A 52,851-nucleotide genomic window follows, 5' to 3' on the forward strand; every position below is an offset into this window, starting at 1 on the left:
GTCGACGCTGGTGAACCTGCTGCTGCGTTTCTACGACGTGGAGAGCGGGCGCATCCTGATCGACGGGCAGGACATCGCCTCGGTGACGCAGGCGAGCCTGCGCGCGCAGATCGGCATGGTGACGCAGGACACCTCGCTGCTGCACCGCTCCGTGCTCGACAACATCGTCTACGGCAAGCCGGGAGCCGGCGAGGCCGAGGCGATGGAGGCGGCGCGGCGGGCCCATGCGACCGGCTTCATCGACGGTCTCGAGGACCTGGAAGGGCGCAAGGGGCTGATGGCGCATGTCGGCGAACGGGGCGTGAAGCTGTCCGGCGGCCAGCGCCAGCGCATCGCGATTGCCCGGGTGCTCTTGAAGAACGCGCCGATCCTGGTGCTGGACGAGGCGACCTCGGCGCTCGATTCGGAAGTCGAGGCGGCGATCCAGGACAGCCTCAACGAGTTGATGGCCGGCAAGACGGTGATCGCCATCGCCCACCGGCTGTCGACCATCGCGGCGATGGACCGGCTGATCGTGATGGATCGCGGGCGCATCGTCGAGGACGGCACGCACGAGGAGCTGCTGGCCCGCGGCGGGCTCTATGCCAGCCTGTGGAGCCGGCAGTCGGGAGGCTTCATCGACAGCGGCCGCGAGGCGGTGTAACACCGCCCCACACGCCGCGCTTCGTGCGCGGTGGGTGGGGAGGAAACCGGAGAGGGCCGTCGCGTCTTGCGTGCGGGCGAAACGAGCGACGCCCGCCGCGGCGTGGCGATGGCCAAAATCCGGCGTCATTGCTGCAATCATTGGGCAAAAAACCGCGACAAAGAGTCGTCACCACCCATGATCATCTGGACAAGCGCGGGCAAGGGTGCCAATAACTGCCCCGCTTGGAAAGATGCGGAAAGCCGCATCTGCCGCCCAGACGACGCACTCCGCCGACCTTCGTCCCCGTTTCGGCCGGGCCAGGGACGGCGGCGTTTGCCGTTCTCGTCGGGCATATAGGTTAAAGAGGACGCGACCTTGGCACAGCAGGATACGGTCGAACCCACTCGCCGCGATTTCCTCTATATCGCGACCGGTGCGATGGGGGCGGTTGGCACAGCCGCGCTCGCATGGCCTTTCATCGACCAGATGAACCCGGATGCGTCGGCCCTGTCGCTGGCCTCCATCGAGGTCGACGTCTCGGCCATCGAGGAGGGGCAGGAAATCAAGGTGATGTGGCGCGGCAAGCCGGTGTTCATCCGCAACCGCAGCGCCAGGGAAGTCGAGGAGGCGAACGCCGTCGCGATCTCCGATCTTCCCGACACCAACGCGCGCAACGCCAACCTTGCCGCCGACGCGGAGGCGACCGACGCCAACCGCGGCGTCGAGGGTCGCGAAGCGCTGATCGTGATGGTCGGCGTGTGCACCCATCTTGGCTGCATCCCGCTCGGGCAGTCCGGCGATTTCGGCGGCTGGTTCTGCCCCTGCCACGGCTCGCACTACGATACGGCCGGCCGCATCCGCAAGGGACCCGCGCCCGAGAATCTCCTGATCCCGCCGTTCGAGTTCATCTCGGACAACGTGATTCAGATCGGTTGATAGCGGCAATCCATAGGAGAGGCAGCCATGGCTGGACATTCCAATTACGTGCCGCAGAGCGCGGCGGCTAAGTGGCTCGAGAGCCGCCTTCCCGTCATCGGGCTCGTTCGCGGTTCCTTCGTCGATTTCCCCACCCCGAAGAACCTCAATTACTGGTGGACCTTTGGCGGCATCCTGTTCTTCGTGCTGATCGCGCAGATCGTCACCGGCATCGTGCTGGTGATGCACTACACGCCGAACACCGCGATGGCCTTCGCGTCCGTCGAGCACATCATGCGCGACGTGAACTTCGGCTGGCTGCTGCGCTACCTGCATGCCAACGGCGCCTCGATGTTCTTCATCGCCGTGTTCATCCACATGTTCCGCGGCATGTATTACGGCTCCTACAAGGCGCCGCGCGAGATCTCGTGGATCCTCGGCGTCGTGATCTTCCTGATCATGATGGCGACCGCATTCATGGGCTATGTGCTGCCGTGGGGCCAGATGTCCTTCTGGGGCGCCACGGTGATCACCAACCTGTTCTCGGCGCTGCCGCTGGTCGGCGAGCCGATCGTGAACTGGCTGTGGGGCGGCTTCGCCGTCGACAATCCGACGCTGAACCGCTTCTTCTCGCTGCACTACCTGCTGCCGTTCATGATCTTCGGCGTCGTTCTGCTGCACGTGTGGGCGTTCCACACCACCGGCAACAACAACCCGACGGGCATCAACCCGAAGACCAAGCAGGACACGATCCCGTTCCATCCGTATTACACGATCAAGGATCTGTTCGCGATCGTGGTGTTCATGATCCTGTTCGCCTACTTCGTGTTCTACATCCCGAACTTCCTGGGTCACGCCGACAACTACATCGAGGCCGATCCGCTGGTGACCCCGACGCATATCGTTCCCGAGTGGTACTTCCTGCCGTTCTACGCGATCCTGCGCGCGGTTCCGGACAAGCTCGGCGGCGTCATCCTGATGTTCGGTTCGATCGCGGTGATGTTCATCCTGCCGTGGCTCGACACCTCGAAGGTCCGTTCGGGCACCTATCGTCCGCTGTTCAAGCAGTTCTTCTGGATCTTCGCCGCCGTCTGCGTCGGTCTCGGCTACCTCGGCGCCATGCCGGCGGAAGGCGGCTACGTGATCGCGGCCCGTATCCTGACGGCCTACTATTTCGCTCACTTCCTGATCATCCTGCCGCTGCTGGGCTTCCTGGAGAAGCCGAAGGAGCTGCCGGCCTCGATCTCGGAAGCCGTGCTCAGCGGTGGCGGCAAGCCGGCCGGTGCGGTCGCGGCGCCGGAAACGAAGTGACCCACGGACGGGATTGGGAGTTCTCCTCAATGAAGACGATGATCGAATCCGTGCGTGGCGCCCTGCTGGCCGTGGCCGCAATGGCGGTCGCCGCGCCGGCAATGGCCGCGGGCGAGGCCCCGCATATCGAGCGCCAGCAATGGTCGTTCTCCGGCCCCTTCGGCCAGTACGACAAGGCGCAGTTGCAGCGTGGCTTCAAGGTGTACAAGGAGGTTTGCGCCTCCTGTCACGGCATGCAGCTGCTCTCGTTCCGCAACCTGGCGGAAGCGGGCGGCCCGGGCTTCACCGAAGACCAGGTCAAGGTGATCGCGGCCGAGTACATGGTCATGAAGGGCCCGAACGACGACGGCGAGATGGAGGAGGTCGCAGCGATCCCCTCCGACCGCTGGCCGTCTCCGTTCCCGAACCAGCAGGCGGCCCGCGCCGCCAATGGCGGCGCCTATCCGCCGGACTTCTCGACGCTGGCCAAGGCCCGTGCCGTCGCCAGCGGCTTCCCGGGCTTCGTGTTCGACATGTTCACGCAGTACCAGGAGCACGGTCCGGACTACATCTACAACCTGCTGACGGGCTACAAGGATGCGCCGGCCTGTTTCGGCGAGGATTTCTCGGGCTATTACAACGAGAAGTTCATCGGCGGCTCGATCAGCAATGAGGAATGCCAAGGCCAGAACCTTACCGGCGGCCCGATCGGCATGGCGCCGCCGTTGTCCGACGAGCAGGTCGAGTACACCGACGGCACGCCGATGACGGTTGATCAGTACTCGCGCGACGTCTCCGCCTTCATGATGTGGGTTGCCGAGCCGAAGCTCGAGGAGCGCAAGAGCATGGGCTTCCGCGTGATGATCTTCCTCATCATCTTCGCCTCGCTGCTCTACTTCACCAAGAAGTCGATCTGGCGCGACGTCGAGCACTAGGTCGTGAACTCATAGTTCTGACGAGAAACGGTATGCGCGAGCCTGATCGGATACAAGGAGCAAGACCGCAGGGAACCGTCCGGTTTTCAAGGGCTTGCGACGCTGTTGCCGGTAGGTTCGCACATACCCGGAGGGCGTCGACCCGGCTTCGATCTGCGGCGTCGGACCGCTCGGTCGGGGGACCCGCCCCGGCCATCGCGCTCCTCCTGGCATATCATTGCCGGGCCAGACGCCGTTTCCGGCACAATTATGAGTCCACGACCTAAGCGGCCACGACGAAAGTCCTGAACAACCGGCCGCCGGAGCAATCCGGCGGCCTTTTCATGTCCGCGGCCCTGTTGGACGGACGGGGCGCAAATGCTATCGCAACGGGCAGGCAGAGGAGTTGCANTCGGGGGACCCGCCCCGGCCATCGCGCTCCTCCTGGCATATCATTGCCGGGCCAGACGCCGTTTCCGGCACAATTATGAGTCCACGACCTAAGCGGCCACGACGAAAGTCCTGAACAACCGGCCGCCGGAGCAATCCGGCGGCCTTTTCATGTCCGCGGCCCTGTTGGACGGACGGGGCGCAAATGCTATCGCAACGGGCAGGCAGAGGAGTTGCACGGATGGTCAAGGCTGTACTGGGTGTGATCGGCGGATCGGGGCTCTACGACCTGCCGGCGCTGGAAGGCGCCGAATGGGTCGAGGTCGAAAGCCCCTGGGGCGAGGCGTCGGATGCCGTGCGGATCGGCGAGATCGACGGGCTGAAGGTGGTCTTCCTGCCTCGCCACGGCCGCGGCCACCGCTTCGCGCCGTCCGACATCAACTACCGCGCCAATATCGACGTGATGAAGCGCTGCGGTGTCACCTCGCTGGTTTCGGTCTCCGCCGTGGGGTCGCTCAACGAGGCGATGGCGCCGGGGCATTTCGTGCTGGTCGACCAGTTCATCGACCGCACCTTCGCGCGGGCCAAGAGCTTCTTCGGAAAGGGCTGCGTCGCCCATGTGTCGATGGCCGAGCCGGTCTCGCCGGGCCTTGTCGGCCATGTCGCGGCGGCGGCCGAAGCGGAGGCACTGACCTTCCACCGCGGCGGCACGTATCTGGCCATGGAAGGCCCTCAATTCTCCTCTCTGGCGGAAAGCAACCTCTACCGGAGCTGGAGCTGCGACGTGATCGGCATGACCAACATGCCGGAGGCGAAGCTCGCCCGCGAGGCGGAGATCTGCTACGCGACCGTCGCCATGGTCACCGATTACGACAGCTGGCATCCCGACCACGGGTCGGTCGACATCCAGTCGATCATCAAGGTGCTGCACGACAATGCAGACAATGCCCGCCGGCTGGTCGCACGGCTGGCGCAGGACCTGCCGCGCACGCACGAGCCGTGCCCGGTCGGCTCCGACACGGCGCTGGAATACGCGCTGATGACGGCGCCGGAGGCGCGCGATCCCGAGCTGGTGGCGAAGCTCGACGCGGTCGCCGGCCGCGTGCTCTCCCGCTAGGGCGACCAATGTACGGCGAACGAAACCGCTTTGCCGGGCCGGCGAATGTGGCAAACTCTCCCACCAAAGGGTTGCGCGGAAGCCCGACGGGCACGCGCGCCCCAAGCAGCAAGACGGACGGGCAATGACGACTGAAACGGTCTCGCAGGAGCTGATGGCGGCAATCCGGACGATTCCGGACTATCCCAAGCAGGGCATCCTGTTTCGCGACATCACCACGCTGCTGGGGAATGCGCGGGCGTTCCGCCGGGCGGTCGACGCGCTGGTGCAGCCCTGGGCGGGCGCGAAGATCGACCAGGTCGCGGGCATCGAGGCGCGCGGCTTCATCCTCGGCGGCGCGGTGGCGCATCAGCTGTCCTCCGGCTTCGTTCCGATCCGCAAGAAGGGCAAGCTGCCGCACGAGACGGTGCGCATCGCCTATTCGCTGGAATACGGCCTCGACGAGATGGAGGTGCACAAGGATGCGATCCGTCCGGGCGAGAAGGTGATCCTGGTCGACGACCTGATCGCTACCGGCGGCACGGCGGAGGCGGCGACCAAGCTGCTGCAGCAGATGGGCGCCGAGGTGGTCTCGGCCTGTTTCATCATCGACCTGCCGGATCTCGGCGGGCGCGCGCGCCTGGAAGCCCTCGGCGTTCCCGTGCGCACGCTGGTGGACTTTCCGGGCCATTGACCGGGGAGGGGACCCGCGACCCGGCCCGCAGCGACGGGCAAGACGGCGGGGCGCCGGCGTTCGGCGATGCCTTCCTGAAAGACTTCGAGACGCTGCTGGCATGGCGGCGGGACGTGCGGCGGTTCGACCCGCGCGCCCTGCCCGAGGGGCTGCTGGAGACGCTGCTGGCACAGGCGCACATGTCGCCGTCGGTCGGCAACAGCCAGCCCTGGCGCTTCGTGCTGGTGGACGAGCCGGACCGGCGCACGGCGGTACGGGCAAGCTTTCTCAAGGCCAATGCCGATGCGCTGTCGTCCTATGACGGCGAGCGGGCCGAACTCTATGCCCGGCTGAAGCTGGAGGGCCTGACCATCGCGCCGGTGCAGCTCGCCGTCTTCTGCGACGAGGGCACCGCCCAGGGCGGGGGGCTCGGCCGGCGGACGATGCCGGAAATGCTGGCCTATTCCTGCGTCTGCGCCGTCAACACGCTGTGGCTGGCCGCGCGCGCCCGCGGCGTCGGCCTCGGCTGGGTGTCGATCATCGATCCGCAGGAGGTCGCGCAAGCGCTGGACGTGCCGGACGCCTGGCGGCTGATCGCCTATCTGTGCATCGGCTATCCGCAGGAGGAACACGACGACCCGGAACTGGAGCGCGCCGGCTGGCAGGCGCGACAGGGGCTCGGCGAACGGTTGTTCCGGCGTTAATCTCACCGACAAGTACGGCGGGCGCGGCGCCTGCCCATCACGAGGACATTGCCATGACCGTAACCATTCGCGCCAAGACGGAGGACGACCACGCGGCGGTGGTCGAGCTGCTGACCCGACGATGGACCAGCCCGGAGATCCTGATCGAAGGCGAGATGATCGATGCGTCGCGCCTGCCCGGCTTCATTGCACTGGACGATGACGGCGAAATGGTCGGCCTGGTCACTCTGATCCAGCGCGCGAGCGAATGGGAGATCCTGACGCTGGATTCGCTCAATCGCTGGGGCGGCATCGGCACGCTGCTTTTGAAGGCGGTGGCGGGCGCTGCGGTCGAGAACGGCATTCGCCGGCTGCTGGTGCGCACCTCCAACGACAATCTCGACGCCTTCCGCTTCTACCAGCGCCGCGACTTCCGACTGGAGAAGATTGTCCCCGGCGCCATCGACGAGGAGCGCAAGCTGAAGCCCGAGATCCCGATGCTGGGCGAATACGGCATTCCGATCCGCGACGAGGTCGTCTTCGCCCGCAGGCTCTAGCGGCTTACTCTGCGGGCCTCCGCGCGACCAGCACCTTGCCGGTGAAGGAGAACACGGTCACGCCGTCCTGATTGACGCCTTCGTTGCCGTGGATCGCGAGGCCCCACTGGGGCCTCGTGCGCATCTCGCGCTTCTCCAGCAGGGTCGAGCTGTAGGTGATCGTATCGCCGGCGAAGACCGGGCGGATCCACTTCAGGTCGGTAAAGCCGGGGGAGGGGCCGAGGCGCGAGGGCGTGCCGAGCCTTTCGCATTCTGCCTGGATATGGGCGACCATCAGCTTCATCCACACCGAGCCGGTGTGCCAGCCGGAGGCGCACAGACGCCCGAAATGGGTCTTGGCCGCCTCTTCGTCCGACAGGTGGAAGGGCTGGGGATCGAAGGCGCGCGCGTAGCGCACGATCTCTTCCGGCGTGAAATGATGGCTGCCGAGATCGCGGCGCTCGCCGATGGCCATGTCCTCGAACCAGGTCATTGGGCGGCCTCCCGCCGTGCGAACAGGATCTTGTTGCGCTGGGTCATGACGGTGGCGCCGGTCTGGTCGGTGACGGTGAACAGGAAGTCGACCATTCCGAGGTCGGGACGCGAGTTCAGCACGCGGCTGGAGATCACCTCGGCGCTGGCGTTCAGCACGTCGCCGGGGCGCACCGGACGCATCCAGCGCACTTCCTCGACGCCGGGCGAACCCCTGCCGCTGGAATTCAGCAGCAGGCCGTCGCACATCAGGCGCATCAGCATGGAAATCGTGTGCCAGCCGGATGCGGCCAGTCCGCCGAGAAGGGAGGCTTCGCCCGCCGACTCGTCGAGGTGGAACGGCTGGGGATCGAACTCGGCGGCGAAGGCGATGATCTCGTCGCGGGTGACGGTCTTGGAGCCGAGGGCGATGGTCTCGCCGGGCTCGAAATCCTCGAAGCTTCTGAACGTGCTCATGATGTCGATCTATACGCAGCCGGAGGCTGCTGTCGAGAGCCTCCGGCCGCGCGCCGACACTCAGTCGTAATAGATCTCGTTGTCGTCGAGATAGACGTTGCTCGCCTCGCAGATGTCGATGTCGATCGGCTCGTCGAGCACCTCGCCGCCGTCGGTCCCGAGCCAGCCGACCCGGAAGGTCTGGGCGCAGGACCCGGTATCGTCCGTGAATTCGGCACGGGCCGACTCGTCCGGACCGATCGGGCTGGAGAGCCAGTTGCTCGACCAGCCGCTGCCGTCGTTGGTGTAGAAGCCGACGACGGTGTTGTCGTCCGTGTTGTTGTAGATCTGGAAGTAGCCTTCGGCGCCCGTGCCTGCCAGGGCAGCGGACGCACAAAGGAACAGCGCCGCCGAAGCGGTCGCGAGCATGCGATGGAACATGCGATTTCCCTCAGGAGATGGCCGCCACGATGGCGGCGGTGCAAATCCTAGACTGCCTTCCGGGAAAGCGCGAGAGCGACCAAAGACCGACGTTCAGGTGTTGAACTTGAACAGCAGGACGTCGCCGTCCTTGACCACGTATTCCTTGCCCTCGTCGCGGGCCTTGCCGGCTTCCTTGGCCGGAGCCTCGCCGCCGAGGGTGACGTAGTCGTCGAAGGCGATGGTCTGGGCGCGGATGAAACCGCGCTCGAAATCGCTGTGGATGACGCCGGCCGCCTGCGGGGCCTTGGTGCCCTTGCGGATCGTCCAGGCGCGGGCTTCCTTCGGACCGGCGGTGAAATAGGTGATAAGGTCGAGCAGGTCGTAGCCGGCGCGGATGAGCCGGTCGAGGCCCGGCTCCTCGAGACCCATGGTCTCCAGGTACTCGGCCTGTTCGGCATCGTCGAGCTGGGCGATCTCGGCCTCGATGGCGGCGGAGATCACGACGCAGGCCGCGCCTTCCGCCTCTGCCATCTCGCGCACGCGCTCGGACTGGGCGTTGCCGGTGGCCGAGCAGGACTCCTCGACGTTGCAGACATAGAGGATCGGCTTGGTGGTCAGCAGGTTGAGGCCGGCGAGGATCTTGCGCTCCTCCGGGGTGGAGACGTCGAGCAGGCGCGCGGGCTTGCCCTCGCGCAAGAGCTCCAGCGCTCCTTCCATGATCGGGATCACCGCCTTGGCGTCCTTGTCGCCGCCGGTCGCCTTCTTCTTGAGCGGCGCCAGGCGACGCTCGAGGCTCTCCATGTCGGAGATCATCAGTTCGGTCTCGACGGTCTGGGCATCGGCGATGGGGTCGATGCGCCCGTCGACATGGGTGATGTCGTCATCCTCGAAGCAGCGCAGCACATGGGCGATGGCGTCGACCTCGCGGATGTTGGCGAGGAACTGGTTGCCGAGGCCCTCGCCCTTGGAGGCGCCGCGCACCAGGCCGGCAATGTCGACGAAGGTGAGGCGCGTGGGGACGATGCTGGCGGACTTGGCGATGCGGGCGATGTCCTTAAGGCGCGGATCCGGCACCGCTACCTCGCCGGTGTTCGGCTCGATGGTGCAGAAGGGATAGTTCGCGGCCTGAGCCGCCGCGGTCTTGGTCAACGCGTTGAACAGCGTGGACTTGCCCACATTCGGCAGGCCGACAATGCCGCACTGGAATCCCATCTCGTCTCAGTCCTTCTTTCCAAACATCCGTGCGAGCTGCTCCGCGAGCCCCGTCTTGGGCGTGCTGTCCTTGCCGCGCCGCGGCAGCGGCGGGTTCGGATTGCGGGACGTGCCGCCCGAGGCTGCGCCTGGCTCCTTGCGGGGCTTTTGCGGCTTTGCCGGGGCCAGCGCCAGATGCAGCCGGTTGCAGAATTCCGAATGGTGCCCGCCGACCAGAAGGCCGGCTTCGGCGGCGATGGCGTCGAGCATCGGGTCGAGCCATTCGGCATCGACCTTGGCGAAATCGCCCAGCACATGCGCGGTGACGCGGTCCTTGTGGCCCGGGTGCCCGATGCCGAGGCGCACGCGCGAGTATTCCTTGCCCAGATGGGCATCGATGGAGCGGATGCCGTTATGGCCGCCGCTGCCGCCCCCGACCTTGGTGCGAACCTTGCCCGGCGGCAGGTCGAGCTCGTCGTAGAGCACGATGACGTCGGCGGGCGCGAGCTTGTAGAAGCGGGCGGCCTCGCCGACCGAGCGGCCGGAGTCGTTCATGTAGGTCTGGGGTTTCATCAGCATCACCTTCTCGCCGTCGAGAAGGCCTTCGCTGACTTCCGCCTTGAAGCGGCTTCGCCAAGGGGCGAAGGAGGAATTCCGGCCGTGGATCGCGTCCACGGCCAGAAAACCGATATTGTGGCGATTGCGGGCGTATTTCTCGCCCGGATTGCCGAGACCGACGATGAGGCGCATGGGTACTCCCCGTCACTTCCCCTCGCCGGTGCCCGAGCGGGGGCCTCAGCCCTCGCTCTCGTCCTCGGCAGCCTCGTCCTCGTCCGACGCACCGGCGCCGCCGCCCGGGGCAGCGATCGTCGCGAGGGTGAAGTCGCGATCGGTGATGGTCGGGGCGGAGCCGGCGGGGATGTCCACGGCCGAAATGTGGATCGAGTCGCCGACCTTGGCCTTGGCCAGGTCGATGACGAGCGCATCCGGAATGGCGTCGGCCGGCACGGTCATCTCGACCGTGTGGCGAACCACGTTGAGCACGCCGCCTGCCTTGATGCCCGGGCACTTCTCTTCGTTGATGAAGTGGACCGGCACGTCGACGGTCAGCGTCGCGCCCTTGGACACGCGCAGGAAGTCGACATGGATCAGGTCGTCGCGAACCGGATCGAGCTGGTAGTCCTTGGCGATGACGCGGTGAGCGACGCCGTCGACCTCGATGGTGCCGAGGTGGGTCATGAAGCCGCCGCGGTGCAGGGCGATCGTGGACTCCTTGATCGGAATCGCGATCGGCAGGGCAGCTTTCTTCTCACCGTAGATCACGGCGGGGACGAGGCCTTCACGGCGAAGTGCACGAGCGGCCCCCTTGCCAACCCGGTCCCTCACCGAAGCCTTCAGCACATAGCCTTCAGCCATGGTAGTTCTCCTTGATGTTTCGTGAAAGCGGGCGGCTGCCAGTGCTCTGGCCTCGATGCCGACCCGATTGCGCCGCCTCCAGGGGTGCAGGTGCGCGCCGGTGCTATAGCGGAAGCCGCGGAAAAGGGCAAGCGCGCGGCGGGGTTCCGCGTATCCCGATGACGCTACGGGACGTTCCGATCTTGCATGTTTTCATCAATGCGGTTTTTTATGTCTGCGGCGTCCGCACCAAGCCCTGCCGACAGAGAGCTTGACGGAGCGCGGCTTGGGGGGAACGGGAAGCATGAGGACCTGGTTTGCAAGGCTGGTGGTAGCGGGCACCCTGGTGCTGGGGCTGACGGGACCGAACGCTGCAGTCGGCCTCAACGTCTTCGAAACGGAACTCGGCCAGTTGGCGAGGACGCGGCTGCTGGAGATCGCCCGCTCGGACGCGGTGGTCGATGCCGTGCGCGAGCAGAACCGGACGACCGCCGAACTCAGCGACGCCGGGATCGCCGAACTGGACGGCGAATGGGCGGCCGAGGCCGCCGGCCGGGAGACGGGCGGGGAAACGGGACCGCTGATCGCCGAGACGATGGGCCGGCCCGTGTCGCTCTACCTGCGCCAGATCCAGGCACGCAGCGAGGGCCTGTTCACCGAGATCATCCTGATGGATGCCCGCGGGCTGAACGTCGGCATCAGCGAGGTCACCTCCGACTACTGGCAGGGCGACGAGGACAAGTGGCAGAAGACGTTCCTCGCCGGTCCGCACAGCCTGCATATCGGCGCTTTGGAGGAAGACCTCTCGACTCGCACGGTGCAGAGCCAGGTGAGCCTGCCGGTCGTCGACCCGGATACGGGCGAGGCGATCGGCGCGCTGACCTTCGGCATCGATGTGGAAGAGCTGTGAAGGTGCGGCAACCGCCCCGGAAACGACCCTGCACAGATTGACAAGGCCGACCTGCTGCGGTCACCTGCCCGCCCGGCACGTTTGCGCCCGCATCGCTGCGGGCGGGATGCGCCGACATATCAGCAAGATGTCCGCATGACGGACTGAACAGGACCGGAGCGGACTTCCGGCCATATGGGGAGGGTGCCATGAAGGCTATGACCAAACGCGGATTCGTGAAACTGGCGGCAGCGGCCGGCATTGCCGCCGGCGTGAGCATCGCTCCGCTCGCCACGGCATTCGCCGCCGACAAGATCACGGTCGGGGCGCTGCGCTTCACCTCGCATGCGCCGAGCTTCATCGCCTTCGAGCGCGGCTATTTCGCCGACGAGGGGCTGGAGGTCAGTTTCGAGTTCTTCCAGGCGGCGCAGCCGATGGCGGTGGCCATCGCCTCCGGCGACGTCGATTTCGGCATCACCGCGATTTCCGGCGGCCTGATCAACCTGGCCGAAAAGGGTGCCATCAAGGTCGTCGGCGGTGCGCTGCAGGAAGAGCCGGGCGTCGACGGGCAGATGATCCTCGTGTCCAAGGCGGCCTTCGACGCCGGCCTGACCTCGCCGGCCGGGCTGAAGGGCAAGAGCTTCGGCATCACCCAGACGGGCTCGTCGTTCCACTACATCGCCCACAAGATCGCCGACAAGGAAGGCTTCGACCGCTCGGAGATCACCCTGCGGCCGCTGCAGAAGGTCGGCGCGATCATCGGCGCGCTGAAGACCGCCCAGATCGACGCCTGGGCCATCGTACCGCACATCGCCAAGCCGCTGGCCGCCGGGCCGGAGATCGAGTCCATCGGCATGGTGGCGGACTATATCCCCGACTACCAGGTGACGACGGTCTTCACCTCGACCGCCAACACCAAGGACAAGCCGGACCTGGTCAAGCGCTTCCTCGCGGCCTTCTCCAAGGGGGCGGCCGATTTCAACGCGGCCTTGATCGACAAGACCACCACGGACGAGGACGCCGAGGCGCTGGTGCAGCTGCTGCACAAGTATGTCTACAACGACCAGCCCTACGAGAAGGCAGCTCCCTCCATCCGCAACGGCGCGATGCGGGTCAACGAGGGCGCGAAGCTCAACATGACCTCGATCGCCGACCAGCTCGACTGGTTCAAGTCCGAGAAGCTGGTGCCCGAGACCGTGACGATGGAGCTCCTCGTCGATCCGAGCTTCGTCGAGACGAACTGAGCCGGAACGGGCAGGCGAAGAGCAGGCAAGGAACGCAGCCGATGGATCTCCTGCTGCGCGGGATCACGCATCGCTATGGCGCGACCGAGGTGCTGAGCGGGATCGACCTCGCGGTCAGCGAAGGCGAGATCGTGTGCATCATCGGTCCGTCGGGCTGCGGCAAGTCGACCCTGCTGCGCTTCATCGGCGGGCTGGAGCGGCCGGACGAGGGCGAGGTGCTGCTCTCCGGTCCGGTGCCCTCCGGTTCGCTCAATCCGCTGACCTATGTCTTCCAGGACTTCGCGCTGCTGCCCTGGCGCAGCGTCGAGGCGAATGTCTCGCTGGTTCTGGAAGACCATCCGCTGTCCGCGGCGGAGCGCGAGGAGATCGTCGCCGACGTGCTGGAGCGCACGGGGCTTTCCGATTTCCGCAAGGCGCTGCCGCGGCAGCTTTCCGGCGGCATGAAGCAGCGCGTCGCCATCGCCCGGGCGCTCAGCGTGCGTCCGGCGGTGATGCTGATGGACGAGCCGCTGTCGGCGCTGGACAGCCAGACGCGCGAGCTGCTGATGGACGACCTCGTCGCCCTGTGGCAGCGCGAGCGCTTCACCGCCTGCTACGTCACCCACAATCTCGCCGAGGCCGTGCGTCTCGGCCACCGCATCGTCGTGCTGTCGCGACGGCCGGGGCGGATCCGCACCATCGTGGAGATCGACCGCGATCTCGGCGCGCGCGAGGCGGGCGACCCGAAGCTGGACGCCGTGCAGCGCGAGCTGTGGCAGCTCCTGCGCGACGAAGCGCGTGCCGCCGACAGGGAGATCGCCGATGACGTCGCTTGACCAGATGTCCGGCGGCCGGGCGACCGGCGAGAGCGAAGCATCGTCCGAGACCCTGCGCCCGGTTCCCTATCGCGGCGGCGGCTTTCGTCCCGTGCCGATCCGGCTGATCGGGCCGCTCGTCTTCCTGGCGATCATCGCGCTGTGGGAGGCCGGCTCGCGCAGCGGCGTCATCAGCAACCTGGTGCTGCCGGCCCCGAGCGAGGCTTTCGAGGCCTTCAGCTACCTGGTCGAATCGGGCCAGCTGTGGCGGCACCTGTCGGCCTCGCTGCAGCGGCTCGTGATCGGCTGGACGCTGGGCACCGCGCTCGGCATCGCCGTCGGGCTCGGCATCGGTCTCTTTTCTCTGGCGCGGGCCGGCCTGCTGCCGCTGGTCTCGGCGCTGTTCCCGATCCCGAAGATCGCTCTCTTGCCGCTCTTCGTGATCTGGTTCGGCATCGGCGAAGGCTCGAAGGTCGCGACGATCCTGTTCGGTTCGTTTTTCCCGACCGTCATCGCCACCTATGGCGGCGTCGACAATGTCGACCGCACGCTTGTGCGCATGGGCCAGTCCTTCGGACTGTCGTGGTGGTCGATCGTGCGCAAGATCATCCTGCCGGGCGCCATGCCGGCGATCCTGTCGGGCTGCAGGATCTCCGCCTCCATCGGCATCATCCTGCTGGTGGCGGCCGAGATGATCGGCGCCGAATACGGCGTCGGCGCCTACATCCTGATGGCCGGCAGCCTGTTCGCCACCGACCAGCTGCTGGCGGGCGTCGCGATCCTGTCGGTGCTCGGCCTCATCGTCAGCTGGCTGATCGGCCGGCTGGAGCGCTGGCTGCTGGCCTGGCGCGGCTGAGGCGGCACGGGTTCCGGATAGCGGCAGCCTCAAAGCGAAAATGCCCGGAGCCTTGCGGCGTCCGGGCATTCGAAAGGATTGCGGCAGGCAGGGCTCAGCCGAACAGGCTGGACACCGACTGCTCGAGCGCGGTGCGCGAGATCGCCTCGCCCATGAGCGGGGCGATGGAGATGGTGCGGATGTTCGGCGCGGCAAGCACGGCGGCCGTCGGCTCGATGGAATTGGTGATGACCAGTTCCTTGAGCTTGGACGAGGACACGCGGGCAACCGCACCGCCGGACAGGACGCCGTGGGTGATGTAGGCGGTGACCGACTTGGCGCCCTGGGCGAGCAGTGCCTCGGCGGCGTTGCACAAGGTGCCGCCGGAATCGACGATGTCGTCGACCAGGATGCAGTCGCGGCCCGACGGATCGCCGATGATGTTCATGACCTCCGACTCGCCAGGCTTGTCGCGGCGCTTGTCGACGATGGCCAGCGGCGCGTCGATTCGCTTGGCCAGCGCGCGGGCACGGACCACGCCGCCGACATCCGGGGAGACGACCATGACGTTGTCCGTCGAGTAGCGCTCCTTGATGTCGCGGGTCATCACCGGCGCGGCGAACAGGTTGTCGGTCGGAATGTCGAAGAAGCCCTGGATCTGGCCGGCATGCAGGTCCAGCGTCAGCACGCGATGGGCACCGGCATGGGTGATCAGGTTGGCGACCAGCTTGGCCGAGATCGGCGTGCGGCCGGAGGCGCGGCGATCCTGGCGGGCGTAGCCGAAATAGGGCACGACCGCGGTGATGCGCTTGGCGGAGGAGCGGCGCAGAGCGTCGATGACGATCAGCAGCTCCATCAGGTGGTCATTGGCGGGAAAGCTGGTCGACTGCAGGACGAAAACGTCCTCGCCGCGCACGTTTTCCTGCAGTTCGACGAAAATCTCCTGGTCGGCGAAACGGCGCACCTGACACTTTGCCAGGGGCGCCCCGAGATAGGACGAGATTTCCTCTGCAAGCGCGCGATTGGAATTGCCCGCGACGATCTTCATGGCCCGCAAGTCCTTTCTTGGGTCCGTCGCCGCACGGGGAACGCAGCGCCGGCACGACAGGGTCACACGGTGGTCTGTCTGGTCTTCTTTCGTGGCCTAGGTCGAAGCGCGGCAGGCCAGACCGGAGACCGGCATTGGCGAGCCTTCCTCCTACAGGCGGCGGCGTTTTAACAACGCGTCCCGCCTTGCACAACCGGCCAGTGCGCCTGTCGGCTATTTTTCCTTGATATCGGCGCGCTCAGCGGCGCAGCCAGGCAGCGAGTTCGGCGACGGAGCGGCGCGCGGCCCGGTTCAGCGCATCGTCGTCGATGCCCGACCAGGGGTCGCCGGAGGAACCGGGGGCCGATTCCTGCCCCAGGATGCGGTGCAGTCTGTTGCCGCCGGCATCGACGACGTCGAACACGTAGAAGAGCGTCGTCTGGGACTGGTCGCCGGACGCGGAGAGGTAGCCGTTGATGCGATAGGAGGCCGGCGCCCCGACGCGGCGCACCAGGCGAAGGTTCTGGTTGCGCGCCTCGGCGCCGATCTGCCGCGACAGGGCGTCGGCGATGTTGCCGGGGGCGCCGGTGAAGGGCTCGAAGGCGAAGGTCGCCTGGTCCGCCGGGACGCTGGGCACCGGGACGGCGGCAGGCTGCGAGCGCGAGCCGGAGACATAGGCGGGCGGGGTGGGATCGCCGGCACAGGCTGCCAGCAGGAGCGCGAGCGCCGGCACAGCGGCACGCAGAACGGTTTTTCTGGTGGAATGGAACGCGTTCATCTGGCCTTGCTGGTCCCCGTATCCGTCTTCGGTCCTGGACCGGCTGCGGGGCGAACGCGCCTCCTGGCGTCCGCGGCACCGGTTTCAGGTTTCTTCGTTTAGCCCGCCTTGACCGGCAGGTCGAGGGGGAGCTTGGAAAGACACTCCGCGCGCCCCTCATGCGTCAGGTAGGTCTGGCCGAGCGACATGGCCGCGCCGCTGTCCGAATCCATCAGGATCATATGCGTGAAGATGACCATGCCGGGCACGATGCGGGCCGGATTGCCGCGATAGGCCATCGGCCAGTCCATCCAGCTCGGCGCGAACCGCGCGCCCAGCGAATAGCCGCAGGCATTGAGCCGGTGGGCACCTTCCCCGCGTGCGTCCACCTCGCGGGCATGGGCCTCGAAGACCTCGCCGAAGGTGCGGCCCGGAACGAGGCACTCCTCGACGGCGGCAAGCGCTGCACGGGCAGCCTCGTAGAGCGCGACATGCCGTCCGGTCGGCTCTCCGACGATGACCGTGCGCATGGCGGCGACATGATAGCGGCGGAAGGCGCCGGCCCATTCCAGCGTCAGCTGGTCGTTGCGGTCCAGCACCCGGCGGCCGGTCTGATAGCGGCACAGCAGGGCTTCGGGCCCGGAGCCGATGATGAACTCGTTGCCCGGATAATCGCCGTCGCCGGCAAAGACGGCGCCCTGCATGGCGGCGAGGATCTCGCCCTCGCGGGCGCCCTCCCGAACCAGCGGCAGGGCGGCCTCATAGGCGGCATCGGTCAGGCTGGCGGCGCGGCGGACATAGGCGATCTCGGCCGGCGACTTCACGGCGCGCAGGTGCTGCACGACCATCGAGGCGTCTTCCAGGCGCGCGAAATCGGACATCAGCGTCGCGATGTCGATGGCGATGCGCCCGGTCATGCCGTGGGTGTCGTATTCGACGCCGATGCGGGCGCCGCCGAGGCCCAGTTCTGCAAGCAGGTCGCGTAGCTGCAGCACCGGCGAGGCGCCGTCGCGGTCCTCCCACACGCGGATATCCTCCAGGATGGAGGTGATCTGCGCCTGGCGCAGGTCGGCCGAACGGGTGAGCAGGACGATGGCGCCGTCGCGGGTGACCACCATCGACTGGAAGAAGCAGAAGCCGAACGTGTCGTAGCCGGTCAGCCAGAACATGCTCTCCTGGGCGAAGAGCAGCATGGCGTCGTGGCCGGTGTCAGCCATGCGGGCGCGAAGGGCGTCGAGCCGGGAGGCGTATTCCTCCCGTGTGAAGGCGAGCGACATGGATCAGCTTCCCGAAAGGGCGATGGCGGAGACGAGGCGGCCGTAATCCGGTTCGCCGCGATGGGTGGCGCGGCGGTAGGAGAAGAACAGCTCCTCCTGCGCGTAGGTGCAGCGGTCGAGATTGGCGGCGGTGGCGACGCCGGCGGCCTGCAGCCGCGCCAGGATGTAGGCGGGCAGGTCGAACATTGCGTGGCCGGCATTTTCGGAAGGCGAGAAGAAGCGCTGGTTGGCTGTGTCCGCCTCGAGAAAGCGGGTGACGAATTCCTCGCCGACTTCGTAATTGGCCTTGGAGATCGTCGGGCCCAGCACGGCGACGACACGCTCGTTGCGGGCGCCGAGCCGCTGCATGGCGGCGAGCGTCGCCTCCAGGACGCCGGTGAAGGCGCCGCGCCAGCCGGCATGGGCGGCGCCGATGACGCGGGCCTGCGGATCGGCGAAGAGCACCGGGCCGCAATCGGCGGTGGAAATGCCGAGTGCGATGCCGGGCCGGTCGGTCACCAGCGCATCGCCGCGCGGCTGCGCGCCTGCCTCCCACGGGGTATCGACGACGATCGCATCCGGAGAATGGTGCTGGTAGGGCGACAGCAACGCCCCCGGAGCCACGCCCATCAGGCTGGCGACGCGGGTGCGGTTTTCCAGGACGGCGGCGCGCTCGTCGCGCGAGCCGAGGCCGATGTTGAGCGAGGCGTAGATGCCGCTGGAGACGCCGCCCTGCCGGGTGAAGAAGCCGTGCGAGACACCGGGAAGTCCGGCAAGGTCCGGGGAGGTGAGCATGGGGCGTGAGGGCCTGTTTCGTGGCGGGGCGACGTTTGCCGGGATGGTGGTTTGAAGCGAAGCCGGTGTCAAACGCCATCGAAGAGCGGCAGCGCAGCCTCATGGGGTGCAACGGCAAGCACCTTGAAAAGCTCGCCCATTTCCTGGGGCGCTGCCAGCCGCTCGACCTCGCCGCGGATGCGCTCCTGCTCCTGCGGCGAGCGGCCCGCGCCGACCTGGCCGGCGCGCTCCAGCAGGCCGAGGCGGAGCAGGAAGTCGCCCTGCGTCATCAGGGCGCGCGGGCGCAGCCCGCCGGTGCGGGCGGCGCGGGCCAGCGCCTCGAAGTTCACATGGGCGGTGAGGTCGGCGCGGCCCGGCTCGGCGAGCACCTCGACATGGCGATGGGCGCGAAGGGCCTGCAGCGTCTCGCCGGTGGCGGTGCGGGCATAGCCGTAGTCGATGGCCAGCAGGGCACCGCCCTGCCGGGCGATGCGGCCGGCAAGCTCTTCCATCAGCGCATTGGCGAGCGGCTGGGTCTCGAGGATCGCGCCCTCGGCAGCGCCCGCAAGATCGGCCGGCAGGGAGCCCGGGTCGAGACTTCCGGTGCCGGCGACGAACCGGAGGGTGCCGGTCGCATCGAGCCCGACGGCCCGCTCGCGCCACCCCTCGGCCGTCCTGACATATTGGCGGATGGGCAGGGCGTCGAAGAACTCGTTGGCGACGACGAGCAGCGGCGCGTCCTTGGGTAGGTCGGCGATGCGGTCGTGCCAATGCGCGCGCGCTGCGGCCTCGCCCAGCGTGATGCGCTGGATGGCGCGCAGCCGGCGGCTGGTCTCAATGAGATGCAAAGTGGTGGCCTCGCGAAAGGCCGGGCGCAGGGCCGCGACGCGCAGCATGTCGGCCATCAGCGTGCCGCGGCCGGGGCCGAGCTCGACCAGATGAAAGTGCTGCGGACTGCCGAGTGCGGCATGGGCCTGGACGAGCCAGGCGCCGACAAGTTCGCCGAAGAACTGGCTGACTTCCGGCGCGGTGATGAAGTCGCCTTCCGCCCCGAAGGGCTCTGCCTGCATGTAGTAGCCGTGCTCTGGATCGGCGAGGCACAGGCCCATGAAGTCGAAGACGGACATGGGGCCGCCGGCCTCGATCAGCGCGCGGAGGCGTGCGCCGAGCGGCGTTGTCTGCGGTTTGGGCGACGTCACGCGGCCCGGTCCGGTGCGCTGCTGTCGTCCACGGGCGGCTTGCGCAGCGCCCGTGCGATGGCCCACAGGCCGACGATGATCATCGGCAGCGACAGCAGGATGCCCATGGTCAGCCCCGGCCCGAGATAGCCGATATGGGCGTCGGGGACCCGGAAGAACTCGACGAAGGAGCGCGACAGGCCGTAGCCGAGCGCGAAGGTGCCGGCAACGAGGCCGGGGCGGCGGAAGCCGCCGCGAAGCACGACGATGCGGGCGACGACGAGCAGCAGCAGCCCCTCGAGGGCGGCCTCGTAGAGCTGGCTCGGGTGGCGGGGATCGGGCCCGGCGCCAGGGAAGACGAAGGCCCAGGGCACATCGGTCACGCGGCCCCACAATTCGCCATTGATGAAGTTGGCGAGGCGCCCGAAGAACAGGCCGATGGGCGCGACGGCGCCGGCAAGGTCGAACAGCGTCCACAGCGGGATGCCGCGCCGCCATGCGAAGACGACCATGGCGAGAACGACGCCGAGGAAGCCGCCGTGGAACGACATGCCGCCCGACCACACCTGCAGGATGTCCATCGGGTTCTGCAGGTAATAGGCCGGCGCGTAGAACAGCACGTAGCCGAGGCGCCCGCCGAGGATCGTGCCGATGGTTGCGTAGACGATGAAATCGTCGACATCGACCAGCGAGGGACGCGGCGTCCGGCCCCACAGATCGTCGCGGGAGACGAGGCCGCGCATGTAGCGCCAGCCGAGCAGCAGCCCGGCGATATAGGCGAGCGCGTACCAGCGGATCGCGAAGGGGCCGAGTTCGATCAGCACGGGATCGATGGCGGGAAAGGGCAGGGCAAGGATCGGCATGGGGGCTCCGGCTCGCCGGCGGACCGGCAGGACATGCGGCGCGACGTTGCCGCTCCGGGCAGCGTGCGTCAAGGCTGCGGCGATTTCTCCGAGATGGGGTGTTTCGTCGCGCACAAAAGCGCACTACCTAGGAGAACGTGAGATGCGGCCCGACGGGCCGGCAGCAGGGAAGGACTGGCCATGACACAGGGACCGAACCGGGTTCTCGACGATTTCGCCAAGCTGATGACGGATATGGCCGGTGTCGCCCAGGGCGCGCGGCGCGAGGTGGAGACCGCGTTCCGGGCGCAGGCCGAGCGCTTTCTCGCAGACATGGACCTGGTCAAGCGCGAAGAACACGATGTCGTGAAGGACATGGCGGCGCGGGCACTCGACCGGATCGACGAACTCGAGGCGCGGATCGCCGCGCTGGAGACGTCGGCGGCAAAGCCGCGCTCGGCCAAGGCAAAAGCGGCAGAAGACTGAGGCCCGAGAGGCTCTGCGAATCGGCGCAGGATCGGCACCCGGTGTCTTCGCCGGGTGCGAGGAAAGACGTTGCTGCGCCTCGCCGTCCACAGTTTCAAAAGCGTAAAGAAAAGTGAACATATCCTTGAAATAAGTTCTCCCTATATACTGAAGTCAGGCGGAGATTCGCGGGACGGCGATGCCGGGGGCACCAAACGTCATCGCGGCTCGCGGACATTCGCTTGCGGCAGGCCAGCATCCTGCGGACCGACACGGTGGCCACGCGCTTCGGCAGCGCCGCGCATGGCCCGCAAGCCGAGAGGAACCTCCCATGAGCCTCATCGACATCGACTTCGAACGGCCCGCCAACCCCGTCGACACGATCGAGCATATCGCCGCCATCAACGACTGGTCCTTCGAGCGCTCCTGCGACGAAGAGATCACGATTTCCGTTGCCGGCCACTGGTGCGACTATCACGTCTCGTTCTCCTGGATGGAGGACCTGGAGGCGCTGCATCTGGCCTGCGCCTTCGACCTGAAGGTGCCGGATCCGCGCCGCACCGAGGTCGTGCGCCTGCTGGCGCTCGTCAACGAGCAGCTGTGGATGGGGCATTTCGACCTGTGGAACCGCGAGGGCGTGGTGATTTTCCGCCAGTCGCTGCTGCTCGCCGGCGGAGCCGAGGCGACCTCCAAGCAGATCGAGGGACTGCTCACCAACGCGCTCGATTCCTGCGAGCGCTACTACCAGGCCTTCCAGTTCGTGGTCTGGGCGGGTAAAAGCGCCTCCGAGGCAATCGACACCGCCTTGTTCGAAACCGCGGGGGAAGCATGAGTTTTTCGAAGGAGCGTCCGCTCGTCCTTGTCGGAGCCGGCAAGATGGGGGGCGCCATGCTGTCGGGCTGGCTCGCCGCCGGCACCGAGCCGGAATCGGTCCTCGTCGTCGATCCGAAGCCCTCGGCCGAGTTGCTCGACATGGTGGCGAAGTCCGGCATCCGCTATGCGGAGGCCGTCACCGAGGGGCTGAAGGCCGGCGTTCTGCTGGTGGCTTTGAAGCCGCAGATCATGGAAAGCGTGCTGCCGAGCCTGGCACCCGCCGTCGACGAGCGCACGCTGGTGATTTCGGTCGCCGCCGGCACTCCGGTCGCAGCGTTCCGCAAGGCGTTCGGCGATGTCGCCATCGTCCGCGTGATGCCGAATACCCCGTCCCAGGTGGGCCGCGGGATGAGCGTCGGCTATGCCAACGACCGAACCGACGGCGAGCAGCGGGCCACGGTCGACAAGTTGCTTGCAGCCATCGGCGCGTCCGACTGGGTCGAGCAGGAAGAGCAGATCGACGCGGTCACCGCCGTCAGCGGGTCCGGACCGGCCTATATCTTCTACCTGACCGAGGCGCTGGCTTCTGCCGGCGTCAAAGCGGGTCTGCCGGAAGACCTGGCGATGCGCATCGCCCGCCAGACCGTGTGCGGGGCGGGCGAACTGCTGTATCGCTCCGACCTGCCGGCGGCGGAGCTGCGCCAGAATGTCACCTCGCCGAACGGGACGACCGCGGCTGCGCTCGCCGTGCTGATGGAGCCGGAAAGCGGCCTGCAGCCGGTGATGGACAAGGCCGTGGCGGCCGCGCGCAAGCGCTCGCAGGAACTGGCCGGCTGAGGAAGCCGGCTTTGCGGCGCCGGGATTGAGGCGCCGCACCTGCTTTCTTGCGCCAAGGCTCGAAAAGTCGCCTCGGGTTCCCTACATCCTCACCAGGTGTTCGTGACCGGCCTGTCGCAGCGGCGGCTGAAATTCGGTCACATGCGATCCGGAGGTGACCATGGCCACCGCGAAAACCAGGCAGAAGATCGTCGCAAGCTTCCTCTCGCTTCTCGGCGAAAAGGGCTGGCACGGCTTCGAGATGGCGGATGTCGCGCGCGAGGCGGGCGTCAAGCTGTCGGTGCTGCGCGCAGAGTTTCCCGGCAAGACGGCGTGCCTGCGGGCATTCCTGTCCGACATCGACCAGAAAGTGCTGGATTCCATCGATCCCGACATGGACGATGAGCCGGCGCGCGAGCGGCTGTTCGACGTGCTGATGACGCGCCTCGATACGCTGTCTCCCCATAGGGAAGCGATCCGCGCCCTGCGCAAGGCGGTGCAGCGCGATCCGCAGCTGGCGCTCAAGCTCAACCGCGAGGCTGTTACCTCGCAGCGCTGGATGCTGACGGCGGCGGGCATTCCGGCGGCCGGGCCGCGTGCGGCGCTGATGTCGCAGGCGCTGGTGGTGGCCTTCGCCCGTGTCGTGGACGTCTGGCTCGACGACGAGGATCCCGGTCTTGCCCGGACCATGTCGGCGCTGGCCCGCCAGCTCGACGAGGGCGAGGTGTGGATGGGCCGGCTCGACCGTGTCGGCCGCTTCCTGAAGCCGTTCCTGACGCGCGCCCGCGAGCGCGGCACGAGGCAGGACGACAGTCCGTCCCAGGCCGACGGGCGGGAGGAAGCCGGGGCTTCCCCGAGCGCTGCCTGACGACTAAAGTGGCGGGAGCGCCGCACCTCCGCGCCGGCCGAAAGGTCCGCGCGGGCTATCACGTTCCCGCCTACCGTCGTCCAGGACACCATCCATCATGACGAAAGACCATGCGGCCGCTTCGCCGGCCATTTCCTTTGACGAGTTCCTCAAGGTCGACATCCGCGTCGGCCGTATTGTCGAGGCCGCGCCCTTTCCGCAAGCCCGCAAGCCAGCGATCAAGCTGATGATCGATTTCGGCACCGAGATCGGTCTCAAGAAATCCAGCGCCCAGATCACCCGCCACTACACGCCGGAAGAGCTGGTCGGCCGCCAGGTGATGGCGGTCGTCAACTTCCCGCCGCGCCAGATCGGGCCGATGATGTCGGAAGTCCTGACGCTCGGCGTGCCCGATGCCGATGGCGAGGTCGTGCTGCTGGCACCGGACCAGGACGTGCCGCTCGGCGGCCGCCTGTTCTGAGGCGGGCCCGTGTTCGTGTCCTAGTGCGGTGTATTTGAAATACGTCTCATTTCGCAGCACGCACCAGAGCGTATTTCAAATCCGAAACCCGCAATATAAACAAAAACTTACTAGTAGCCTATCGAATCTGAAGTTCGTTCAGCGCGTGCCGTGGAATGCGACGAACTTCAGATTCGGGCGACTAGACCGGGATGCGGACGCGGGCACGCAGGCCGCCCAGCGTGTCGCTGTCGCCGAGCACGATGTCGCCACCATGGGCGCGCACGACGTCGCGGGCGATGGCAAGGCCAAGGCCGCTGCCGCCGCTGTCGCGGTTGCGCGCCTGGTCGAGCTGATAGAACGGGCGGAAGACATTTTCCCGCTCCTCGATGGGGACGCCGGGCCCGTCGTCGTCGATGGTGATGGTCAACCAGCCGTCCGCGTTGCGCCCTTCGATGGCCAGCCGGTTTCCATGGCGGGCCGCGTTGGTGACGAGGTTGGTCAGGGCCCGCTTGAAGGCGCTGGGCCGCAGGGTGACCTCCGGCGGGCCCTCCAGGTGAGAGGTCACCGAGGCGCCGAGAATCTCGGCTTCCGCCTCCAATTCCTCGAACAGCAGGGCGATATCCGTGGGTTGCGCCTGCTCGTCTCCTTCGCCGCGGGCGAAGGCGAGATAATCCTCCAGCATCGTCTTCATCTCGTCGACGTCGCGCTGCAGGGCGCGTACCTCCTCGCTGTCGGGGAAGAGCGCGAGTTGCAGGCGAAATCGCGTCAGGATGGTTCTGAGGTCGTGGCTGACGCCCGCGAGCATCGCCGTGCGCTGCTCGATCTGGCGTTCGATACGCCGGCGCATCTCGATGAAGGCCTGGGCGGCCCGGCGCACTTCGCGCGCGCCGCTGGGGCGGAAGTCCTCGATAGGCCGCCCCTTGCCGAAGCTCTCCGCGGCATTCGCCAGTCGCTCCACCGGTCGGGTCTGGTTGCGCAGGAACAGCATTGCGAGGATCACCAGCACGAGCGAAGACGATACCATCCAGACGATGAAGAGATGCGAGTTGGACGCATAGGTCTGGCTGCGGCGCGCGATGACTCGCAGCACGTTGTTTTCCAGCTTGATGCGCAGCTCGACGAAGCTGGAGCGGCCGACGGTGTCGATCCAGAAAGGCTTGCCGATCCGAGCGGCGATCTGCTGCGACAGATAGCGGTCAAGGATGTCGAAAAAGGGCTTGGGACGCGGCGGCGGCAGCGGCTCGAGCGGCAGCAGTGTGATGGCGAGACCAAGGTCGCTGCGCGCCATCTCCGTGATCTTCTGGAATTCCTCTTCGCTACGGCTGTCCTCGGTCAGGCGTACGATCATCGAGATGTCGCGGACAACCGCGTCCGACAGTCGCTGCGTGACGAGATTGTAGTGCCGCTCCATGAAGACGAAGGCGAGCACGGCCTGCATGACCACCAGCGGGGTGATGATGATCAGCAGCGTGCGGGTGAAAAGGCCTTTCGGCATGCGCCGGTAAAGCGCGCCTGCAAGGGCCCGGTAAGGCGTTGCCAGCAGTTCGCCCAGCCGGCGCAGGCTCGCCGGCATCGGCAGGGCGCCAAGGCGGGCGAGAGCGCCGCGAAACGATGTGCTCAATCGCATACGAGCCTGTAGCCGATGCCGCGCACGGTCTGCAGATAGAGCGGGTTGCCGGGGTCCGTCTCGATCTTGCGCCGCAGCCGGTTGATCTGCACGTCGACCGTGCGTTCGCCGAGCCCGCTGTCGTCGCCGACGATCTCGGTGCGCGGCACGGTTTCGTTGGGCTTTTCGGTGAAGAGCGCCAGGATCTCCTTTTCCCGGTCGGTGAGACGGATCACCTCTTCGCCGCGGCGCAGCTCGCGGCGCGCGGCGTCGAAGACATAGGGGCCGAAGCGGATATCGGTCGGCTCGTTGATCTCCGGCGTGGAGCGACGGCGCAGGATCGCGCGGATGCGCAGCAGCAATTCGCGCGGCTCGAACGGCTTGACCAGGTAGTCGTCGGCGCCGGCCTCGAGCCCGGCGATCCGGTCGGCGGCGTCGGAACGGGCCGTCAGCATCAGGATCGGTACGTCAGAGCGGGCATGCAGGTCGGCGGCGAGCTCCAGCCCGCTCTCGCCCGGCATCATCACATCGACCACCAGGAGGTCGAAGGCCAGCCCGTTCAGGCGCCGGCGCGCCTCGGCTGCAGAAGCCGCGACCGTGATGCGGAAGCCGTGCTCGGCAAGGAAGCGCTTCAGCAGCGTGCGGATGCGGGTATCGTCGTCCACCAGCAGCAGGTGAGGAGCATCGTCCTGCAGACTGGCTGCCGGCGCCGCGCTCGCGGTCTGGCTCTCGATGCTGTCGGTCGTCACGGGCTCACCCTCGTCTGGGCCGGCCGGTCAATCAGGCGGGCAACGTCGCCGCGCTGATCCGGATCGATCATATGATACAGGAACTGCCGGGCGATATCGTGGCTCTCCGGCGGCATGTCGCCGAGGGCCCGGCGGATGCGGCGGGCCTGCAGGTCGGTGAGACGGGCCGCCAGCTGCTCGCCCTCGGCCGTGGCAAAGAGCAGCCGCTCGCGGCGGTCCTGCGGCCCGGGTTCCTGCAGGATATAGCCTTCTTCCACCAGCTGTTTCAGCACCCGGGCGAGGCTCTGCTTGGTGATCTTGAGGATCGCCAGCAGGTCGGTGACGCGCAGGCCCGGATTGCGGCTGACGAAATGCAGCACGCGGTGATGGGCCCGCCCGAAACCGAACTCGGCCAGCGCCGCATCCGGATCCGCGGTGAAGTCCCGATAAGCGAAGAACAGCAACTCGATGAGGTCGATGGGGATCTCCGTCGAGGTGGCCGGCTGGCCCTGTTTCGCGCCTTGCGAGAAATTTATGTCAGCCATATTGACTTATTTCCGACCGATTGTTACACGTATCCAGTCTGCAGCGAAACGATCGTACGTCATCGCCCTTCAAGCATGGTAGATGTTGTCCGTAGGCGTTGCAGAACGCGGCTTTCCGGGCTAGGCGTGCGACTCCGGTGTCGTGCGTGTTCAGGCGCCGAGCGGCCCGTCACCATACAAACAGTTGACGGGCCGCGCAAAGCCGCGAGACGGAACCACATTTCAGTCGTGACGGTACCGGCCGGACCGGTATCTCATTCAAACGCAAACGGGATCGAGCCCGTTGCCTGTTTCGGGAGTAGTTCATATGGCGCAGCTGCCCTTTGACCAACGCGAAGGCCACATCTGGTATGATGGCGCATTCGTGCCGTGGGCCGATGCCAAGCTCCACGTACTGAGCCACGGCCTGCACTATGCCAGCAGCGTCTTCGAGGGCGAGCGCGCCTATGGCGGCGAGGTGTTCAAGCTCGACGAGCACACCGAGCGCCTGCACGAGTCGGCCCGCATCCTCGGGTTCGAGATCCCCTACAGCGCCGAGACCATCAACCAGGCGACGCGCGAACTGCTGGCCAAGGGCAATCTGGTCGACGCCTACGTTCGTCCGGTGGCCTGGCGCGGCAGCGAGATGATGGGCGTGTCGGCCCAGTCCAACACCATTCATCTGGCGATCGCCGCCTGGGAGTGGCCGAGCTACTTCAAGCCGGAAGAGCGGCTGAAGGGTATTCGTCTCGACATGGCGGCCTATCGCCGTCCGGACCCGATGACGGCTCCCTCGCGCTCCAAGGCGGCCGGCCTCTACATGATCTGCACGATCTCCAAGCACGATGCCGAGCGCAAGGGCTATGCCGATGCCCTGATGCTCGACTGGCGCGGCCAGATCGCCGAGGCGACGGGCGCCAACGTCTTCTTCGTGAAAGACGGCAAGATCCATACGCCGACGCCGGATTGCTTCCTCGACGGCATCACCCGCCGCACGGTCATCGACCTGGCCAAGCGGCGTGGCTTCGAGGTTATCGAGCGGGCGATCCTGCCGGACGAGATGGAGGGCTTCGAGGCCTGCTTCCTCACCGGCACGGCGGCGGAAGTGACCCCGGTCTCCGAGGTGGGACCGTACACGTTCACGGTCGACGCGATCACCAAGACGTTGATGGAAGACTATCACGTCGAGGTGCAGCCGAAGGCCGAGGCAAGGATCGCCGCTGCCGGCTGATCTCCCCGGGGTCCTGCGGACGAATACGCGAAGGGCGGCCGGTCGGCCGCCCTTTTGCTTTTTGCGCTCAGATCGGTCTGGCTAGACGGTGAACATCCGCCCGCGCTCGGTCCAGACGACGACGGCAAGGCCCGAGAGGGCGAAGCAGGCGAAGCCGAGGGTCAGCGGCAGCACCGATCCGTCGAAGCGGCTGGAGACGAGGAAGCCGAGCGCTGCGCCGCCGCTGGTGGTGACGAAACCGAGCATCGCAGAGGCCGCGCCGGCGATGTGGCCGAGGGGCTCCATGGCGATGGCGTTGAAATTCGGACCTATCAGCCCGAAGGAGAAGACGCCGAGCACCAGCAGCCCGGTGAAGACGAAAAGGTTCGAGCCGAAGGTCAGCGCGGCGATCACCTGGACGATGTTGAGCAGCGCGTAGGCGACCAGCGCCCAGTGCGAGAGCGGGCGCAGGCCGATGCGCTCGACCAGCGAGGCGCTGAGGAAGGACGAGGCGGCGAGCGCCAGGCCCATTGCGGCAAAGACCAGCGGGAAGGCCGCGCCGAGGCCGAACAGGTCCACATAGATCTGCTGCGCCGAGGCGATGAAGGAGAACAGCGCGCCGAAGATCAACGTCGTCGCCAGCATATAGCCGAAGGTGGTGCGGGTGGCGAGCGTGGTACGGTAGGCGCCGAGCACGGCGGTAACGGAAAGCGGCCGGCGTTCCTCCACGGGAAGCGTCTCGCGCAGGCGCAGCAGGCACCAGCCGAGCATGGCGAAGCCGCCGAAGGTGAGCATCAGGAAGATGGCGCGCCAGGGCGCGACGAAGAGGATCAACTGGCCGATGGACGGTGCGATGACCGGCACGCTCATGAAGACCATCATGACGAGCGACATCACGCGGCCCATGCGGGCGCCGGAATAGCAGTCGCGCACGGCCGACAGCGCCACCACGCGGGGCGCGGCGCAGCCGATGCCCTGCAGCAGGCGGGCAAGCAGCATCTGCTCCATGGTCGGGGCGAAGACGCTGAGAAGTCCGGCAAGGGCATAAAGGGTCAGTCCGCCGAGCAGGACGGGGCGCCGGCCGAAACGGTCCGACAGCGGACCGCAGACGAGCTGCGCCGAGCCGAAGCCGATCAGGTAGACGATGACGATCTTCTGGCGTTCGTTGGGATCGGCGATGGAGAAGGCTCGGCCGATATCGCCGAGCGCGGGAAGCATCACGTCGATGGCGAGGGCGTTCAGCGCCATCAGCGCGGCAACGATCGCGACGAATTCCGTGAAGCCGAGGCCATGGCGCGGGCCGTCGATCACCTCGACGGGCGTAGCTGTGGTGTTCATGAGCGGTCCGGTCGCAGACCTCCGGTCAATCCGAAGGCGCGCCTGTTTGGGGAGGGGGCATGTCTGCCACGAATAGGCAAGACTTCCTCCCTTATGGACGGCAGGTCAAGCCTTCCAGCGGTCTGCGTCGCGCGTGTCGCTGTCGCGCGCGTCCACCCAGTTGCCGCTGGTGCCGTCCTTGAGGTGCTCCTTCTTCCAGAAGGGCGCGCGGGTCTTGAGATAGTCCATCAGGAACTCGGCCGCCTCGAAGGCCGCGCGGCGGTGGCGCGACGCCGCGACGACCAGCACGATGTTGCCGCCCGGCTCGATCCGGCCATGACGGTGGATCGCGGTGAGCCCGTCGAGCGGCCAGCGCTCGCAGGCCCGGCGGGCAATGCGGGTGATCTCCGCCTCGGCCATGCCGGGATAGTGCTCCAGTTCCAGCGCTGCCAGACGGCCGCCTTCGTCGCGGCAAAGGCCCGTGAAGGTGACGACGGCACCGATGTTCGGATTGGCCCGCCGAAGCTGCTCGATCTCGGCAGCCACGTCGAAATCGTCGCTCTGGATGCGGACCTCGACCGGCGCCAGGTCGGCTGGGGAGGGCGTCGACGTATCGGTCATGGCGGGCTCAGCCGCCGGTCATCGGCGGGAAGAAGGCCGCCTCGCGCACGCCTGCCAGCGGCGCGTCATGCTCGGCATGCTCCTGGTCGAGGGCAACGCGGATGATCTCGCGGTCGGCGAAGGCGCTGGCATAGCCCTCGTCGCGGGCGGCCAGCCAATCGAGCAGGTCGGCGACCGTGGTGATGCTGCCTGGCAGGTCCACGGTTTCGGAATCCTGGCCGATCCGCTCGCGGACCCAGGCGAAGTAGCGCAGCTGCATTCTCGTGCTCCGTCCTTGCGGCGGTCCCGACCCCTGTTTGCTCAGTCCCGCACCAGGTGGCCGATGCCGGCCCGGAAATAGTCGTAGCCGGTATATAGCGTCAGCAGGGCGGCGATCCACAGGGCGATCAGCCCGAGAATCTGCGTGCCGGGAAGCACGGTCTCGCCGGCCGGCCCGGCCAGCAGGAAAGCCATGGCAACGAGCTGGACGGTGGTCTTCCACTTGGCGAGCTTGGTTACCGGCACGCTGACGCGAAGGTCGGCGAGAAACTCCCGCAGGCCCGAGACCAGGATTTCGCGGCACAGGATGATCGCCGCGGCAATCATCGACCAGCCGCCGATATCGCCCCGCCCGGCCAGCAGCAGGAGGCAGACGGCCACCAGAAGCTTGTCTGCTATGGGGTCGAGCATCTGGCCGAGACGCGACTGCTGCTGCCAGGCACGGGCAAGATAGCCGTCGAAGAAATCGGTGATGGCGGCGACGATGAAGATGCCGAGGGCGACCCAGCGCGGGCCGTGGCCGGGGAAATAGAAGCAGATCATGACCGCGGGAACCGCAAGGATGCGCCCGTAGGTCAGGATGTTGGGAAGGCTCCAGACATGGGATTGAGACATGTCGCTTCAGGGTCTCGCACTGCATGAGTGGCGGGGATAGGTATCGTCCTTGAAGCATGCGGGCCCCATCGCGTCAATCGGGCCTCCATGCCGCAGGCGGTTGCAAACGCGTTACCGGTGCCCTGAAACTGCAGCGGGCCGGATCTCCCGTCCGCAGGAATGACGGGTATATCTGGGACAGTCACAGGCAGTCGGCGGGGTCGCGCAATGATCGAGAGGCGGAACGAATTCGGACAGGCAATCGGGCCGGATGTGCCGGGCTGGACGCCGCGCGAACTGCCGCCGCGCTCGGTCATGCAGGGCCGGACCTGCCGTCTGGAGCCGTACGAGCCTCGCCATGCCGCGGGTCTTTTCGCCGCCTATCGCGAGGATGCGGACGGGCGCAACTGGACCTATCTCGGTTACGGCCCCGTCGAGACCGAGGCCGAGTTCCTGAAATTCGCCGAGGCGACCTATCGGAGCGAGGATCCGCTGTTCCATGTGGTGGTGGACGCGGCGAGCGGGCGCGAACTCGGCATCGCCAGTTATCTGCGGATCGACGCGGCGAACGGCGTGATCGAGGTCGGGCACATCAATTTCTCGCCGCTCATGCAGGGCAGCGTGCAGTCCACCGAGGCGATGTACCTGATGATGCGGCGGGTGTTCGACGAGCTCGGCTATCGCCGCTACGAGTGGAAATGCGATGCGCTGAACGGCCCTTCGCGGCGGGCCGCCGGACGGCTCGGCTTTTCCTACGAGGGCACGTTCCGCCAAGCAATGGTCTACAAGGGGCGCAACCGCGACACGGCGTGGTTCTCGATCCTCGACAGCGAATGGCCGCACTTGCGTACGGCGTTCGAGGCCTGGCTATCGCCGGAGAATTTCGACCTGCAGGGCCGGCAGATCCAGCGTCTCGAGGAGATCCGCTCACAGGCGCGGTGAGGGCGGTTCAGCCGAAAACCCGGTCGCCCTGTTCGTCAATGATCTGGCGGGCCTTGCGTGCGGCGAACTCCGCGGCCTGTTCCTCGCTCGGCATCAGGTCGGCGCGGATGAAATCGTGGGTGCGGGTGTCGCCGTCGTCGAAGGTGCGGGAAATGGAGCCGGCGACCTGCCACTGGCCGTCGCGCGAGGTCGGCGCCGGGGTGATGAGGTAACCCTTGTATTCCTGAGTCTGGTGGCGCGAGGCCGCCGGAGCCTTGTCTCCGCCGCCGCCGAACAGTCCGCTGAAGATCTTGCCGAAAACCATTGCCCGTCCTTCCCTCTGTGTCCGCCGCCCCCGCCGGCTCAAGCGTCGGCTGTTCCGCCGTCCGTTTCAACCCCGCGGCCGCCGTCATACGACAGCTGCCGTCGCGACCAGTGACGCCGGCACAGGGAGACATAGCGATCCTCGCCGCCGATGACCACCTGTTCGCCCTGCTCGACGATCCGCCCCGAACCGTCCAGCCGCGCGACCATGGTCGCCTTGCGGCCGCACCAGCAGATCGTCTTGACCTCGCGCAGGGTGTCGGCAAGCGCCAGCAGGGCGGCGCTGCCGGGGAACAACCGCCCCTGGAAATCGGTGCGCAGCCCGTAGCACATCACCGGGATGCCCATGTCGTCGGCGACACGGGCGAGCTGCCAGACCTGCTCTTCGGTGAGGAACTGCGCCTCGTCGACGAAGACGCAATCGACGGGGCCCGCGCTGCGGCGGTTTGCGATATGCGCGGCAAGGTCGGTCGTGGCCTCGAAAAGATCGGCTTCCGCGGCAAGTCCGATGCGCGAGGCGATGCGCCCGTGCCCGGCGCGGTCGTCGATCGCCGCCGTCAGCAGCAAGGTCGCCATGCCGCGTTCGCGGTAGTTGTAGGCCGCCTGCAGCAGGATGGTCGACTTGCCGGCATTCATCGAGGAGTAGCTGAAATAGAGCTTCGCCATGGGTCCGAACAAGGCTGGTGGTCAGAAGGGAATCGGCCACGCGGCCTTGTGCATCATGGCTGCTTGCCGCTTGCCGCCCGACCTTTCCGGGCGGTTTTGCACAGATTAGGGCGGTGCGCGCGCTATTCGTGGAAGTGGTCGTAGATCATGCGCGCGACCGTTTCCGACACGCCGTCGACCGCCATCAGGTCATCGAGGCCGGCCTTGGAGACCGCCTTGGCCGTGCCGAAGTGGCGCAGCAGCGCGCGCTTGCGGGCAGGGCCGATGCCGGTGATCTCGTCGAGCGGGCTGCGGGCGATGTCCTTCTTGCGCCGCGCCCGGTGCGTGCCGATGGCAAAGCGATGCGCCTCGTCGCGCAGGCGCTGCACGAAATACAGCACCGGGTCGCGCTCCGGCAGCATGAAGGACGGCTTGCCGGGCACGAAGAACTTCTCGCGCCCGGCGTCGCGGTCCGGCCCCTTGGCGATGCCGACCAGCGGTACGTCCTCGATGCCGAGCGCGCTCAGCGTCTCGCGCGCCGCGTTGAGCTGTCCGAGGCCGCCGTCGATGAAGACGAGGTCCGGCCATGCCGGAATTGCGCTGGTGTCCTCCACCGTATCCTCGTCCGGGTTCGCCGCTTCGGGGGCGGGCGCTGCCGTCGCCTTGCGCTCGTCGGCGTGCTCCTTGAGCAGGCGCGAGAAGCGCCGCGTCAGCACTTCGCGCATCATGCCGTAGTCGTCGCCCGGAACCAGCTCCTCCGAGCGGATGTTGAACTTGCGGTACTGGCCCTTGGCGAAGCCTTCCGGGCCGGCGACGATCATGCCGCCGACCGCGTTTGTGCCCATGATGTGCGAGTTGTCGTAGACCTCGATGCGGCGCGGCGTTGCGCCCAAGCCGAAGGCCTCGCCCACGCCCTTGAGCAGGCGGGCATGGCTGCTGGTCTCCGCCAGCCGGCGGCCGAGCGCCTCGCGTGCGTTCTTGCGGGCGTGCTCGACGAGTTCCCGCTTCTCGCCGCGCTGCGGCACCGCCACTTCGACCTTGTGGCCGGCGCGCTCCGACAGGGCGGCAGCGAGCAGCGCCCGCTCCTCGATTTCGTGCGACAGCAGCACCAGCCGCGGCACCGGCTTGTCGTCATAGAACTGAGCGAGGAAACTCTCCAGCACCTCGGCAACGCCGAGCGAGCGATCAGCACGTGGGAACAGGGCATGGTTGCCCCAGTTCTGGCCGGTGCGGAAGAAGAACACCTGGATGCAGTACTGCCCGCCTTCCTCGTGGATGGCGAAGACGTCCGCCTCCTCCACGCTCTGCGGGTTGATGCCCTGGTGCGACTGGATATGGGAGAGGGCCGCGAGGCGGTCGCGATAGACGGCCGCGCGCTCGAAATCGAGCGTCTCGGAGGCCGCCTCCATCTGGCGCGCGAGGTCCTTCTTCACCATCTGGCTGCGGCCCGACAGGAAGGACTTCGCCTCCGCGACGAGGCCGGCATAGTCCTCCTGGTCGATTTCGCCGGTGCAGGGGCCCGCGCAACGTTTGATCTGGTAGAGCAGGCAGGGGCGGCTGCGGTTGGCGTAGTAGCTGTCGGTGCAGTTGCGGATCAGGAAGGCCTTCTGCAGCGCAGTGATCGTCCGGTTGACCGCGCCGGCGGAGGCGAAGGGGCCGAAATAGCTGCCCTTGCGCCGGCGGGCGCCGCGATGCTTGACGAGGGCAGGGGCCTCGTGGTCGCCGGTGACGAGGATGTAGGGAAACGACTTGTCGTCGCGCAGCAGCACGTTGAAGCGCGGACGCAGGCGCTTGATCAGATTGGCCTCGAGCAGCAGCGCCTCGGTTTCCGTGCCTGTGGTCACGAACTCCATCGAGGCAGTGGCCATGATCATCCGCATGATGCGGTTGGACTGGCCCTGCAGGCGCGTGTAGCTGGTCACCCGCTTCTTCAGCGAGCGCGCCTTGCCGACATAGAGAACCGCGCCGTCCTCGTCGAGCATGCGGTAGACGCCCGGCCCGAGCGGCAGCCTTCGCACGGCATGCGCGATGACGTCGACGCCGCGTGCGTCCGGCCCGAGCGGCGAGGGCTCGGCCTCGAAGACCGGCATGGGCACCCGCCCGCCGCCGTCTCCGGCACTTTCGCCCGCGCCCGTATCTCCGCTCTCGGCGGCCTCGTCGGTGTCGAGGTCGTCGGGCAGGTCGTCGTCGGGAGGAAGGTCGTTGTTGCGTCCGTTCATTCCGCGATGCCTACGACGTCCGGGGTCTCCCAGGCAAGATGCTGGCCGCCATCGAGGGCGATCATCTGGCCGGTGATCGACGGCGTCTCCCACAGATAGCGGATGGTGCGGCCGAACTCCTCCAGCGCGGGGCCGCGGCGCAGCAGCACGGCTTCGGCCTGACGGGCGAAGTCCGATGCCTGCTGGCGGGTGTTGGCAAGGGTCGGGCCTGGGCCGATGCCGTTGACGCGGATTCGCGGGGCAAGCCCTTGTGCCAGTGTCTGCGTGGCGGCCCACAACGCTGCCTTGGACAGGGTGTAGGAGAAGAACTGCGGCGTCAGCTTCCACACGCGCTGGTCGATGATGTTGACCACGAGCCCGGTCGCAGCACTCGGGAGAGCGTTTGCCATCTCCTGGGTCAGGAAGATCGGCGCACGGGTGTGGATCGCCATGTGCTTCTCGTAACGGTCCAACTCCAGCTCGCCGATCTCATCCTTCTCGAAGATCGAGGCGCTGTTGACCAGCAGGCGGACGGGGCCGAGTTGCGTGCGTGCGGCCGCCATGATCCGCCCCGGCGTTTCGGGCTGGGTCAGGTCGCCGGCGACGGTGCAGGCACGGCCGCCGCGCGCGGCGATGTCGGTTGCGAGCGCTTCTGCCTCCGACAGCGAGCGGTGGGCGTGGATCGCCACCTGGAAGCCGTTGGCCGCGAGATCCTCGGCAATGGACCGGCCGATGCGCAGGGCCGCCCCCGTCACCAGGGCCACGGGGGAGTGCTCGTTGCTGGCAGGCATCTGGGAAACGGACATGGCGACTCGCTGGTTGTCGAAATGGACGAGATGTCAGCGGGTCTTACGCGAACTCGGGACAGCCCGATCAGGCGACCTTGCCCGTCTGGAACACGACGAAAATGTACAGGGCGTACAACGCGCAAAGAATGATACCGGATGGCCAGCGAATGGTCACCTTGAACGCGGCGAAGGCGAGCACGAGCAGTGCGCAGGCGAGCATGGCCCACAGGTCGAGGCGCAGGACCTCCGGCGGCACCTGCAGGGGCACGACCATCGAGGTGATGCCCATGATGGCGACCAGATTGAAGATGTTGGAGCCGATGACATTGCCGAGCGCGACTGCCGCGTGACCGCGAATGGCGGCCATCAACGAGGTCATGAGTTCCGGCAGCGACGTCCCGAGAGCGACCACGGTGAGGCCGATTACCGCGTCGGAAACGCCCCAGCTGCGCGCCAGCGCCGAGGCGCCCTCGATGGTGAAATGCGCGCCCAGCGGCAGGCCGATCAGGCCGAGCACGATGAACAGGATGGCAAGGCCGACATTCTCCGGCACGCCCTCGACCTCGTCGAAAGGAAGCTCCTCGTCGCCATCCCCGTCGGCGACCGCTGCAGCGCCGCCATTCTGGGCGCGATGCTTGCGGGTGGCGCGCACCGATTCCCACAGGAACAGCGCCAGCAGCATCAGCAGGATGGTGCCATCGAAGCGCGAGAGCGGGCTGTGGAAGGCCATGCCGATAAAGATGACGGTGATCGCCACCATGAACACCGAGTTCCTGACCGCGCCGTTCTCGTTGCAGGACGTGGCGGCGAACAGCGCCGGCAGGCCGAGAACCGCAAGTACGTTGGCGATGTTGGAGCCGACCACATTGCCGATGGCGATGCCGGACAGGCCATCGAGAGCTGCGCCGAGGGAGATCACAAGCTCCGGTGCGCTGGTGCCGAAGGCGACGATGGTCAGTCCGATGACGAGGGTGGGAATGCCAAGCCGCTCGGCGATGCTTACCGACCCGCGAACCAGAACGTCACCGGCGACGATCAGGACGACGAGGCCTCCCACGAGGCTGACATAGTCGATAAGCATGAAGCTGTGGCACCCGGCTGATAGGTGGACGGATTGTCGAGCGTGCGGCCAGCGAACGCGATGCGGCCTTGCGCGGAGCACAGCTCCGGTGTCCGCGCCACCGGCTGAAGACCTGCCCTATATATGCATTTGCCCGGAGATGAAAAGCCCGGTCTTCGGGACGTTGCCCCGCGTCCGGTCGCAGCGACCTCTGTCGAAACTCCCCATGCACCATGGTAACCAACCGGTTACCATGTCACCGAAAAATCATCCATTGCCACGGGATCTCCGCATTTCGTCTGGGACCGCGCCACATTCGTCCGTCATAGGTCACTGTCTGGGGGGCCGGGCGTGTCTGGGATGCAATCCCGCATGTCCGCTTGTTCCACGTGGTAACTGGAGTATTCACATGAAGCGTCTAGCTGCTGCCGGCCTTGCTGCGGCCGCCGCATTTGCGGCGAGTGCCCCGGCTCTCGCGGCCGACCTTCCGCAGCCCGAACAGCCCTACACCTACTCGGATCCGGTTCCGGACGAACGGTTCGACTGGTCGGGGTTCTATTTCGGTGGGCATCTCGGTTGGAACTGGTCCGATTACCGTGTCACCAACGCGATAACCGGCCGCTTCAACAACAATGACAATGGCGTCACCGGCGGTGTCCATGCCGGTTACAACTACATGGTCACGCCGAACTTCCTGCTGGGCGCGGAAGCCGACTTCAGCCTTAGCGACATCGAGAACTCCCGCACCGTCGCCGGCGTCAACTACAAGACCTCGAGCAGCTGGAACAGCACGGTGCGCGCACGCGCCGGTTGGGCCTTCGACCGCTTCCTGGTCTACGGTACCGGTGGTCTTGCGATCGCCGACGTCGATGCTTCGGCGAATGGAGCGTCCGAGAGCGTGGCCCGTATCGGCTGGACGGCGGGTGCCGGTGTCGAGGGTGCCGTCACCCAGAACGTGACGGCTCGCCTGGAGTACCAGTATCAGGACTACGGCGACACGAACTTCGGTCTCGGTGGCCAGACCTACAAGAACAAGCTGGACAGCAACCAGGTCCGGTTCGGTCTCAGCTACAAGTTCTGATCCCCTCCCGGATCGAACTGACGCCAGGGGGAGTCGCATCGCGGCTCCCCTTGTCGCTTTTTGGCGGCCCTCGGTCGTCGCCAAGCGTCTTGCCAGGCGGATGAAGGCTTCCTAGCCTCGGGGACCCTGCAAGAGGTTTCCCATTGCCCCACGATATCCCACCTCTCGACCGTCCTCAGCCCTTCGCCTTCCTGCCGATGTACGACTGGCCGGAGGTTCGCGGCGAGACCGATCGCCTGTGGTCGCTCCTGCGCGAGGCGCTTGCCGATCTCGGTCTGTCCGCGCCATTGCGGCTGGAGCGCACGCGCGAGCTGATGGACGGCTGGCGCGACCAATCCCTGCTGCTCGGCCAGACCTGCGGCCTGCCTCTCGTGCGCCATCTCCTCGACAGCGTCTGCGTGCTCGGGTCTCCCGACTACGGCCTGCCCGATTGCCCGCCCGGCCATTACTGTTCGGTCGTGGTTGTGCGCGAAGAAGATCCGGCCGTCTCGCTCGACGATCTTCGCGGGCGTCGGTTGGCCTTCAATCATCCGGGCTCGCAGTCGGGGGAGGGCGCCCTTCGGTACGCGCTGGCGCCTCTTGCAGAAGGGAAGCCCTTCTTCTCGTCGGTAACGGAAACCGGGTCTCACCGGGCGGCGCTCAAGGCCGTGGCTGCGGGAGAGGCGGATGCAGCAACGCTCGATGCGATGAGCTACCGGCTGGCGCAGGCGCATGAGCCCGCGGCATCCAGGGTGCGGGTGCTGCTGTCCACGCCGCCGACGCCGGGCCTGCCGATGATCACCTCGAAAGCCAATCGCGGCAGCATCCCGCTGTTGCGTCAGGCGGTGGCGGCGGCAATCGCGGCCGCGCCGCAGGACCTGCGCACGGCGCTGTCGTTGCACGGTTTTTCGGTGTTCGATGCGGACGATTACCGGGTCATTGCCGAGCGCGACCGCAATGCAGCCGCGCTCGGATATCCTGTACTTGCCTGAGATGCTTCGTCAGGCGGCGATGCGCGTCTCGGCGAAGGAGGGCACGGCCGCCTCGAAGGCGTCCAGCCAGGCGACGAGTTTGGGATGGTCGGCCCGCCAGCTGCCGGCAAAGCGCAGGTCGAGATACCCCAGCGCGCAGGCGACGCCGATTTGGCCGACATCGGGGATGCCGCCGGCCGGCACCGTCGCCGGCGGGGTCGCCTCAAGGACGGCAAGCGCGCGATTCACCTTCTCGCCCTGATAGGCCAGCCAGTCGGCATGACGGCGTTCCTCGGGGCGGAACCGCGCCTCGTAGACCTGCAGCAGGGCGGCATCCATCAGCCCGTCGGCAAGAGCTGCGAGGCAAAGCACGTCGAAGCGGGTCTCGCCGTTCGGTATGATCCGCCCGCCGCCGGCGAGATGGTCGAGATATTCCAGGATCACCCGGCTGTCGAAAAGCACCTTGCCGTCTTCCAGCACCAAGGCGGGGATCTTGCCGAGCGGGTTCTGGCCGCGGATCGAATCCTGCGGGTCGAGCGTGTCGGTGATCTCGACCTTGAGACGGTCCTTCAGGCCGAGGCTTGCCGCGGCGATCTTGATCTTGCGGCCGAAGGGAGAGGGTGGGGAAGAGCGAAGCACGAGCACAGGGGAGCCTCCGGTGTTGTTGTGGCGCGGGAACGGTGCTGCGGAGCGGAAAGCCCGGTCGCAGGACGCGCCTGCGGCAGGGCGGAGGGGTGCGGTGTTGCCGAGCGAACCTTCTTGCCGGCAACGATCTCTGGTTAACGCGGTTTTGCGTTGTCTGTCCACGGGTTGAAAAACAACAGAGGTTTCAGCGCGTTGTTGATACGAATTGTCGGGGCGGCGGTAAGGTCTCGTTAAAGGCCGGTTCCTAGCGTGGCGATAACCGGGGCTGTACGGCCCTTTTCGCCTCTTGCCCGCCACTCGGCAAGGATCCGACATGCGGCTCGCGCTTCACTCTCCGTTCGGAGCGTTTTGCAAGGCGCTTTGCCTGTCGGCCGCGATCTATGCGGTGTCCGGCCCCTCGCTCGCCCCCTATCGTCCGGACATCGTCGATGTGCCGCTCAGCCGCTACCATCAGGCGGTCAACGAGATGTTCTCCGACCAGACATCGATCGTGGCCATGGTGACGGACCCACTGAAGGCATCGCCCCACATCGTGCGTCAGAAGATCGACGGGATGCTGCGCCGCTGAACTGCGCCCGCATCAGCGGGGATGCTGGCGCGTCCAGTTTGCCGGCCTGGAGGCATTGCGGCAATCGTCCGGACCCTCGAACCGTTCCATCCTGAACGCATGGTCCTGCCAGGACCAACTGGCACGATAGCCGCACACGCGGTCGCCCGGGCCGACATATTCGGCCGTCAGCACACCGGCGGCATGATCGAAGCGGACATTCGACAGGAGGTCGGTGCCAGTCCAGCCGAAGCGCGGATCATGCAGGGCGAAATACAGCGTCTCGATGCCGCCGATCTCGCCGGTGTCGCGCATGTAGAGGCGATAGGTCACCGTCTCACCTGACACCGTGCAAGGAATGGCGTAGAGCACCGCGGTCTGCCCCAAAGCGCCGATGGGAATGCTGACGTTGCGGAAGACATCGCTGTCGGTTGCTTCGCAGTCGCTGCTGCGGGCATGGCGCTCCAGCACGGCGTAGGGAATGCCGAGTGCGGCGACCGCCTCGCTGCGAGAGGGGGCGGGAACCTCGGGAAACGCGGGTGCGGCGACTTTCGGTGCCGCGGGCAGCTTCAGCTGTCCGGCCATCGCCTCCAGCCCCACCGTCAGCCCGTCCAGCGAGAAGACCGCGTCATGCGCCTCGGCGACGGCATCGAGGTAGGAGATGCGCAGGCGCGCGCCGCCGCGCAGCGCGTCCAGCAGTTTGCGGCCCGCAGGGGCGTCTGTGACGAAGAAGCGGCGGGTGTCGCCATGCAGCGCGAATTCGCCGGGACGCAGCACATGGACGAGGTCGCCGTCGACCTGCCATTGCATGGCGCGGATGTCGTCCGGGCGAGGGCCGCCGACGGCCAGTTCCAGCGCGAGCGCATCGCCGCTGGGCGACAGGGCGAGGACGAACAGCGGCTCGCCGGTCAGTTCCTCGCGCCCTTGTGTCGCCAGCCGGCACGCTTCGCGCGTTGCGCAGTCCAGCTGCCACTCGCCGAAAGTGTCAGCCTGTGCGCGCGGCGAGGACAGCCCCGCCAGCAGGCAGAGAAGGGCGGCCGTTGCCAGGGCGGAATGGCGTGCGGGCAGCTTGCGTCGTTCAGCGATCGGGTGCGGGGACATTGATCTGCCTTTGCGTGCAGCCGCGCCGGTCGACCCAGCGGCAGGAGCGGAACTGGAGGTCTCGCGTGAAGCATACACGCACCTCGCTCAGCCGTCCGGCCTCGCAGGTGACGGCGATGGCGTTGTCGCGCAGGCCCGGATTGGCGAGGCGGAAGGCGGTCTCCACCGCGTCCGGTGCAACGCGGCCGCCGGTCTCCATGTTATCGAAGGCGGCCGGGATCCGCAGCGTCTGCAGCGCCTTGCGGGAGAGATCGAAATAGGCCTCCGGGCTCAGTCCGCTGCAGCTGCCGTGCTTGCGCCACTGATGCCGGACGAGTCCCCGGCTCGGCATGATGTCGAGCATGCCGTTAACGGTGCGGTGCGAGAGGTCGCGGCCGTGATCGTTGCGGCAGAACTCCGGATAGCCGCGCTCATATTGCGGCCACAACCCGTGCAATACGAAGCGGAAGGGGCGGACGGCGCGGCACTGCATCGGGTCGGCCGACCGGCCTGCGCGGGCGCAGTAGGACGGTGACCAGGACAGCGACAGGACATAGTAGTCGAAGCGACCCGTCTCGTCGGCACGGCCGGACGTCGCCCCGCAAGCGATGAATGCGAGCATCGCAACAAGTGCAAGCCCTACCTGGGCGATGCCCCGCCATGGTTGCCGACGGGCGGTCTGCCGCATCATGCCCATCCTGCCGTGTCGGGGCCGGCTCAGTTGGGACGAACCGTCCGGCAGCGCGCGTCATAAACCCGCCAGGGGTCGACGCCGGCGACGCAGGCCTGAAGGTTCCAGGAGACGCCGACGAAGCCGCTGTGCTCCATGATCGCGTAATAGACGCGCCGCTCTCGGCCGTCGCTCATCTGCGCCCGCGCCTCGCAGTAGCGGCGGGCATAGGGGCTCGGCTGGTCGACCTTGTAGGCGGTTTCGGTGATGCGGTGCATCTCGCGGATCTTGAGGCCGCCGCTATAGACCGGGTCGGCGCCGGCAATATGGCCGATGACAGCGCCCTGCACCGACATGGCCTCGCAGTCGGGCACGCGCGGCTCGCCGTTCCAGGAGAAATAGGGCCGCTCGCCGGCGGCCGCTGGCAGAGCCAGCGCGACGGCCAGAACGGCACCGGACAGGCTGCGCAGAAGCGGGCGGGCAAAATCGGTCATGCGGGGATCTCCTCGGCGGCCGGATCTGGACCCGTGGACGATGCGTCAGCGGGCTGTCCCGGTCAAGCGTGCGTATGACCGGGGCCGCAAGCGCGCACACCCCGCGCCTATTCTCCGGTCAGGTCGAAGACCTTCCACTCGGCGCCGCGCCCCTGCTGCAGGGTTTCGGTCAGCCAGGGTAGCAGCGTCTGCAACTCGCTGCGCAGCACCCACGGAGCGTTGATCATGATCAGGCCGCTGCCGGCCATCGGCTTGTCGGCGGCCGGGCGACCGGCGAAGTGCTCGGCGACCGAGATCCGGGGGATGCCGGACACCGACATGGCGTCGTAGAAGCGCTTGACCAGCTTGCGGTCCTTGATCGGATACCAGGCCATATAGACGCCCGTGCCGAAGCGGCGCCAGGCCTTGTAGAGGCCCGAGGCAAGGTGCTCGAACTCGTTCTGCTCCTCGAAGGCGGGATCGACGACGACGAGGGCACGGGTTTCCTTCGGCGGGACGAAACTCTTGATCGCATGCCAGCCGTCGAGCTCGATCACCTTGGTGTGGTAATCGCCGGCAAAGAGTTCGGCGAGCTTGGCCGCGTCGAGCGGATGCAGCTCGGTCGCGGTCAGCCGGTCCTGCTCGCGCATCAGCTTGCGGGCGAGCAGCGGCGAGCCGGGATAGAGCGTCAGCTTGCCGCTTCCGCCATTGACCTCGCGCACGACGTCGAGCCAGGGAGCCAGCAACTCGGCCACCTTGGGCGGCTGCGGGGTTTCCAGCACGCGGGCGATGCCCTGCTTCCACTCGCCGGTGCGCTGGGCATCGCCCTTGGTCAGGTCGTAGAGGCCGAGGCCGGCGTGGGTGTCGATGACCCGGAACGGCGTGTCCTTGGTCTTGAGATAGGTGAGGATGCGGGCGAGGACCGCGTGCTTGAGCACGTCGCCGATATTGCCCGCATGAAAGGCGTGCCGATAGTTCACGCTGAAACTCCTTGCTGTTCCGCAGGCATCACCGCCCGGGCCAGGTAGACGACCGCCTTGTCACCATGGTCGTTGGCGCCGATTTCCGCGAAGCCGAGCCGCTGGTGGAAGCGCAGGGAGCCCGGATTGGCCGGCCGCGTATTGACCTCGCAGACCAACGGCAGGCCCGCCCTGTCGGGATCGGCGGCGAGCAGGACGAGCAGCTTGCGGTAGAGCCGCTCTCCGGTTCCGGAGCCGCGCGCTGCGGGCGCAAGGGCGATCCGGTCCACATAGGAAAAGCGGCCGAGATTTTCCTTCAACCACGCGAAGTTGCGGCTGTCGTAGTCGGCGGTCTCGTCGAGGCAGACCATCAGTCCGACGACGCCGTCAGGCCCCGCGGCAACCAGCGTATGGCGGCTCTGGGCGGCGAGTGCGCTCAGTTCGTCCGGGGTGAGACTGTTGACGGCCGGCAGGCTGGCCTCGTTGGCGGCGAGCGCTTCGTCGATATCGGCGGGGGTGAAGGGGCGAATGTCGATCATGTCCGGTCTATGGCTGCTTGTCGCCCGCCTTGCAAGTCTTCCGGTGTCGCTGAGGCTCGGCTGTGAACGCGGCCGCAAAGAGAACCACTCCCGGCCGTCCCCGCGAGCGAGCCGGACGACAGTGTCGCGGGGAGAAACGAAAGACGGCGGCCATCGCTGGCCGCCGTCATCTCTGTTCGCAAGGGAGCCGCAGGCCCACAGGCGCGGCAACCCGGCGACAAGCGGACTTACCAGGCGGCTTACGCCTCCTCGTCGCCGCCTTCCTCGATCTTGAGTTCGACGGCCTTCGGGCCCTTGCCGTGCCGGTCCGGCTCGGTCTCGAACGAGACGCGCTGGCCGCTGTCCAGGCTGGTGAGGCCGGAGCGCTCGACCGCCGAGATGTGCACGAAGACGTCGGCATCGCCGTTGTCCGGCATGATGAAGCCGAAGCCCTTGTCGGACTTGAAGAACTTCACGACGCCCGTCTGGCGGGGGCCACGCTCCACCGGAGGTCCGCGACGCGGGCCGCGGTCGCCGCCCTCGCGCGGGCCGCCGAAGCGATCACCGCCCTCACGCGAACCGCCGAAGCGATCACCGCCGCCGCGCGGACCACGATCACCGCCGCCGAAGCGGTCGCCGCCGCCACGCGGACCACGATCACCGCCGCCGAAGCGGTCGCCGCCGCCACGCGGACCACGATCACCGCCGCCGAAGCGGTCGCCGCCGCCACGCGGACCACGATCACCGCCGCCGAAGCGGTCGCCGCCGCCACGCGGACCACGATCACCGCCGCCGAAGCGGTCGCCGCCGCCACGCGGACCACGATCACCGCCGCCGAAACGGTCGCCACCGCCTTCACGCGGGGGGCCGCCGAAACGATCGCCGCCACCGCGCGGGCCGCGATCACCACCGCCACCGAAGCGATCACCGGACGCAAAGGGGTCTTCCGGAACGAAGCCCGGCTCCGGGGCGGTCCAGCCGGCTTCGCCGAAACTGTCGCGCCGTCCGCCCCGTTCGGGCTTGTTGCGCTTGCCGTGGTCGAAACCAGCGCCGAATTCGTCCGCGTCCCCACCATAGTCCTTCGAACCGCCGCGCCGCTTTCCCTGCCGACGATTGTCCGAACGCCAGTCTTCCATGTTCACATCACCTTGTAAGAGCCTGCCGCAGCAGCCGGCTCGCAGATCTTCATCGTCCGACGCAGGGCTGCCTTCTCAGTCCTTGCTACGCCGGGTTCCACATGCGGCTGCCAGCCACACTTCGTCGCACGACTTCCCCAAAGGAAATCCGCTGCGACCGTGCAGCGTGACCAATTTCGATGACTTGTGTCTTGCCGAACCGCCCGAACTCACGCTTTCGACACCTGCGCACCGCTCCCAGCCTTGCCAACCGCGCATATATCATACGGTCTTGGAAGCCATCCGGGCAAGGAAAACCCTTGCGGGCCGTGTCTCTGGCGGGTTTTTCCGAAAGCTGGGCGGAGCAGCGCGGCATTTGCCTTGACCGAAATGACAGGTGCCGTGCTCGCCGCCGGTCATTTCCGCACCCGGTGGTTGCCAGACCGACCGCCGGCGGGTTACCTGAGCGCCCGTGCCTGCGACGGCCCTCCGGAGAGGGGCAGGCGTCGCAGCGACCGCAACCCGGGCCGCCGCGGCACAGCCGCCGGCCCATCCATCCCATTCAATCGACGGGAGCCGTCATGTCGGAACAGCAGGGCCAGGAGCCCCCCATCCAGATCATCGTCATTCCGGTGACCGCCTTCCAGCAGAACTGCTCGGTCATCTTCGACCGCGAGACCAAGGCCGGCGCAGTGATCGATCCGGGCGGCGAAGTCGACCGCATTCTGGGTGCGCTGGAGGAGCATGGGGTCAAGGTCGAGAAGATCGTCCTGACGCACGGTCATATCGACCATGTGGGCGGTGCAGCCGAGCTGGCCGAACGCCTGTCCGTTCCGGTGCTCGGCCCGCATGAGGCGGACCGGCCGCTGCTGGAGCGGGTGGAGCAGCAGGCGCGCGAATTCGGCGTCGGCGACGTGCGCTCGGTCGAACCGGATACCTGGCTGTCGGAAGGCGACGACCTCACCATGGCCGGCCGCAGTTTCCAGATCCTGCACTGCCCGGGCCATGCGCCGGGCCATCTGGTGTTCTTCGATCCGGAATTGCGGTTCGCCATCTCGGGCGACGTACTGTTCGCCGGCTCCGTCGGGCGCACCGACCTCCCGGGTGGCAACCATGAGACGCTGATCGCCTCGATCCGCGACAAGATGCTGCCGCTCGGCGACGACGTCACGTTCCTGCCCGGCCACGGCCCGGCCTCGACCATCGGCCATGAGCGGCGGACCAATCCGTATCTGAGGTGAGAGTGCTCCGCCGCCGGGCGTGACCGGCGGCGGTCCGCCCCGCGGATCGAGGACGCTGCCTGGCGTTCGGCGCGGCCGGATTACAGCAGGCCGCGCAGCACCTCGATCTTCTCGTTCACCAGCCAGCCATAGTAGTTTTCCTCTGGCCAGGTCTGCGTGCCCGCCGCTCGCCGGCGCCGGTACTCGGATGCGCGTGCCCAGGGATCGCCGAGATTGTAGAGCGTTGCGGTCAGGCCCGGGTTCTTCGAGATGTCGACATTGGCGACGACGCGGTAGGCGTCGATGGCGTCGCGAAGAATCGCCGCCATGTAGTGGAGCGATCGGCCCGGATCCATTGCCGCGCGATAGATTTCCTGTTCGTTGCCGGGCGAGAGCTTGTCCAGTCCGCTGGTCTTGGCGACCTTGTCGCTCATCATCAGCACGGTCAGTGGCGACAGCTGTCCCAGCCCGAAGCTCTGGCCGGAGAAAAGCGGCTGGAAGAACGCCTCGTTGAAGGTCTTCTGGGGAAAGTTGGTGCCGTCGACGCGCTTGCCGCGGAAGGTGCTGTCCCACACCCGCTGATAGCAGTTCCAGAGCGTGTTGGTGTCCTGGCGCCCGGCATTGCAGCGCTCGAACTGCGGACGTTTGACGAAGTCTTCGACATGCTCTCCGCCGAGCGAGAACTCCATTCGGATGCCGGCATAGCTCAGCGCCTTGACATAGTAGGACTGCGCGCTGTCGAGGCTGTCGTAATTGTAGGTGTGCTCGCCGACGATGGCGCCCAGCATATGCACCGGATCGATGCCGTAGAGCCCGGCGACGCGCTTGATGTCCCGGATCAGCCGGCTGTCGCGGCGCAGGACCCCGACGATGCGTTCGAACTTGGCATCGTAGCCGGAGTTCCCGGCCGCGGTGCGGCGGGCCGAGGCGAAGGGGATGCGCGGCTGCGAGGCATTCCGGTTGCCGGGCGGGACGGTGGTCGCCGCCTGCGCCTCGCTGCTCAGTGCGGGAAAGCCGTCGGGCCCGTCGGGGGCCGGCATGAAAGCGAGCAGCAGGGTGGCGAGCGCCGCGTTGACAGCCGTTTTCCGGCTGCGGGCAAGAAGTCTGGTCATGGTTGCCACGGCTGTCCGGCGCTGAGCGTGTGAGATGCCCTGTCCATATACCGGCGAGCCGATCCGTGGGAAGGCTTGTTGCGTGCCCCTGCTTTCGCGCAGGCGAACATTTCTCGAGGTGTTGCGCTGGGTCCACGGCTTGAGCCCGGCAAGGGGGGAAGAGGGGATCATGCGGGTCGCTGCATCCGGTCGTTTGCGGGAAGGGCGGGGTCGGCAGGCGGCCGCGGATCCGGAGGCTCGATGGCCGTTGCCGCAGGACCCATCAGCAGATGGACGGAGCGCGGCACGTCGAACTCGCGCAGGAAAGCGTCATGCTGGCGCAGACCGCATATTTCGCGCTGGATCAGTACGTTCCACAGCGCCTCGCAGGCTTCCGCATGGCGGCGGCGCCAGCGCTTGCGGGCCTCCTCGCGTGTCTCGGGGTCGGCCTCGTGGAACCGGCGTGCACTCGCCTGCAGGTGCTGAAGCGAGCTTGCGAGAGCCTTGTTGAGGCGCACGAGCGTGGCGATGCGCTCGGCCTCGGCCTCCTCGCGGAAGATCTCACCGAGCGGATCGTCGGACTGGCGCCGTCGCAGGCTCTCCGGAAGGCGCAGCGTCATGGACTGCCTGCCTTTGCCTGCGCATGCGCCGTTGCTGCGTGGATCACTCCGCCGCCCTGGGCTCTCGCGACGCCGGTCGTGGTGGGAAAGCTGATCGGCAGGGCGCGCAAGGTGCGGGCGGCGAGCAGTGCGAAACACTCGGCCTCGACCGCGTCGCCCCGCCAACCGAAATCCTCCGACATCAGCACCTCGACCTCGGCGCGTGCCGCGATTTCCTTGCGCATGACCGGGTTGTGGCGGCCGCCGCCGCACAGCACCAGCCGCTGCGGGCGGGCGGGCAGCCGGTCGAGCGCCTTGGCGACGGCGCCGGCGGTGAAGGCGGTCAGAGTTGCCGCGCCGTCCTCGTCCGACAGGCCGTCGGCCATGGCGGAGGTGAAGTCGTTGCGGTCGAGCGACTTGGGGTAGGGCGCGACGAGATAGGGATGCTCGAGCAGGCGGGCGAGGCGAGCCTCGTCCACCGAGCCGGCGGCTGCGAGGCGGCCGTCGCGGTCCATGCTGCCGTGCCCCTTGCGGCCGATCCAGTCGTTGAGCGGGGCATTGGCCGGGCCGGTGTCGAAGGCATGCGGCACGCCGGAGGCATCGACCCAGGTGATGTTGGCAACGCCGCCGAGATTGAGCACCGCAGTCTCCGGACCGGCCTCCGCGCGCTTCAGCAGGGCGGCATGATAGATGCCGGCAAGCGGTGCGCCCTGGCCGCCAGCGGCCATGTCGGCGCTGCGGAAATCGTTGACGACGGTGATACCGAGCCGGCGGGCCATCGCCGCGCCGTCGCCGAGTTGGCGCGTGCGGCCGGCCCGCTGCGGCGCCGGCGCGCGGTGCAGCACCGTCTGGCCGTGGAAGCCGACGGCAGCGACCTCCGAGCGCGGCAGGCCGACATCCTCCAGGAAGGTTGCGACGGCCTCGGACTGCGCCTCGGTGATGCGGGCTTCAGCCCTGGCGAAGATCTCCGGCTCGTCGCCGGAAAAGCCCCAGTCGGCGGCCTGGGCCAGGGTCTCGACCAGCAGCGGGCGAAGGTCGGACGGATAGGGGGCAAGCGTCCATGGGCCGAACTCGGCAATGGTCTCACCGTCGCTGCGCAGCAGCGCCACGTCGATATTGCCGTCCAGCACCGTGCCGGTCATCAGGCCGACGGTCCATTCTTGCCGGATCATTCAAGGGCCCCCATCCGGTCGTCCCGGCTGTTGCCGGTCCGGCTGGTCAGCCGGCCGATTTGTGCCATCGCCGTCGTCACTCGATATTCCCCAATCGCCTCATAAGTGTAGCACGAGAATGCCTGGTTGAGGCGGTCGGCGAAGTGACCTGCGTCACCTTCCGGTGAAAGGGGCTTCAGTTCGCCTGCGACCGGCACATGCGATAGCGCTCGGCCAGCAGGTCGTTGAGGCCGGGGTCCTCGGGGCGTGCGAGCAGGGCCTCCCATGTGCCGTCCGTGCGAAGGGCCTCTACCGTGCAGGCGCAGGTGCTGCGGCAGGCGGCCTCTTCCCCGGTCATGGTGCAGCTCTGCACGCATTGTTCGACGAAGGTCTCCGCGGTGCGGTCCGGCGTCAGGCCGAGAGTCGCTGCCGTCCAGACCAGGCCGAACAGGACCGGCTGGTGGACGAGATAGACGAACAGCGAATGGCGGCCGGCAAGTGCGGCTAGGCGTGCTGCCGGTCCCTGTGCCGTCCAGGCCGCGAGGCGCGCAAGAAGCCCGGAGGCGAGCGCCAGCCTGCCTGCGACGATGCCCGCCAGGATCGCCGCCATCCAGGGCAGCAGCGGCACGTAGTCGACCGACAGCGGCGGGTCGGCGACAAGGCCGGTCCACACGAGCCAGGCGTCGCCGGGAAAGCTCAGCGACACCAGATGTGGCGCGGCGAGAGCGGCAATGGCGAGCGCAGCGACGAGCCAGAGCGGCGCGCGCAGTGCCGGCAAGGCCAGGAGCGAACCGGTCGCGATGGCATGCAGGATGCCGAAGCGGACATATTGCTCGGCGAGCGCGAAATAGGTGGCAAGGCTGATGACCGCCGCGGCAAGGGCGATCTTGCCCGCGCGCCGCAGGGCGCGGTCCAGCCGCACGGCGCTGCGATGGGCGAGCACCTGCCCGACGCCGACGAGAAAGAGAAAGCTCGCCGCGATGGACATGGCGAATATCCGCCAGCCGAGGCCGGAATCGACAGGCCAGTCGACCGCGCCGAACCATTTCAGATCCCAGGAGAAGTGGTAGACGGCCATGGTGGCGAGCGCGAGCCCGCGTGCCGCGTCGAGCGCATCGATCCTGCCGGAATAGGGAAGGGCGGGTGCGGAAGCGATCTCGGTCACGATTGTCTCGTCTCCCGTGCGGTCAGGCCGGGCTGGCCGGCTCGGCCTCGGCCGGGACGGGCGGCACGATGGCGGGGGCGGCCACGATCTCGTGCGGGCGCCGCACCAGCATCGGTACCAGTTGGACGGCGAGGATCGACGCGAAGATCAGCACGCAGCCGACGAGGCCTGCCGGGCCGAGCCGCTCTCCCAGCAACAGCGCCCCGAACACAGCGGCGAACAGCGCCTCGGAAGACAGCAGGATCGCGGCGTCCGCCGCACGTGTCCAGCGCTGGCCGATGGCCTGCAGGGTGAAGGCAAGGCCTCCGGAGACGAGCCCGGTGTAGAGCAGCTCGGGGCCGGCTGCCAGCACCGTGTCGATGCTGACCGGCTCGAGCAGCAGGCCGGGAATGATCGCCGCCGTTCCCACCACCGCGAACTGCCAGACCGACAGCAGTAGAGGGCGGGCGCAGTGGCGCACGACGCTGCCGATCATGCCGACATGCAGCGCGCAGAAGACAGCGCAGACAAGCATCAGTAGATCGCCGACGGTCAGAGCGGAGAGGGCGCCGCCGCCGAGCAGGTAGATGCCGCCGAGCGTGACCAGCGAGGCGGGCCATACGACCGGATGCGGCTTTTCGCGAAAGGCCAGCAGCGCGACCAGCGGCGTCAGCACCACATAGATGCCAGTGAGAAAGCCGGCATTGGTCACGGTGGTGGTGAGCAGGCCGATCTGCTGCAGCGAGATTGCCGCGAAGAACACCAGTCCGAGCGCGGTGAAGGCGCCGGCGGTCCTCAGGTCGAGCGGCCGGTCGCGGCGCAGTCGCGTTTCGGCGATGGCGAAGGGAAGGACCGCAAGCGCCGCCATCAGGAAGCGGATGCCGGTGAAGGTGAGAGGGCCGACATGCTCCATCGCCGTGGCCTGCGCCACGAACGCAGAGCCCCAGATCAGGGCGGTCAGAAGCAGAAGCGTGTTGGCGAGGGTGCGGCTCATCAGCCTGCGCTACCGGAAAGGCGAAGCGGTCGCAAGCGGCTTGATGGAGCGACGGAAATCAGCCGTTAGGGAAGGCGTAGCAGAAGACCAGGGTGACAAGGAGAGCGGCGCTGGTAACGCGAAGGGCGATCGGCCAGGGCGAGGGCTTTTGTACGCTCAGCATATCGGCCTGAAGGCCAGCCTTCTCGTCTGCCTGCATACGGTCCGTGAAGCTCATGCGGTGTCTCCGACCTCTTCTCTCGCCAACGAAGAGTTAACCGTCATGGTTAACAATGTGTAAATCCCGTTGGGACGCAGAAAGAAGGATATCCAGAGAATTCGCCTATGCCTGTGGGTGATGCAACGTCCGTCAAAGGTCCAGCGCGTCGAGGCCGGCTTCCAGGTGGTCTGCGAAAAGCGGCATGCCGATCAGATACTTGGCCGTGGAGCGGAACGCCCTGTCGCGGGCATCTTCGACCGCCTGGTCGAAATCGTCGGGCTCGTAGTCGCCGCGGCCGATCCATACGGTGGCGACGAGTTCGGCAGCTTCATCGACGTTAAGATCCGCGATCAGTTCGGCCAGTTCTTCGGCCGACAGGTCGTCGGTCTCTTCTTCGGCGAGTCCGTCGTGGGCATGGCTGTCCTGGAGAGTGTCGGCGTCGAACTCGATCTCCCGGTCGCGGCCGTCCTCATAGCCGCCGAGATGCGAGGCCGAGGCTGCGCGGGCCTTCTGGACCAGCATGCGCATTGTTGCCGGAGAAAGTGTCAGATTGACCGCCATGGCTCGCATTCAGCTCCCGTCTTGCGCGGGGCGGTATCGGCCTGGCTGGCGCGGGGATTGCGTCGTGCAGCCGCGTGCCGAAAGTCCGTCCCTGTCCAGACACTTGCCGCAAGGCCGCAGTCGGCACCTTGATCCATCGCAAGGGTGTGCCACGTGCCGGCGGGTTATCTCCGCCAAGGCTGCGGGCGGCATGCTGAAACGAGCCTACGCGTTGGCGGAACGCTTTGCCAGTGGCGACACGCGGGTCCGTTGCCCCGACCGGCGCGTCGATTCGGTCAGCGGTCCTGACCAGCGGCGGCATGGGGCGGAGCGAGATCCTTGAGCGAATGGGTCAGCGGCCCGCCGAACAAGGTCAGGGAGGCGGCGAAGAGCAGACCGACGCCGACCGCAGTGGCGAGCAGCATCGCGGCCCGTTCCTCATCGCTCCGGCTGCGGGTGGAGGCACGGGCGCTGCGGCCCGTGGCTATGGCGAGGGAAAGGGTCCGCATCACGAATTTCCATGGTCGTGCGAACGCGTGCGAATGCTGGCCAGAAGACCGTGCGACAGGCGTTTGCCGAGCACTGTCACAAGCACCAGCATGCTGCCGAAGGCGGCGAGCAGGGCACCCATCGTCCAGTCCTCGACAGCGAGGCTGCCGGAGGCACGGGCACTGGAGGCGATCAGCAGGGCGGGCAAAGCTCCGAGGATGGCGATGGCAAGGGCGCTGAGCATCTTGCCGAAACGGGTGCCGGAACGGGTGCGGGACGATCGGGATGTGGAACGCATGACTTTTCTCCGTCCAATCGGACTTGCCTGATGGGGAGAAAGTGACCGGCGAGTTGGACTTCCCAAAGCCGCCAATCGGGCGCTTCCGGTGTCATTTCGCGGCAGAACCGTGGCGGTCCGGTTAACGGATCCTGTAAATTTGGGGCAGTCCCTTTACCGAATATCAGGAGCTTTTTTGACAGTATCGGTTCCAAGACAGATCGAGGTCATGCGCGTGCCGATTCCGGCCCGCTCGA

The 52,851-nt window shown here is 67.1% G+C and carries 63 protein-coding genes; 23 read left to right on the forward strand and 40 right to left on the reverse strand.

Annotated elements, in window-relative coordinates:
• The 8 genes from MNI96_RS20705 to MNI96_RS20740 all read left to right on the forward strand — a co-directional run.
• A partial coding sequence (locus MNI96_RS20705) for an ABC transporter ATP-binding protein (RefSeq protein WP_249696265.1) occupies nucleotides 1-643 on the forward strand: 643 nt, incomplete at its 5' end.
• 357 nt (nucleotides 644-1,000) lie between these two features.
• A complete protein-coding gene (petA, locus tag MNI96_RS20710) occupies nucleotides 1,001-1,561 on the forward strand; it encodes a ubiquinol-cytochrome c reductase iron-sulfur subunit (protein ID WP_249696268.1) in 561 nt (186 codons plus the stop codon).
• Between the two features lie 27 nt (nucleotides 1,562-1,588).
• Entirely contained in the window at nucleotides 1,589-2,851 is a 1,263-nt protein-coding gene (locus MNI96_RS20715) for a cytochrome b (protein ID WP_249696270.1), read from the forward strand.
• Nucleotides 2,852-2,880: 29 nt separating this feature from the next.
• On the forward strand, nucleotides 2,881-3,765 hold the full coding sequence (locus MNI96_RS20720; RefSeq protein ID WP_249696272.1) for a cytochrome c1: 885 nt from the start codon (nucleotides 2,881-2,883) through the stop codon (nucleotides 3,763-3,765).
• 610 nt (nucleotides 3,766-4,375) lie between these two features.
• A complete protein-coding gene (locus tag MNI96_RS20725; RefSeq protein WP_249696274.1) occupies nucleotides 4,376-5,251 on the forward strand; it encodes an S-methyl-5'-thioadenosine phosphorylase in 876 nt (291 codons plus the stop codon).
• Between the two features lie 124 nt (nucleotides 5,252-5,375).
• Nucleotides 5,376-5,924 carry an adenine phosphoribosyltransferase gene (locus MNI96_RS20730; protein WP_249696276.1) on the forward strand — a complete coding sequence of 183 codons (549 nt, stop codon included), beginning with the start codon at nucleotides 5,376-5,378 and terminating at the stop codon, nucleotides 5,922-5,924.
• Nucleotides 5,921-6,607 carry a 5,6-dimethylbenzimidazole synthase gene (gene bluB / locus MNI96_RS20735; RefSeq protein ID WP_283776613.1) on the forward strand — a complete coding sequence of 229 codons (687 nt, stop codon included), beginning with the start codon at nucleotides 5,921-5,923 and terminating at the stop codon, nucleotides 6,605-6,607. The genes MNI96_RS20730 and bluB overlap by 4 nt, the downstream gene beginning before the upstream one ends.
• A 53-nt stretch (nucleotides 6,608-6,660) precedes the next feature.
• Nucleotides 6,661-7,143 carry a GNAT family N-acetyltransferase gene (locus MNI96_RS20740; RefSeq protein WP_249696278.1) on the forward strand — a complete coding sequence of 161 codons (483 nt, stop codon included), beginning with the start codon at nucleotides 6,661-6,663 and terminating at the stop codon, nucleotides 7,141-7,143.
• A 4-nt stretch (nucleotides 7,144-7,147) separates the two neighbouring features.
• Here the strand turns inward: MNI96_RS20740 and MNI96_RS20745 are convergent, their stop codons facing one another.
• From MNI96_RS20745 to MNI96_RS20770, 6 genes are all read right to left on the reverse strand, one after another.
• Nucleotides 7,148-7,615: a MaoC family dehydratase gene (locus tag MNI96_RS20745; protein WP_249696279.1), complete on the reverse strand. Its 468-nt coding sequence runs from the start codon at nucleotides 7,613-7,615 to the stop codon at nucleotides 7,148-7,150.
• Complete coding sequence (locus MNI96_RS20750; protein ID WP_249696281.1) at nucleotides 7,612-8,070, reverse strand: MaoC family dehydratase; 459 nt, start codon at nucleotides 8,068-8,070, stop codon at nucleotides 7,612-7,614. Before MNI96_RS20750 ends, MNI96_RS20745 begins: the two co-directional genes overlap by 4 nt.
• A 60-nt stretch (nucleotides 8,071-8,130) precedes the next feature.
• Entirely contained in the window at nucleotides 8,131-8,490 is a 360-nt protein-coding gene (locus tag MNI96_RS20755; protein ID WP_249696283.1) for a hypothetical protein, read from the reverse strand.
• A gap of 93 nt (nucleotides 8,491-8,583) precedes the next feature.
• Entirely contained in the window at nucleotides 8,584-9,684 is a 1,101-nt protein-coding gene (ychF, locus tag MNI96_RS20760; protein WP_097173740.1) for a redox-regulated ATPase YchF, read from the reverse strand.
• A 6-nt stretch (nucleotides 9,685-9,690) separates the two neighbouring features.
• Nucleotides 9,691-10,413, reverse strand: coding sequence for an aminoacyl-tRNA hydrolase (pth, locus tag MNI96_RS20765; RefSeq protein ID WP_249696285.1), 723 nt, complete (start codon nucleotides 10,411-10,413; stop codon nucleotides 9,691-9,693).
• A gap of 45 nt (nucleotides 10,414-10,458) precedes the next feature.
• Nucleotides 10,459-11,079 (reverse strand): 50S ribosomal protein L25/general stress protein Ctc, encoded by a 621-nt coding sequence (locus MNI96_RS20770; RefSeq protein ID WP_249696287.1) that lies wholly within the window; start codon nucleotides 11,077-11,079, stop codon nucleotides 10,459-10,461.
• Nucleotides 11,080-11,362: 283 nt separating this feature from the next.
• Between MNI96_RS20770 and MNI96_RS20775 the strand changes: the two genes are divergently transcribed.
• The 4 genes from MNI96_RS20775 (at nucleotide 11,363) to MNI96_RS20790 (ending at nucleotide 14,841) form a co-directional block, all read left to right on the forward strand.
• Nucleotides 11,363-11,968 carry a hypothetical protein gene (locus MNI96_RS20775; protein ID WP_249696289.1) on the forward strand — a complete coding sequence of 202 codons (606 nt, stop codon included), beginning with the start codon at nucleotides 11,363-11,365 and terminating at the stop codon, nucleotides 11,966-11,968.
• A 188-nt stretch (nucleotides 11,969-12,156) separates the two neighbouring features.
• Nucleotides 12,157-13,191: an ABC transporter substrate-binding protein gene (locus tag MNI96_RS20780; RefSeq protein ID WP_249696291.1), complete on the forward strand. Its 1,035-nt coding sequence runs from the start codon at nucleotides 12,157-12,159 to the stop codon at nucleotides 13,189-13,191.
• 41 nt (nucleotides 13,192-13,232) lie between these two features.
• A complete protein-coding gene (locus tag MNI96_RS20785; RefSeq protein ID WP_249696292.1) occupies nucleotides 13,233-14,006 on the forward strand; it encodes an ABC transporter ATP-binding protein in 774 nt (257 codons plus the stop codon).
• A 4-nt stretch (nucleotides 14,007-14,010) separates the two neighbouring features.
• Nucleotides 14,011-14,841 (forward strand): ABC transporter permease, encoded by an 831-nt coding sequence (locus MNI96_RS20790; RefSeq protein WP_249696393.1) that lies wholly within the window; start codon nucleotides 14,011-14,013, stop codon nucleotides 14,839-14,841.
• A 94-nt stretch (nucleotides 14,842-14,935) separates the two neighbouring features.
• Here MNI96_RS20790 and MNI96_RS20795 read toward each other — a convergent pair whose 3' ends face one another.
• From MNI96_RS20795 to lgt, 6 genes are all read right to left on the reverse strand, one after another.
• On the reverse strand, nucleotides 14,936-15,868 hold the full coding sequence (locus MNI96_RS20795; protein ID WP_120267020.1) for a ribose-phosphate pyrophosphokinase: 933 nt from the start codon (nucleotides 15,866-15,868) through the stop codon (nucleotides 14,936-14,938).
• Between the two features lie 238 nt (nucleotides 15,869-16,106).
• Nucleotides 16,107-16,625, reverse strand: coding sequence for a hypothetical protein (locus MNI96_RS20800; RefSeq protein WP_158193339.1), 519 nt, complete (start codon nucleotides 16,623-16,625; stop codon nucleotides 16,107-16,109).
• A 98-nt stretch (nucleotides 16,626-16,723) separates the two neighbouring features.
• Entirely contained in the window at nucleotides 16,724-17,881 is a 1,158-nt protein-coding gene (locus MNI96_RS20805; protein WP_249696294.1) for a M24 family metallopeptidase, read from the reverse strand.
• A 3-nt stretch (nucleotides 17,882-17,884) separates the two neighbouring features.
• A complete protein-coding gene (gene pgeF, locus MNI96_RS20810) occupies nucleotides 17,885-18,655 on the reverse strand; it encodes a peptidoglycan editing factor PgeF (RefSeq protein ID WP_249696296.1) in 771 nt (256 codons plus the stop codon).
• Nucleotides 18,656-18,723: 68 nt separating this feature from the next.
• Nucleotides 18,724-19,833 (reverse strand): class I SAM-dependent methyltransferase, encoded by a 1,110-nt coding sequence (locus MNI96_RS20815; protein WP_249696298.1) that lies wholly within the window; start codon nucleotides 19,831-19,833, stop codon nucleotides 18,724-18,726.
• The gene (gene lgt, locus MNI96_RS20820) at nucleotides 19,830-20,675 is read right to left on the reverse strand and encodes a prolipoprotein diacylglyceryl transferase (protein ID WP_249696300.1); all 846 of its coding nucleotides are present in this window, start codon (nucleotides 20,673-20,675) and stop codon (nucleotides 19,830-19,832) included. The genes MNI96_RS20815 and lgt overlap by 4 nt, the downstream gene beginning before the upstream one ends.
• A gap of 180 nt (nucleotides 20,676-20,855) precedes the next feature.
• On the opposite strand from lgt, the gene MNI96_RS20825 reads away from it, so the two are divergent.
• The 5 genes from MNI96_RS20825 to MNI96_RS20845 all read left to right on the forward strand — a co-directional run bounded on the left by MNI96_RS20825 (nucleotide 20,856) and on the right by MNI96_RS20845 (nucleotide 24,076).
• Complete coding sequence (locus tag MNI96_RS20825; protein ID WP_249696303.1) at nucleotides 20,856-21,140, forward strand: accessory factor UbiK family protein; 285 nt, start codon at nucleotides 20,856-20,858, stop codon at nucleotides 21,138-21,140.
• A 310-nt stretch (nucleotides 21,141-21,450) separates the two neighbouring features.
• Nucleotides 21,451-21,951 carry a type III secretion system chaperone family protein gene (locus MNI96_RS20830; RefSeq protein ID WP_120267025.1) on the forward strand — a complete coding sequence of 167 codons (501 nt, stop codon included), beginning with the start codon at nucleotides 21,451-21,453 and terminating at the stop codon, nucleotides 21,949-21,951.
• Nucleotides 21,948-22,769 (forward strand): pyrroline-5-carboxylate reductase, encoded by an 822-nt coding sequence (gene proC / locus MNI96_RS20835; protein WP_249696306.1) that lies wholly within the window; start codon nucleotides 21,948-21,950, stop codon nucleotides 22,767-22,769. The genes MNI96_RS20830 and proC overlap by 4 nt, the downstream gene beginning before the upstream one ends.
• 160 nt (nucleotides 22,770-22,929) lie before the next feature.
• Nucleotides 22,930-23,616 carry a TetR/AcrR family transcriptional regulator gene (locus MNI96_RS20840; RefSeq protein WP_249696308.1) on the forward strand — a complete coding sequence of 229 codons (687 nt, stop codon included), beginning with the start codon at nucleotides 22,930-22,932 and terminating at the stop codon, nucleotides 23,614-23,616.
• Nucleotides 23,617-23,713: 97 nt separating this feature from the next.
• Complete coding sequence (locus MNI96_RS20845; protein ID WP_249696310.1) at nucleotides 23,714-24,076, forward strand: tRNA-binding protein; 363 nt, start codon at nucleotides 23,714-23,716, stop codon at nucleotides 24,074-24,076.
• A 181-nt stretch (nucleotides 24,077-24,257) separates the two neighbouring features.
• Here the strand turns inward: MNI96_RS20845 and MNI96_RS20850 are convergent, their stop codons facing one another.
• The 3 genes from MNI96_RS20850 to MNI96_RS20860 are packed head-to-tail and all read right to left on the reverse strand — an operon-like array spanning nucleotide 24,258 to nucleotide 26,937.
• Complete coding sequence (locus tag MNI96_RS20850) at nucleotides 24,258-25,631, reverse strand: ATP-binding protein (protein WP_502960369.1); 1,374 nt, start codon at nucleotides 25,629-25,631, stop codon at nucleotides 24,258-24,260.
• A 44-nt stretch (nucleotides 25,632-25,675) separates the two neighbouring features.
• Nucleotides 25,676-26,413, reverse strand: coding sequence for a response regulator (locus tag MNI96_RS20855; protein WP_249696312.1), 738 nt, complete (start codon nucleotides 26,411-26,413; stop codon nucleotides 25,676-25,678).
• Complete coding sequence (locus MNI96_RS20860) at nucleotides 26,410-26,937, reverse strand: MarR family winged helix-turn-helix transcriptional regulator (protein WP_249696314.1); 528 nt, start codon at nucleotides 26,935-26,937, stop codon at nucleotides 26,410-26,412. The genes MNI96_RS20855 and MNI96_RS20860 overlap by 4 nt, the downstream gene beginning before the upstream one ends.
• Nucleotides 26,938-27,244: 307 nt before the next feature.
• Here MNI96_RS20860 and MNI96_RS20865 point away from each other — a divergent pair, with 307 nt between their 5' ends.
• Nucleotides 27,245-28,147 (forward strand): branched-chain amino acid aminotransferase, encoded by a 903-nt coding sequence (locus MNI96_RS20865; protein ID WP_249696316.1) that lies wholly within the window; start codon nucleotides 27,245-27,247, stop codon nucleotides 28,145-28,147.
• A gap of 81 nt (nucleotides 28,148-28,228) precedes the next feature.
• On the opposite strand, the gene MNI96_RS20870 is transcribed toward MNI96_RS20865, so the two are convergent.
• The 4 genes from MNI96_RS20870 to pgsA all read right to left on the reverse strand — a co-directional run bounded on the left by MNI96_RS20870 (nucleotide 28,229) and on the right by pgsA (nucleotide 30,937).
• Nucleotides 28,229-29,464, reverse strand: coding sequence for a multidrug effflux MFS transporter (locus tag MNI96_RS20870; RefSeq protein WP_249696317.1), 1,236 nt, complete (start codon nucleotides 29,462-29,464; stop codon nucleotides 28,229-28,231).
• 105 nt (nucleotides 29,465-29,569) lie between these two features.
• Nucleotides 29,570-30,064, reverse strand: coding sequence for a molybdenum cofactor biosynthesis protein MoaE (locus MNI96_RS20875; protein WP_249696319.1), 495 nt, complete (start codon nucleotides 30,062-30,064; stop codon nucleotides 29,570-29,572).
• A gap of 7 nt (nucleotides 30,065-30,071) precedes the next feature.
• Nucleotides 30,072-30,323 carry a molybdopterin converting factor subunit 1 gene (gene moaD, locus MNI96_RS20880; protein ID WP_249696322.1) on the reverse strand — a complete coding sequence of 84 codons (252 nt, stop codon included), beginning with the start codon at nucleotides 30,321-30,323 and terminating at the stop codon, nucleotides 30,072-30,074.
• 41 nt (nucleotides 30,324-30,364) lie between these two features.
• Nucleotides 30,365-30,937, reverse strand: coding sequence for a CDP-diacylglycerol--glycerol-3-phosphate 3-phosphatidyltransferase (gene pgsA, locus MNI96_RS20885; protein ID WP_249696324.1), 573 nt, complete (start codon nucleotides 30,935-30,937; stop codon nucleotides 30,365-30,367).
• A gap of 207 nt (nucleotides 30,938-31,144) precedes the next feature.
• Between pgsA and MNI96_RS20890 the strand changes: the two genes are divergently transcribed.
• Nucleotides 31,145-31,858 (forward strand): GNAT family N-acetyltransferase, encoded by a 714-nt coding sequence (locus MNI96_RS20890; RefSeq protein ID WP_249696326.1) that lies wholly within the window; start codon nucleotides 31,145-31,147, stop codon nucleotides 31,856-31,858.
• 7 nt (nucleotides 31,859-31,865) lie between these two features.
• On the opposite strand, the gene MNI96_RS20895 is transcribed toward MNI96_RS20890, so the two are convergent.
• From MNI96_RS20895 to MNI96_RS20915, 5 genes are all read right to left on the reverse strand, one after another.
• Nucleotides 31,866-32,162, reverse strand: coding sequence for an HlyU family transcriptional regulator (locus MNI96_RS20895; RefSeq protein WP_249696328.1), 297 nt, complete (start codon nucleotides 32,160-32,162; stop codon nucleotides 31,866-31,868).
• A gap of 38 nt (nucleotides 32,163-32,200) precedes the next feature.
• On the reverse strand, nucleotides 32,201-32,827 hold the full coding sequence (locus tag MNI96_RS20900; RefSeq protein ID WP_249696330.1) for a thymidine kinase: 627 nt from the start codon (nucleotides 32,825-32,827) through the stop codon (nucleotides 32,201-32,203).
• Between the two features lie 122 nt (nucleotides 32,828-32,949).
• Complete coding sequence (gene uvrC / locus MNI96_RS20905; RefSeq protein WP_502960368.1) at nucleotides 32,950-35,025, reverse strand: excinuclease ABC subunit UvrC; 2,076 nt, start codon at nucleotides 35,023-35,025, stop codon at nucleotides 32,950-32,952.
• Nucleotides 35,022-35,810 carry an SDR family oxidoreductase gene (locus MNI96_RS20910; protein WP_249696332.1) on the reverse strand — a complete coding sequence of 263 codons (789 nt, stop codon included), beginning with the start codon at nucleotides 35,808-35,810 and terminating at the stop codon, nucleotides 35,022-35,024. Before MNI96_RS20910 ends, uvrC begins: the two co-directional genes overlap by 4 nt.
• A gap of 67 nt (nucleotides 35,811-35,877) precedes the next feature.
• Complete coding sequence (locus MNI96_RS20915) at nucleotides 35,878-36,873, reverse strand: calcium/sodium antiporter (RefSeq protein WP_249696334.1); 996 nt, start codon at nucleotides 36,871-36,873, stop codon at nucleotides 35,878-35,880.
• A 388-nt stretch (nucleotides 36,874-37,261) separates the two neighbouring features.
• Between MNI96_RS20915 and MNI96_RS20920 the strand changes: the two genes are divergently transcribed.
• Both MNI96_RS20920 and MNI96_RS20925 read left to right on the forward strand, forming a co-directional pair.
• Nucleotides 37,262-37,933, forward strand: coding sequence for an outer membrane protein (locus MNI96_RS20920; RefSeq protein WP_249696336.1), 672 nt, complete (start codon nucleotides 37,262-37,264; stop codon nucleotides 37,931-37,933).
• Nucleotides 37,934-38,076: 143 nt separating this feature from the next.
• A complete protein-coding gene (locus tag MNI96_RS20925; RefSeq protein WP_249696338.1) occupies nucleotides 38,077-38,904 on the forward strand; it encodes a phosphate/phosphite/phosphonate ABC transporter substrate-binding protein in 828 nt (275 codons plus the stop codon).
• 9 nt (nucleotides 38,905-38,913) lie between these two features.
• Here the strand turns inward: MNI96_RS20925 and MNI96_RS20930 are convergent, their stop codons facing one another.
• Nucleotides 38,914-39,528, reverse strand: coding sequence for a glutathione S-transferase family protein (locus MNI96_RS20930; protein ID WP_249696339.1), 615 nt, complete (start codon nucleotides 39,526-39,528; stop codon nucleotides 38,914-38,916).
• A gap of 313 nt (nucleotides 39,529-39,841) precedes the next feature.
• Between MNI96_RS20930 and MNI96_RS20935 the strand changes: the two genes are divergently transcribed.
• Nucleotides 39,842-40,096 carry a hypothetical protein gene (locus tag MNI96_RS20935; RefSeq protein ID WP_249696341.1) on the forward strand — a complete coding sequence of 85 codons (255 nt, stop codon included), beginning with the start codon at nucleotides 39,842-39,844 and terminating at the stop codon, nucleotides 40,094-40,096.
• 12 nt (nucleotides 40,097-40,108) lie between these two features.
• Here MNI96_RS20935 and MNI96_RS20940 read toward each other — a convergent pair whose 3' ends face one another.
• From MNI96_RS20940 to MNI96_RS21940, 6 genes are all read right to left on the reverse strand, one after another.
• A complete protein-coding gene (locus MNI96_RS20940; RefSeq protein WP_249696342.1) occupies nucleotides 40,109-41,176 on the reverse strand; it encodes a DUF1176 domain-containing protein in 1,068 nt (355 codons plus the stop codon).
• Nucleotides 41,154-41,777 carry a ribonuclease T2 family protein gene (locus tag MNI96_RS20945; protein WP_249696344.1) on the reverse strand — a complete coding sequence of 208 codons (624 nt, stop codon included), beginning with the start codon at nucleotides 41,775-41,777 and terminating at the stop codon, nucleotides 41,154-41,156. Before MNI96_RS20945 ends, MNI96_RS20940 begins: the two co-directional genes overlap by 23 nt.
• Nucleotides 41,778-41,872: 95 nt before the next feature.
• Nucleotides 41,873-42,319 (reverse strand): cytoplasmic protein, encoded by a 447-nt coding sequence (locus tag MNI96_RS20950; RefSeq protein WP_249696346.1) that lies wholly within the window; start codon nucleotides 42,317-42,319, stop codon nucleotides 41,873-41,875.
• Between the two features lie 107 nt (nucleotides 42,320-42,426).
• Nucleotides 42,427-43,278 (reverse strand): 23S rRNA (adenine(2030)-N(6))-methyltransferase RlmJ, encoded by an 852-nt coding sequence (locus MNI96_RS20955; RefSeq protein ID WP_249696348.1) that lies wholly within the window; start codon nucleotides 43,276-43,278, stop codon nucleotides 42,427-42,429.
• The gene (locus tag MNI96_RS20960) at nucleotides 43,275-43,796 is read right to left on the reverse strand and encodes a GNAT family N-acetyltransferase (protein WP_249696349.1); all 522 of its coding nucleotides are present in this window, start codon (nucleotides 43,794-43,796) and stop codon (nucleotides 43,275-43,277) included. Before MNI96_RS20960 ends, MNI96_RS20955 begins: the two co-directional genes overlap by 4 nt.
• A gap of 239 nt (nucleotides 43,797-44,035) precedes the next feature.
• Nucleotides 44,036-44,911, reverse strand: coding sequence for a cold-shock protein (locus MNI96_RS21940; protein ID WP_283776614.1), 876 nt, complete (start codon nucleotides 44,909-44,911; stop codon nucleotides 44,036-44,038).
• Nucleotides 44,912-45,471: 560 nt separating this feature from the next.
• Between MNI96_RS21940 and MNI96_RS20970 the strand changes: the two genes are divergently transcribed.
• Nucleotides 45,472-46,131 (forward strand): MBL fold metallo-hydrolase, encoded by a 660-nt coding sequence (locus MNI96_RS20970; RefSeq protein ID WP_283776615.1) that lies wholly within the window; start codon nucleotides 45,472-45,474, stop codon nucleotides 46,129-46,131.
• Nucleotides 46,132-46,211: 80 nt separating this feature from the next.
• On the opposite strand, the gene MNI96_RS20975 is transcribed toward MNI96_RS20970, so the two are convergent.
• The 9 genes from MNI96_RS20975 to MNI96_RS21015 form a co-directional block, all read right to left on the reverse strand.
• Nucleotides 46,212-47,222: a DUF1402 family protein gene (locus tag MNI96_RS20975; protein ID WP_349629213.1), complete on the reverse strand. Its 1,011-nt coding sequence runs from the start codon at nucleotides 47,220-47,222 to the stop codon at nucleotides 46,212-46,214.
• 167 nt (nucleotides 47,223-47,389) lie between these two features.
• Nucleotides 47,390-47,821: a DUF6665 family protein gene (locus tag MNI96_RS20980; protein ID WP_249696351.1), complete on the reverse strand. Its 432-nt coding sequence runs from the start codon at nucleotides 47,819-47,821 to the stop codon at nucleotides 47,390-47,392.
• Nucleotides 47,818-48,972 (reverse strand): anhydro-N-acetylmuramic acid kinase, encoded by a 1,155-nt coding sequence (locus MNI96_RS20985; RefSeq protein ID WP_249696353.1) that lies wholly within the window; start codon nucleotides 48,970-48,972, stop codon nucleotides 47,818-47,820. Before MNI96_RS20985 ends, MNI96_RS20980 begins: the two co-directional genes overlap by 4 nt.
• 175 nt (nucleotides 48,973-49,147) lie before the next feature.
• On the reverse strand, nucleotides 49,148-50,116 hold the full coding sequence (locus MNI96_RS20990; RefSeq protein WP_249696355.1) for a heparan-alpha-glucosaminide N-acetyltransferase: 969 nt from the start codon (nucleotides 50,114-50,116) through the stop codon (nucleotides 49,148-49,150).
• Between the two features lie 22 nt (nucleotides 50,117-50,138).
• Complete coding sequence (locus MNI96_RS20995; protein ID WP_249696357.1) at nucleotides 50,139-51,089, reverse strand: DMT family transporter; 951 nt, start codon at nucleotides 51,087-51,089, stop codon at nucleotides 50,139-50,141.
• 58 nt (nucleotides 51,090-51,147) lie between these two features.
• Nucleotides 51,148-51,306: a hypothetical protein gene (locus MNI96_RS21000; protein ID WP_249696359.1), complete on the reverse strand. Its 159-nt coding sequence runs from the start codon at nucleotides 51,304-51,306 to the stop codon at nucleotides 51,148-51,150.
• Nucleotides 51,307-51,438: 132 nt separating this feature from the next.
• Complete coding sequence (locus tag MNI96_RS21005) at nucleotides 51,439-51,849, reverse strand: DUF3775 domain-containing protein (RefSeq protein ID WP_249696361.1); 411 nt, start codon at nucleotides 51,847-51,849, stop codon at nucleotides 51,439-51,441.
• Between the two features lie 275 nt (nucleotides 51,850-52,124).
• Nucleotides 52,125-52,337, reverse strand: coding sequence for a hypothetical protein (locus MNI96_RS21010; RefSeq protein WP_249696363.1), 213 nt, complete (start codon nucleotides 52,335-52,337; stop codon nucleotides 52,125-52,127).
• Nucleotides 52,337-52,615, reverse strand: a complete 279-nt coding sequence (locus MNI96_RS21015; RefSeq protein WP_249696364.1) for a hypothetical protein — start codon at nucleotides 52,613-52,615, stop codon at nucleotides 52,337-52,339. Before MNI96_RS21015 ends, MNI96_RS21010 begins: the two co-directional genes overlap by 1 nt.
• Nucleotides 52,616-52,851 lie beyond the last annotated feature (236 nt).

Origin of the sequence: Stappia sp. WLB 29, from assembly GCF_023507705.1 — a bacterium.
In the GTDB taxonomy this organism is placed as follows: Bacteria; Pseudomonadota; Alphaproteobacteria; order Rhizobiales; family Stappiaceae; genus Stappia.

Excerpts from the sequence above, each read along its gene's own strand:
- proC (WP_249696306.1), top strand. The coding sequence starts at position 21,948 with ATGAGTTTTTCGAAGGAGCGTCCGCTCGTCCTTGTCGGAGCCGGCAAG.
- MNI96_RS20935 (WP_249696341.1), top strand. The coding sequence starts at position 39,842 with ATGCGGCTCGCGCTTCACTCTCCGTTCGGAGCGTTTTGCAAGGCGCTT.
- MNI96_RS20945 (WP_249696344.1), bottom strand. The coding sequence starts at position 41,777 with ATGCTCGCATTCATCGCTTGCGGGGCGACGTCCGGCCGTGCCGACGAG.
- MNI96_RS20995 (WP_249696357.1), bottom strand. The coding sequence starts at position 51,089 with ATGAGCCGCACCCTCGCCAACACGCTTCTGCTTCTGACCGCCCTGATC.
- MNI96_RS20755 (WP_249696283.1), bottom strand. The coding sequence starts at position 8,490 with ATGTTCCATCGCATGCTCGCGACCGCTTCGGCGGCGCTGTTCCTTTGT.
- MNI96_RS20940 (WP_249696342.1), bottom strand. The coding sequence starts at position 41,176 with ATGTCCCCGCACCCGATCGCTGAACGACGCAAGCTGCCCGCACGCCAT.
- MNI96_RS20845 (WP_249696310.1), top strand. The coding sequence starts at position 23,714 with ATGACGAAAGACCATGCGGCCGCTTCGCCGGCCATTTCCTTTGACGAG.
- MNI96_RS20895 (WP_249696328.1), bottom strand. The coding sequence starts at position 32,162 with ATGGTTTTCGGCAAGATCTTCAGCGGACTGTTCGGCGGCGGCGGAGAC.
- MNI96_RS21015 (WP_249696364.1), bottom strand. The coding sequence starts at position 52,615 with ATGCGTTCCACATCCCGATCGTCCCGCACCCGTTCCGGCACCCGTTTC.
- pgeF (WP_249696296.1), bottom strand. The coding sequence starts at position 18,655 with ATGCTCACCTCCCCGGACCTTGCCGGACTTCCCGGTGTCTCGCACGGC.
- MNI96_RS20915 (WP_249696334.1), bottom strand. The coding sequence starts at position 36,873 with ATGCTTATCGACTATGTCAGCCTCGTGGGAGGCCTCGTCGTCCTGATC.
- MNI96_RS20800 (WP_158193339.1), bottom strand. The coding sequence starts at position 16,625 with ATGAACGCGTTCCATTCCACCAGAAAAACCGTTCTGCGTGCCGCTGTG.
- MNI96_RS20715 (WP_249696270.1), top strand. The coding sequence starts at position 1,589 with ATGGCTGGACATTCCAATTACGTGCCGCAGAGCGCGGCGGCTAAGTGG.
- MNI96_RS20975 (WP_349629213.1), bottom strand. The coding sequence starts at position 47,222 with ATGACCAGACTTCTTGCCCGCAGCCGGAAAACGGCTGTCAACGCGGCG.
- MNI96_RS20745 (WP_249696279.1), bottom strand. The coding sequence starts at position 7,615 with ATGACCTGGTTCGAGGACATGGCCATCGGCGAGCGCCGCGATCTCGGC.
- MNI96_RS20900 (WP_249696330.1), bottom strand. The coding sequence starts at position 32,827 with ATGGCGAAGCTCTATTTCAGCTACTCCTCGATGAATGCCGGCAAGTCG.
- MNI96_RS20960 (WP_249696349.1), bottom strand. The coding sequence starts at position 43,796 with ATGATCGACATTCGCCCCTTCACCCCCGCCGATATCGACGAAGCGCTC.
- MNI96_RS20825 (WP_249696303.1), top strand. The coding sequence starts at position 20,856 with ATGACACAGGGACCGAACCGGGTTCTCGACGATTTCGCCAAGCTGATG.
- pth (WP_249696285.1), bottom strand. The coding sequence starts at position 10,413 with ATGCGCCTCATCGTCGGTCTCGGCAATCCGGGCGAGAAATACGCCCGC.
- MNI96_RS20850 (WP_502960369.1), bottom strand. The coding sequence starts at position 25,631 with ATGCCGGCGAGCCTGCGCCGGCTGGGCGAACTGCTGGCAACGCCTTAC.
- MNI96_RS20910 (WP_249696332.1), bottom strand. The coding sequence starts at position 35,810 with ATGTCCGTTTCCCAGATGCCTGCCAGCAACGAGCACTCCCCCGTGGCC.
- MNI96_RS20865 (WP_249696316.1), top strand. The coding sequence starts at position 27,245 with ATGGCGCAGCTGCCCTTTGACCAACGCGAAGGCCACATCTGGTATGAT.
- MNI96_RS20980 (WP_249696351.1), bottom strand. The coding sequence starts at position 47,821 with ATGACGCTGCGCCTTCCGGAGAGCCTGCGACGGCGCCAGTCCGACGAT.
- ychF (WP_097173740.1), bottom strand. The coding sequence starts at position 9,684 with ATGGGATTCCAGTGCGGCATTGTCGGCCTGCCGAATGTGGGCAAGTCC.
- MNI96_RS20875 (WP_249696319.1), bottom strand. The coding sequence starts at position 30,064 with ATGACCGATACGTCGACGCCCTCCCCAGCCGACCTGGCGCCGGTCGAG.
- MNI96_RS20795 (WP_120267020.1), bottom strand. The coding sequence starts at position 15,868 with ATGAAGATCGTCGCGGGCAATTCCAATCGCGCGCTTGCAGAGGAAATC.
- MNI96_RS20730 (WP_249696276.1), top strand. The coding sequence starts at position 5,376 with ATGACGACTGAAACGGTCTCGCAGGAGCTGATGGCGGCAATCCGGACG.
- MNI96_RS20785 (WP_249696292.1), top strand. The coding sequence starts at position 13,233 with ATGGATCTCCTGCTGCGCGGGATCACGCATCGCTATGGCGCGACCGAG.
- MNI96_RS20720 (WP_249696272.1), top strand. The coding sequence starts at position 2,881 with ATGAAGACGATGATCGAATCCGTGCGTGGCGCCCTGCTGGCCGTGGCC.
- MNI96_RS20805 (WP_249696294.1), bottom strand. The coding sequence starts at position 17,881 with ATGTCGCTCGCCTTCACACGGGAGGAATACGCCTCCCGGCTCGACGCC.
- MNI96_RS20775 (WP_249696289.1), top strand. The coding sequence starts at position 11,363 with ATGAGGACCTGGTTTGCAAGGCTGGTGGTAGCGGGCACCCTGGTGCTG.
- MNI96_RS21940 (WP_283776614.1), bottom strand. The coding sequence starts at position 44,911 with ATGGAAGACTGGCGTTCGGACAATCGTCGGCAGGGAAAGCGGCGCGGC.
- MNI96_RS20920 (WP_249696336.1), top strand. The coding sequence starts at position 37,262 with ATGAAGCGTCTAGCTGCTGCCGGCCTTGCTGCGGCCGCCGCATTTGCG.
- moaD (WP_249696322.1), bottom strand. The coding sequence starts at position 30,323 with ATGCAGCTGCGCTACTTCGCCTGGGTCCGCGAGCGGATCGGCCAGGAT.
- MNI96_RS20830 (WP_120267025.1), top strand. The coding sequence starts at position 21,451 with ATGAGCCTCATCGACATCGACTTCGAACGGCCCGCCAACCCCGTCGAC.
- MNI96_RS20780 (WP_249696291.1), top strand. The coding sequence starts at position 12,157 with ATGAAGGCTATGACCAAACGCGGATTCGTGAAACTGGCGGCAGCGGCC.
- MNI96_RS20790 (WP_249696393.1), top strand. The coding sequence starts at position 14,011 with ATGTCCGGCGGCCGGGCGACCGGCGAGAGCGAAGCATCGTCCGAGACC.
- MNI96_RS21000 (WP_249696359.1), bottom strand. The coding sequence starts at position 51,306 with ATGAGCTTCACGGACCGTATGCAGGCAGACGAGAAGGCTGGCCTTCAG.
- MNI96_RS20950 (WP_249696346.1), bottom strand. The coding sequence starts at position 42,319 with ATGACCGATTTTGCCCGCCCGCTTCTGCGCAGCCTGTCCGGTGCCGTT.
- MNI96_RS20840 (WP_249696308.1), top strand. The coding sequence starts at position 22,930 with ATGGCCACCGCGAAAACCAGGCAGAAGATCGTCGCAAGCTTCCTCTCG.
- pgsA (WP_249696324.1), bottom strand. The coding sequence starts at position 30,937 with ATGTCTCAATCCCATGTCTGGAGCCTTCCCAACATCCTGACCTACGGG.
- MNI96_RS20970 (WP_283776615.1), top strand. The coding sequence starts at position 45,472 with ATGTCGGAACAGCAGGGCCAGGAGCCCCCCATCCAGATCATCGTCATT.
- MNI96_RS20725 (WP_249696274.1), top strand. The coding sequence starts at position 4,376 with ATGGTCAAGGCTGTACTGGGTGTGATCGGCGGATCGGGGCTCTACGAC.
- MNI96_RS21005 (WP_249696361.1), bottom strand. The coding sequence starts at position 51,849 with ATGGCGGTCAATCTGACACTTTCTCCGGCAACAATGCGCATGCTGGTC.
- MNI96_RS20985 (WP_249696353.1), bottom strand. The coding sequence starts at position 48,972 with ATGATCCGGCAAGAATGGACCGTCGGCCTGATGACCGGCACGGTGCTG.
- MNI96_RS20750 (WP_249696281.1), bottom strand. The coding sequence starts at position 8,070 with ATGAGCACGTTCAGAAGCTTCGAGGATTTCGAGCCCGGCGAGACCATC.
- MNI96_RS21010 (WP_249696363.1), bottom strand. The coding sequence starts at position 52,337 with ATGCGGACCCTTTCCCTCGCCATAGCCACGGGCCGCAGCGCCCGTGCC.
- MNI96_RS20870 (WP_249696317.1), bottom strand. The coding sequence starts at position 29,464 with ATGAACACCACAGCTACGCCCGTCGAGGTGATCGACGGCCCGCGCCAT.
- uvrC (WP_502960368.1), bottom strand. The coding sequence starts at position 35,025 with ATGAACGGACGCAACAACGACCTTCCTCCCGACGACGACCTGCCCGAC.
- MNI96_RS20740 (WP_249696278.1), top strand. The coding sequence starts at position 6,661 with ATGACCGTAACCATTCGCGCCAAGACGGAGGACGACCACGCGGCGGTG.
- MNI96_RS20860 (WP_249696314.1), bottom strand. The coding sequence starts at position 26,937 with ATGGCTGACATAAATTTCTCGCAAGGCGCGAAACAGGGCCAGCCGGCC.
- MNI96_RS20770 (WP_249696287.1), bottom strand. The coding sequence starts at position 11,079 with ATGGCTGAAGGCTATGTGCTGAAGGCTTCGGTGAGGGACCGGGTTGGC.
- lgt (WP_249696300.1), bottom strand. The coding sequence starts at position 20,675 with ATGCCGATCCTTGCCCTGCCCTTTCCCGCCATCGATCCCGTGCTGATC.
- MNI96_RS20890 (WP_249696326.1), top strand. The coding sequence starts at position 31,145 with ATGATCGAGAGGCGGAACGAATTCGGACAGGCAATCGGGCCGGATGTG.